The following is a 57,671-nucleotide window of genomic DNA, read 5'->3' as shown; positions in this document are numbered from 1 at the left end:
TGGTACCACGATCATCACCAAAATTTATATCTGATCCCTTTTGCAACAGATAGTTTACCAGTTCAACATTTCCCCGGCTGGCTGCCCAATGCAGATAAATCCGGCCATCGTGTGTTATCTTTTTCACACTATTGCCTTCCTGCTCAATCAGGTATTTGATTACATCCGTTTTGGCATTGTTGTTTATGGCCATGGTAACCACATCAAAATTACCCCGGTTAGCTTCAGCCGGATTATTGCCTTTGGCGATCTCCGCTTTTACTGCAGCCAGATCAGGCTGTGTTTTCCAGAATTCAGCACCTAATAGTGTATTATTTTGAGCCTGCAGGAAAGCAGGTGCCAGCGCAATTAGTAAAACCAGGATCCTTTTCATGGCGCAAAGGTATTGCCAGCCGGGCTAGTCAGCTTACGAAATCGGAAACTTTTAACGAATTCCAGCCGATTTAGGATAAAGGTTCGGGTCTCGGTCCGCCTGCAGGCTTGGATTTGTCATCGGGCAAGGGAATAAATTCATGGTTATCATTTGGAGGCAGTATAATCCGCCCCTGTTCCCAGTCTTCTTTAGCCTGTTCAATCCGCTCTTTTCTTGAGGAAACAAAATTCCACCAGATATACCGGTCGCCCAATGGCTCGCCTCCCAATAACATCAGTGTGCAGGACTCTTTGGCTATAATCAGGGGATCTGTTCCTTTCGTGAATACCAGCAATTGCGCCTCCCTGTACACCTGTCCATTGCATTCCAGGCTTCCTTTAACGATATAAATCCCTCTTTCGGAATGTTCTTTTGGTAAAGCAAAGCGGGTGCCGGCATCCAGTACCACATGCAAATAAAATAGGGGTGATAATGTTTTGACGGTATTGTTTAATCCATAAGCATTCCCGGCAATCAAACGCATCCAGATGCCCTTATCTGTAAACACGGGTAATTGTTCCGGTTTGAAATTCTCAAAACTGGGATCGGATTCCTCGTCTTTTTCCGGTAATGCCACCCAGGTCTGAATCATTTCCAGTCCGCCGTTTTGCAACACATTTGGGTCCTCAAATCGTTCGGAATGTGCAATACCACTTCCAGCTGTCATCCAGTTTACTTCACCCGGCACAATTACCTGTTCAACGCCCAAACTATCCCGGTGCGTAACTTTTCCTCCCAGCAAATAACTGACGGTTGATAAGCCAATATGCGGATGGGGCAATACATCCATATTGGATACCGGATTAGGCGCAGTGGTAACCGGACCTGCATGATCCATGAATATAAAAGGGCCCACCATTCTTCTTTGCCGAAATGGAAGAATCCGTTTAACGCGGATAAATTCACTGATGGCTGCCTGTCTGGCATCTATAACTATATCGAGCATGGTTTAATTTTTTTGCACTGCCCAGGATTTTCTTGAAATTAAGCAATGTAAATTAGTAGAAAATTCGATGACTACTATTCAACTTATATTAATTGGTCTGGCAATCATCGGTTTTCTTCCACTGCTTATTATTATTTATAAGCGCCGGCTGGTTAAACGAATTCTCACAACCGGCGCGCTTGCAAAAGCAGAAGTGTATTCAATCAGACTGGCACACAAAAGTTCCGTTGATATAGTTTGGTATCGATTTGTTCCAACTAATGCGCGTGTATATTGTACCGGTTCTCTCACTACAAAAATCGGGAGGTACAAACAGGGCGATTTACTGGATGTTTATTATCTGCCGGAGAATCCCAAACGTAATACCGTGGAAGGTGCCTGGAAATCGGCCGGTTTTCTTTGGTTTGGAATTCTGATTGCTGCTTTTATACTTTTTGCTGTTTATAAAATAAATCAGGAAGTAGCAGCAGGGCACATGTAATGGTATTATTCTCTAAATAACTGGTTGATTTTTTTTGCATGCTTCACCGGAGCTTCTGCAAGAATAGCTGCAATCAGGTCTTCGCTGGTTGGCGCTGCATACGGGTAGCGGTGTGTTTCCAGAAATTTTCGTAGTGCTGTATTGATTTTTTCTTCTCCAATCAATTGGTATAATTCATACATAACTACCGCGCCCTTGTAATAGGCCAATGCCGCATTTTCGGGTTGCACTTTATAGAGTGCTTCGTTTTCGATGGTCCATCTTTCCCGGTCATAAAAAAGCTGAAACATTTGCACGGCTTCTTTCATTACGCCTTCTCCCTGTTTCTGTTTTATCAGCATGATTTCTGTATACATGGCCAGGGTTTCCGTCAGCAGCTGTGCACCTTCTTTATCAGCCGGATTCAATTGAAAAGTACCCCACCATTCATGAGCCAGTTCATGGGAGGCCAGCTCGTTGATGACATCCCTGGTTTTGTCTTTGCGCAGATCGGCATGGTAACTGCCCGTTTCTGTCATAAAGATGGTACCCGGATAAGCTGTTGCATTAAATCCGGAGGTGAAGCCGGAGATTTCAGCATAGGTGATGCTGCGATACGGATAGGGACTGAAATTTTTATTGCAATAATCCAGTGTACGTTTGCTTTCTTCAATCAGACTGGCAGCATTTTCCTGATGCGTTGGGTGATAGAATACAATTAATTCAATTCCTTTATAGGTTTCTTCCAGCACTTCATAACGGGCAGATGAAAACCCAAATCGAAAGGGAATACGGTACTGGGAATTGAAATGAAAATAAGATCGCTTGTTGTGGGTCCAGCTTTTTATCAATTGCCCGGTTCCTGCTACCTGTTGGTCTGAATTGGTACTCACCACTGCATCCAATACTATGCCTGTTGGAAATTGAATGGTCTCGCTGCTGTCTTCCAGTTTTTTTAGTTCGGTTGCTGCTCCCAAACCGGCATCCTTTCGGTCTGCTTCCGCCTCCAGCTCATTGCCTGCCTGATAACCAAACTGTGGATAATATCGGCTGATTCGCATAAAGCTCCCGTTTTCTGTAATTGCGTTGAAGGATACATGTTGGTTATAAGCTTTCCAGGAATACTGTAATTGGAACTGCAGGGTAAGGGAGTCGCCGGGTTGCAGCGGACGATTTAGCTGATATCGCCAATGGCCATTTTCTTTATCTTTTTCCAGCAGGGTTGCGTTCTCCAGTTGCAGGGTGTCTGCCTGCATCATCGGATCAAGGTAGAGCAGCAGACTGTCGATTGTTTTCCGCGCCTGGTTAACCAATTGATAGCTGCCCTCAATACTGTACCTGTTTTCATTGGGGAAGAGATCTATTGCTGTTGTTACACTGCGAATAACAGGTTGTGGGAGATCCTGGTAGCTACGGTATTTTTTTTCATAGTTCGCCTGCCAGTTTATTCTGTCTTTTTTGGTTAAGTGGTTCGTTTCCTGAAGAATGGGCCAGCCGGTAATGGATAGTACCAGAATAGCAGCTATGGGTGTCATTAATCCCCACCTGCTTATCTTTCTTTGTTTGCTTTTCCATTGCAGAATTAACCAACTGATTAGTACTGTTACACCGGTCCAGAAGAGCATGCTGTTTAAAAATACCTGCCAGTAAGCGCCGTATCCGTTCATATCGGAATAATGTGGCAGATTAACTTTTGCAAATTGTGTAAGTGGATGTTCCAGGCCGATTTGCCGGCCAACCTTACTTTGTGTTATCAATAAAAAAAACGCCGCTGCCAAAATACCCGGATATTTATTATTGGTTGCTAACTGAATCGCAACAACCATAGCCGCACATAAAATAGCTGGCCAGGCGATGGATACGAATAGGGTTGAATACAATTTCCAATTGATTTCGCTGTATTGAAAGCCAAGCTGAAAACTGATTCCTATCAGTAAGGAGAAGAAAACCAAACAAAGCACCAGACTGTTTAATACCATCCATACAGCAAATAGACTGCTCCCGAAGGAAAGAGGCGTGGATTGTTCCAGTGCTTCCATTTTCAGTTCCCTGCTTTTCCAGAGCAATAGTTGGCTGTAAAACAGGAGGGCAATTAACGTGAAGGTTGGTAGTGTTTGGGAGATTCGGTTAACCATGAGAGTGGTACTGGCGTATCGCTGTGGTAATCGGATGCCGGCTTCTATTTCACTATAAATTTCAATGCCCAGAAAAAAGCCAAAGAGCAGTAATAAAATAAGCAATGCCCTGCTTTTAAAAACCAGTCGCATGCCCATTTTCCATTGTATTAAAAAGGTCGTCCACCAATAAGGAAGGGCTTGGGTTTTTTCTGTTATTGGGACATACGGTATTCCTTTTGCTATCGAGCTATCTTCTTCGGCTGCGACCCTTTTTTTTGTATCTGATGGCAGCCTGAATTTGAAACGGTTGATTCCAATCCATACCAATCCGCAGGAAAAAATAAGATACAGGATCCGGTTGATAAGAAAATTTCCTTCGGGTAGTATCAGGTTGGTATTGCGTTCTGCTACGGTCCAGTCCTGGGTCTGTTCAAAAAAGCCGGCCATCCCAAAAGGGTCGAGTAAGGCAGCCAGCGACATGGATTCGGCTGAAACAGGAGATGCATTGGCAAACAGAGGCGAATCGGTTAAGAGTCCCACTACCATGTAAAGAATATAGGTTCCCAATCCGGCCATATACACCAGGAGAGGTTTTTTGGTTAGCAGGGCTACCGATCCCACCAGGGCTGCACAAAAAACGATGGTTGGAACAACCAATGTTAAATAGGGAGTGATATAATTCAGCAATTGAAAGGGACCAAATCTTATGGTGTCATGGCTTCTCAGTAAATGGCCGATCATCCAGCCACATGTGAATAAAAAATAACTGAGGCAGGTAATGCCCACCACCAATAACCAACGGCTGAGTAAGAAGGCAGGTTTGTTTAGCGGATGTGCATAGAGTACGGTTTCAAATCCATTTTCTTTTTCTCTGAAAAATACCTGTACTGTCAACAGCGTAACAATAAAAATATTTACCAATGAAACAATGCCTGTCAGATAGGTGATGACCCAGGGAGAATTTGTATAGAGTCCGGCGAAACTAAACTGCATGATATAGCTTGCCAGTATGCCGGTTAGTAGCGGCAATAGGGCCAATAGCAAGAACCAGGTTCGGCTATAATAAAAGCGGGCTTCTGAAGGGAGATAGGTGTTAAGCATGGGAGTTGGAATTGCGCAGGTTAGAAAAATAGATATCTTCCAACAGTGGTTCAGTAGCTTCAAAACCCGCTGCCGGCTGCTGTTCTGCAAGAACCCGGATGGTTAATTGTCCCGCATTCAGTTGAGTATATAAGACAGAGAAAGCTGTCTTATATTCATTCAATTGTTTTTTATCGATTGTTTTTCTCCAGATTTTTCCGCTGATGGTTTGAATAAAATCTTCTGGTGATCCTTGTGCAACTAGCTCACCCTGGATAAGAATGGCCATATTGGTACAAAGGCTTTTCACATCCTCCACAATATGAGTAGATAGCACTACAATGATTTGTTCTCCCAGTTCACTCAGCAGGTTATTAAAGCGATTGCGTTCTTCCGGATCCAATCCGGCGGTGGGTTCATCTACCAGGATCAGTTCAGGGTTTCCCAACAATGCCTGCGCAATGCCGAAACGCTGGCGCATGCCTCCTGAAAAACTAAACACGTCCTGTTTTCTTTTATCATAGAGATTGACTTTCTGCAAGAGCGCCAGTACCTGTTCTTTTCTGCCGGCTTTTGGAATGCCTTTTAATACAGCCAGATAATCGAGTAATTCCAGAGCGGATATATTGGGGTAAACACCAAAATCCTGTGGCAGGAAACCGAGTCGTTGTTTGATATAGTGGGGATCGGTTAGAATATCTGTTTCATTAAAATGAATGGTGCCGGAGCTGGCGGTTTCCAATCCGGCTATTATTTTCATCAGGCTGGATTTGCCGGCGCCGTTTGGTCCGAGTAGTCCGAATAAACCCGGACCGATGTTAAGGTTGATATTTTGCAGTGCTTCTATTCCATTGGAATAGGTTTTGTTCAATTGGTTGATTTGTAGTGTGGGCATGGTAATGTGTTTAGTTGGGGCAATAGGGTGTCTGTCCCCGTTAGGAGAGCAAAAAATTCGTATGATAAATTAGTTAGGTTTCGGAGGGCTGGTATTCGAGGATATCACCCGGCTGACAATCCAGTGCCTGGCAGATGGCTTCCAGGGTTTCAAATCGGATACCTTTGGCTTTACCTGTTTTTAAGATGGATAAATTAGCCTGCGTTATGCCCAGCAATTCTGCCAGGTGTTTACTCTGCATCTTACGCTTGGCCAGCATCACATCGATATTTACAATTATGGGCATAAGTCAGATATATAGGTCCTGTTCTTTTTGTAATTGAAGTCCCTGACGAAAGATAGCTGCTAAGAAATAGGCAAACACACCAACCACCGCATGCAATAAAACCAATGCAACGGCATCTGCTTCCAGGGTGTCGAACAGCAGGGTGGCAATCACATGAAGTAGGGGTAATAGAAAATTCGCCAGATAAAAATTTCTAAGGTGACGAACCCCGTTATCCGTAAACAAGCGGGGTTGAAAGAAAACGCGGAATACATTTCCCAAAAGCCAGCAGAATAGAAAGTACCAGAAAATGACAGAAAGGAAATACAGAAAGATATAGCTGGCATTGTAATCGCCGTTCAGCATATGTTTTTCAGAAAAGGGATAATTGACGGAGAAATACTGACCATTTTCTCTAAGTTCCAAGCCCCAGCCGGTACTTAGAGCGATTGCAGACAAAAGAAAAAAGGCACCATAGAGCAGGGCCATCAATCTTGAAAAATAGAAGAGCAGCTTGGAAATAAGACGGGTGGCTTGCATAACTAATCCTTGAATTTATACTGCAAATATGCAATTAATTATTGTAAAACAATAATTATTCATGAAAATTAACTGGTTCCGTCCGGCCGGTCACCTAACCTGTTCCTACAACCCACCCTTTTGGATAAGCGTTCCGGATGCAGTAAATTTGAATTAAATGAGTAGTAAATGGAAGAATTGATTTTTATGGTTGAAGAAAGTCCGGAGGGTGGTTATACAGCTAAGGGTGTAGGTCTATCAATTTATACACAGGGAGATACGCTGGAGTTATTGAAAGCTTCGGTAATTGATGCAGTACGTTGTCATTTTGATGATGCTAAAAAAAGGATAGTTCGCCTGCACATTGTTCGTGAAGAAGTAATAGCTGCATGAAAAGGCGGGAAGTCATATCCGGCTGACTACTGAACAGAATGGTCAGCATCATATCACGATACCACATCATGATCCGCTTAAGATTGGTACATTATCTGCGATCCTTTCGGATATAGCAACTCATTTTGGTAAAAGCAGGGATGCACTCGTTCAGGATCTTTTTGGATAAAATATTTTAAAACAGTTTGACTATTTTAGCCATGCGGAAAAAATCGCAAAAAATGAAAGCTATATATGCTCTGGTACAGGATGATATTGAGCGGGAAGAAGGTCGCATTGATTTAGAGCAGTACAATAAAGAATTAGCTGAAGCTGAAGATGAATTTACTAATGGTGATTCTATTAGTAATGTGGAGATGAAAAAGCAAATTAAGCAATGGCACGCTAGTAAGGAGTCGTAGAAGGAAGAACGAACTATATTATGAAAGGATCCATTTCAAGAAAAGAGTTTATCAAAAACTCTTCGGTATTACTGGCTGGCGCGGGTAGTGGTTTTGCAACTGACAGGTGGCCGGTAACTTCATCCGAATCGAATCAAGATAAGGGACAATCCCTGGTATTAAAAAATGTGCGACTCGAAACCGGATTTGAATGGGCTGGACAGGATGTGGCGGCTACCAAAACGGACCTGTTTTCTGTAGAATGCAGAGAGGGGAAATTTTTTAAAATAGGACCCAACACGAACAGCGCAAAGGCAGTAGATGCAAAGAATCACCTGATGCTGCCATCCTTCAAAGACCTGCATATTCATCTGGATAAAACTTTTTATGGTGGTCTCTGGAAAGCCAGGATCCGTAAAAACAGAACGGTGAAGGATATGATTGCAATGGAAGAAGAGATGCTTCCGGAAATGCTGAAGACCTCTACCTATCGGGCTGAAAAGATGATTGAATTGTTGCAATCAAAAGGAACAGCTTTTGCAAGAAGTCATGTCAATATTGAACCAACCTCAGCGTTGCAGTCGCTACGCAATCTTCAAAAGGCATTAGAGAATAAGAAGCAGGGATTTGGTGCAGAGCTGGTAGCATTTCCGCAACATGGACTTTATTACCGTGATTCCACATCATTGATGAAAGAAGCCGCGCAATCGGGAATCGATTTTATAGGCGGATTGGATCCGGCATCCATTGATGGAAATATCAACCGTACAATGGATTTTACCGTGCAACTGGCATTGGATTATGATAAGGGAATCGATATTCATTTGCATGAGGGTGGGGCAGATGGATTGCAGGTGGTGAATTATCTGATTGATCGGGTGAATGAAAATCCTGCATTAAAAAACCGGACCTGGTTAAGTCATTGTTTTGTGTTGGCATCGCTGGATAGCAATCAACAGGAAGCTATAGCCGAAAAGCTGGCGGCAGCCGGAATTGGTATAGCCTCCACCATACCGATGGGTCGTTCGCAGATGCCCCTTCCCACTTTGTTAAAACACGGGGTTCAGGTAGTAACCGGCAATGACAGCATCATTGATCACTGGAATAGTTTTGGTACCGGCAGTGTATTGCAAAAGGCCAATCTGATGGCGCAGTTATATGGGATGGTAACCGAGCTGGAGCTTTCCCAATCGTTAAGTCTGGCTACCGCCGGCATTACACCCCTCAACCGAAAAGGCGAGCAGCAATGGCCCAAACCTGGCGACGAAGCCAGTTTTGTATTGATAGATGCCAGTTGTTCCGCAGAAGCAGTGGCGAGGGTATCGACGGTGAGGAGATTGGTTTATAAGGGCGTGATGATCTATTAGATATCTGGAACTCCACCTGTTTGGTTAAGCCCATTTAAAAAAATAAATTTGAGTATAAATCGATACGCCATGTTTGGAGAAGCAAAAAAACTACACCTTATTGAAGAGATCTTAAAGATTGAGGATGCTGCGCTGCTGGCGGAGGTGGAGACGGTTATCGCCAAAAGCAAATTGCATGCTGTTGGTCGCAGAAGTTTTACTTCTTTTGCCGGCATGTGGACAAAGGAAGAAGCGGATGAACTGGAAAAGACAATAGCTGAAGGTTGTGAACAAATCCACCCTGATGAATGGAAGTAAATGCCTGCTGGACACCAGCGTGATTATTCATACGTTTAGAGAGAATAATGATGTATCGGCGAATCCAGACACGCAAACTGCTTTTTGCCACCGACAAACATTTTAAGGAAGTGGAGGGAATCGTGTTTTTTGGCACTTCGTGATTAACTGCTTATTCTTTAAGATCCCGGAAAGAAAGTTAGAATATGTATGGATTGATTATGATGATAGCGGGAGAGTTTTCTCATATAACACATATGTAAACGACAACTTAACTGGGGAATCAATTGATTATTTTGTGGATGGCGCAATCTCATTCTATGATAAAGAAAAGATTGCAGAGAAAGGTAGCTTTAAGGCAAATCATTTTTCGTAACACAGGAGCTGAAAGTCTCTCCGTCTTCAACTAATACAGCTGCATGAAATCACTGGTCATTTTTTTTATCTCTTTCTTTTTGTCAGACACTAATTCAGCATTTGATCAAATGGATAAAATCAATAAATCCTTATTACAGGCAGTACGGGACCGGAATATTGGAAAAGCAAAGGAGCTGTTGAAATTGGGTGCAAATGTCAATTATCAAAATGAACAATTGGACAGTCCATTTTTGTTATCAGGCGCCTTGGGTTATACAGAATTCGTGCAATTGTTTCTGGACAACGGAGCCCGCTTTGATGTTTTTAATCGGTATAATGGAACTGCGTTAATACCTGCCTGTGAACGTGGGCATATTGAAACTGTTCGGTTACTGGCGAATACGAAAGGGTTTCCCATCAACCATGTAAACCGGCTTGGATGGACAGCGCTGATGGAAGCTGTAGTACTTGGAGATGGAAGTTCAAAATATGTCACCATTGTTGAAATTTTAGTAGCTGCCGGTTGCGATCGATCTATACCGGATAAGAATGGGGTTACTGCTTTGAAACACGCCAGGAAGTCTGGCTATAAGGAAATAGTACGGATACTGGAAAGGTAGTATTCAATAGGATAGTAGTGGACTCGATTTTCCAATAAAAAGGAGTAGGTAATCCATTTAGATAAGTATTTTAAACAGTAAATTTGAATCAAAAGGAAGTTGTTATGGGAGCTGTAAAACTGATTGATAAAGAAATTACGCAATACCTCGAGATCTAGACCCAAAAAAACCACGACTTAAGCAGTTAGATTGAGATTTATTTTTGATTCAAGTTGCTATCTAAAAAAAGGAATTTGAGCACACTGGTTTTATGTCAATGATAAAAGATACTATCGTAGATTTAAATACAATAATATAAGATTTGACTACAATTGCTTCCCTGTTAATTATGAGTTTTGTAATTCGATTTGAAAAAAACAGACAAAATGAAAATTACGATTACAGGCTCGTTAGGACACATTGGGAAAGAGCTAACCCACAATTTAGTAAAAAATGGGCATCATGTATCAGTTGTCACAAGTACTGCCGATAGGCAAAAAGACATTGAAGCACTAGGAGCAAAGGCTGCAATTGGCTCTGTTGAAGATGTTGATTTTCTCAGACAGACTTTCAAAGGGGCAGATTTAGTTTACACAATGGTTCCTTCAAATTATTTTGCAGAACCAGATATAAGGGAGTACTATCGTAAAATTGGCAACAATTATGCTCAAGCCATTAAGCAAGCTGGTGTAAAGCGATTGGTTAATTTAAGTAGTTATGGGGCTCATCTGGATAAAGGCACAGGTAATATTTTAGGGGCACATTATGTTGAAAATAGTTTGAATGAACTCAAAGATGCAGCTATTACTCATATTCGTCCTACTTATTTCTATTACAATTTGCTAAATCTGATTCCTATGATAAAAGATACAGGGATAATTTTTGCAAATTATGGAGGCGACCAAAAATTTGAAATGGTTTCGCCTATTGATATTGCATCAGCTATTACTGAAGAAATAGAATCAGCACCAGTTCAAAGAAAAGTGAGATATGTTTCAAGTGACGAACTTACAGGAAACGAAATTGCAAATATTTTAGGTGAAGCAATTGGCAAGCCAGATTTGAAATGGAATGTTATATCTGATGAAGAAGCCCTCAAAGGCTACAGAGATATTGGTTTTCCTGAACTGCTTTCTATAAATCTTGTCAATATGTTTTCAAGTCTTCATCAAGGTAAATTGGCTGAACATTACAAACTAAACAAACCTGAAGTGTTAGGAAAAGTAAAATTTAAAGATTTTGCTAAAGACTTTGTTACTGCATATAACAAACTTTAAAATTTCATAATGAAACACATACAGCCTCATCGCATTAAAACCATCAGCGAATATCATAAACATCGGGGATTGCCAAAGCCCGAACATCCGTTGGTCAGTGTTATACATTTTGATGAATTGGAACACTTAAATAGTTTGGGAACAAGCTTCGTATTTGATTTTTATTCCATTGCATTAAAAAGAAACTTTGATGCAAAAGTGAAGTATAAATACGGACAACAAAGCTATGATTTTGATGAGGGGGTTATGTTTTTTATTTCGCCCAATCAAGTTTTTTCAATAGAAACTGATGGGAACTATAAGCTTTCAGGATGGATGTTGCTTATCCATCCTGATTTTTTTTCGCAGACCGCTTTGGCTAAATCAATAAAGCAGTACGAGTATTTTAGTTATTCCGCAAATGAAGCCTTGCATCTTTCTGATAAAGAAGAAGCAATTGTTGTAAATATTTTCAAAAGTATTCAGCAAGAATATCATTCCAATATTGATAAATTCAGTCAACAGCTTATCATTTCACAAATTGAATTTTTACTCATTTATTCTGATAGATTCTATCATCGACAATTCATAACCCGAAAAATAAATGGTCATCAAATTTTAATCCGGTTAGAACAACTACTAAAAGAACTTTTTGAAAATGGCAAAATGCTGGAAAATGGCTTGCCAACTGTACAATATATAGCACAGGCTTTAAATGTATCTCCAAACTATTTGAGCAGTTTACTTAAGCAATTGACTGGAGAAAGCACACAACAGCATATTCAAAACAAATTAGTTGAAAAAGCAAAAGAAAAACTTGCGACAACAGATTTGTCGATTAGTGAAATTGCGTATCAATTAGGTTTTGAGTATCCACAATCATTTAGCAAAATCTTCAAGTCAAAAACTAATTTTTCACCGCTACAATTTAGGCAATCATTCAATTGAAATCTAGCCTGTAGGATTTCCATCGATGTCTATTGGACTTTTGAGGGTGTTGAGAAGCGATGCATCAAAAAGATACTACTACCAAAAAATACTTGAGACTTCATATTGGCGTATAATCGGATTAGTGCATAATCATAAAAGCCAGTCAACCTATTAACTTCGTCACGTTTTTGATACCTCATGTGTCTTATATAGAATCAAAAGGTATCGAATTTTAAAATGAGAGAAAATAGGGTCTTACTATATTTGCTGTTCTGGCTTTTTTTTAATATGTCGTATTTTTCCACCTGGGCACAGATAGCTATTGAAATCAGTGCAGGTCATTCGGGCTACTATTATCAGCATGCTTTTAAAGGGCAATTCTATACGGAAAAATCTTTAGGTTTCTTTCATACCTCTTCCGTTCTGATACCTTATGACAAAAAACGGGGCAATGAAATCATGAGCCAGTCATACCTTACCTATGCGCTGAGTAAATACTGGACTTCCGGAATCGGCTCAATCTTCACCCCGCTGAGCCGGGTAAGGCCATCTGTATTCTTTCAGTATTTCAAGAGTGGAAAAACAACATCTGTATTGTTTTACCCGAGAATGGACATCTGGTCTGACCCTAATGTCGAACTTATGGGATTTATTGAATATTTAGGAGTCGCAAACAGACCTGTAAACCTGTATGCCCGGTTTCAGTATATGACAACATGGAACCGGAAAGGACATAGCCGGAGTTATCAATATACAAGATTGGGCGTGGATACCGCAGATTTACAGTTCGGATTGTCGGTACAATTTGATCAGTACGGGCCAATGGCTACGCACTATAACAACGTTGGACTTTTTCTACGACGGTTATTCTAACAGTATAAAAAAGGTATGAAACAGAAAATATTTAATACACAAAACGATTATACCGGTTTGATCATTCGCCTGGCCATAGGCATCGTTATGTGGCCACATGGAGCACGGGCTATGCTGGGCTTATGCCTGGCTCTGTTAATTCAGGGAAGTGGAAAATACGCACTCGATAATTTGATATCGACCAAAACACAAATTTATAAATAGAAGTAACCTTAATTAGTAAAAACGGATTAAGTGATGAAACATACAAACAGGCTGAACAACTTTTTGATAAAAATCAAAGTTGAGAAAGCCAACTTGCCGGTTTCTACAAACGATGTGTAAATTTTATAAAAATGCAGAATTACTACAATAAACTTCTGACCTATGCCTACAACATCGTTGGTTCTTACGAGGATGCCAGAGATGTGGTGCAGGATGTGCTGGAAAAATATATTACGCTGGATAAATCAAACATCCGTCACGAATCAAACTATTTAATTAAAAGTACTATTAATCATTCTATCAATTTTAAGACCCGTCAGAATAAAAAAGAAGTTTTTGGTGAGTGGCTACCCGAACCTGTTTCGTTTGAGAATGCCGATACAAAACTTATCAGGGACGAAACCGCAAGCTATACCTTACTTGTCTTGTTCGAGCACCTTACACCGAAAGAAAGAGCTGCTTTTATACTGAAGGAAGGATTCAATTATTCGCATGCTGAAATTGCCGAATTGCTTGATATTAGTACGGAAAATTCACGACAGCTATTAAGCAGGGCGAACAAACAATTGAAGAGCGCCAAATTTTTACCGGATAAACCCAATTCCAGGACTACTGAAATATTAGGGAAGTATCAGGCAGCCTTGGCCCAGGCTGATATCCGGGAATTAGAACACCTATTGGTCAGCGACATAAAACTGAATGCGGATGGCGGAACTAAAGTTCAAGTGGTTAAAGGAACAGAAATGGGAAGGACGGCTACTGCTACACTATTGATTTATGTGCAGCAACAATTTTTGATGGACAAAGAAGTCACCTTTCAATTGTTAAATCACCAACCGGCAATTTGCTTCTGGGAAAATGAAAAATTACATAATTGCCATATTCTTCAATTAAACAGCGATGGGTTGATCCAGGAAGTGTATTCTATTGTTGACCCTGAAAAACTAAAAAATCTCAACAAGCTGTCACCTATTTAATACCTGACCTGTCTTTCATAAAAGGATAAATCGATGAAAACACTTTTGCGAATTGACAGTAGCATGCGTCTAAAAAACTCCTATAGCCGAAGAATAGGAGATAATTTTGTTCAGGAATGGAAAATAAGGAACCCGGATGGTAAAGTCAAACACCGGGAAGTAGGTACTTGCTTTATTCCGCACCTCGACCAGGCATTATTTGAGGAATTTCATATTGATCAAAACCCGTCAGAGAAAATAAGATTGTCTGATGAATTAATCGCAGAATTATTTGAATGTGATGAAATCCTTATCACGGTTCCGATGTACAACTTTGGCATACCCTCTTCATTAAAAGCGTATATCGATCTTGTAGTGCGGACCGGTAAAACATTTCGCTACGAAGATAAACCCATAGGATTACTAAAGAACAAAAAAGCATACATTCTGTCATCTATGGGCGATATAAAGACGGATGCCCTAAGCTTTGTGGAAATGCACCTGCAACAAGTTTTAAACTATATAGGCATAAAGGATATTTATTTTTATTCGCTAGATGGCACAGCGGATGAAAACTATGCCACAAAACAACTCCATAATCAGATTACATCATTTAATAATAGTATAAATAATAGATAATATGGAACAGGTAAAAACAGCCGTAGAAGCATTTGTAAAAGCTGGTGATAACCGTAACACAGCAGTTCTTGAGGATATCTTGCATTCCGATTTTCAGAATATCCAGGATGGCTTCTTTGATAAAACAGGAATTTTTGTATTCTCAAAAAAAGACTACATCGATCTCATCCGTACGGAAAAGTTTGGAGGTAGTCCAAGAAGTATCGAATACCACTCTGTCAAACAAGCCGGAAATCTCGCTATTGTGCAGGTGACACTGGAAAGCCTATACCTAATCTTTCACTCATTAATAGTGTGTGTACTTATTAATGGGCATTGGAAAATAATAACCAACACACCTGCGATAGAAGTAAAATAGCGAAGAATAACCCTGTCAACTTATTCTCTCTTAACCAGCCGGACCAATTGTTATTTTCTTTGGAATCTCCTGCCCATTTTCTTTTGCCTGTTTAACCTGCTGATAGTAGAGCTGTATCAGGCTCGTATATAATTTATTGCGCGTAACATTTAGGAAGAGTTGAGCAGCATCTCTTTTTGCCGGATCATCAATAATATCATGCGCTAAATCATTGGCGGTTGCCATCAGCTGGTTATTCTGCAATTGTTTCTCCGTTCGCTTTTTTCGCTTATCCCTTTGCGGGAGCATGCAGATCACGGTTTTGTTGCCATATCTCTTTAATACAAACTGATCGCCCAATTTGCCGCTAAAATCCTTCAGAATGGAGGTTGTACTACTTGCCATAGGTGTAAAGGTTTGGTTTATCTTCTTAAGATAGGTAATGAAAGCTTTATGTCATAGGCTTAATTGACAAATTAATGAGTTTTTAATGGGTATAAATTGGTTTTAAACCCTATATAAACCCAATAAATACCCTATAAAAACCCTAAAAATACCCTATAAAGATGCAGACATAGCATATACTTCACTGGTTGGTAATAGAACATTGGGTAAAGCAGGTATCGCTCCTAATTCCGTAAATTGTACACCTAACAACAACACTTAACCGAACATGAGATTTCTCCAGCAAACCCTGGTAGCAGGCTGTTTCCTGATTAGTACAGCCGGATTCGCACAGAAAAATGACTCGCTCATTATTGCAGCGATCGTGAAAGAAGCCAACGAACACTCCCAATTGGAAACCATCGCCCATCAGCTGACAGATGGAATTGGTCCCCGTCTCGTAGGTACCCCGCAAATGAAAAATGCCGCTGATTGGGCTATTGCCAAATACAAGGAATGGGGCATTGATGCCAGAATAGAAAACTGGGGCGAATGGAGAGGCTGGGAGAGAGGCATCACCCATATCGATCTGGTTTCACCCAGAGTGAAATCCATGGAAGGCATGCAGCTGGCCTGGAGCCCCAGTACCAAAGGGAAAACCGTAACCGGCGAAACCATTATCCTGGCAGATCAACCCGATTCTATTTCCTTTCAAAAATGGCTGCCCGCTGTAAAAGGAAAATATGTACTGATTTCACCGAACCAGCCTACCGGGCGGCCCGATTATAACTGGCAGGAATGGGCTACCCCCGCTTCCTTCGAAAAAATGAAAAAGGATCGGGAAGTACAAACCGCAGCCTGGAGAAAACGCATCAGCAATACCGGTCTCAATGCAAAAGCGCTGGCACTGGCTTTGGAAAATGCCGGTGCTGCCGGAGTAGTGATCTGTAACTGGTCCGCCGGATTTGGTGTTAATAAAATCTTCGGCGCCAATACCACCAAAATCCCCACCATCGACGTGGCCCTGGAAGATTATGGCATGTTATTCCGCCTCACAGAATCAGGTGTAAAACCGGTTATCAGTGTTCGGGCTGATTCCAAAGAACTGGGTAAAGTGCCTACGTTTAATACCCTGGCTGAAATCAAGGGAACCGAAAAACCCAATGAATACGTAATGCTCTCTGCCCATTTCGATTCCTGGGATGGCGGTACTGGTGCCACCGACAACGCAACCGGAACCATCGTGATGATGGAAGCCATGCGCATCCTTAAGAAGATTTATCCCAATCCAAAACGTACCATCCTCGTGGGGCATTGGGGCAGTGAGGAACAGGGACTCAATGGTTCCCGTGCCTTCGTGGAAGATCATCCGGAAATCGTTGCCAATTTGCAGGCCTTGTTCAATCAGGATAATGGCACCGGTCGGGTAGCCAATATTGCCGGACAGGGATTCCTGCATGCCTATGATTATATCGGTCGCTGGTTGTCGAAAGTACCGCAGGAAATCCGCAGTGAAATTGAAACCAGTTTCCCCGGCTCTCCCGGTGGTGGTGGATCGGATTATGCTTCCTTTGTGGCAGTTGGCGCGCCTGCTTTCTCCCTGAGTTCCAAAAGCTGGTCTTATGGCAGTTATACCTGGCATACGAATCGCGATACCTACGATAAAATTGTTTTTGACGATGTGCGCAACAATGCCATCCTCACCGCCATCCTCGTGTATATGGCTTGTGAAGAACCACAAAAAACATCCCGCGAAAAAGCTGTTCTGCCCATCAACTCAAGAACCGGCCGACAGGCAGAATGGCCGATGCAGCGGAAAGCAAACAGGACGGGCAACTGAGGAAAGTGAATGAGGTGAATAAGGTGAAGGAGGTGAATAAAGTGAAGGAAGTGAATGGAATACCTCAAATAATTCACCCTTTTCACCCCCTTCACTTTATTCACTTCATTCACCTCATTCACTCCCTTCACCCCCTTCACCTCATTCACATATAAATCATGCAATTCTTCCGAAGTATATCCTTCCTCCTCCTCCTCGTCTCCTTCACCTCACAGGCGCAGGTGTCAACCATGGAGCAGCAACTACAGTCCATCATTGATTCCGGTAAAGCCGTGGGATTTTCAGTGGCTGTGGTGAAAAAGAATAAACTGATTTATACGCATTCCTTCGGATACAAGAATAAAGAAACATCAACTCCCTTAAGCAATGTGGATATTTTCCGCATTGCTTCTATTTCCAAATCCTTTTCCGCCACTTCTATTTTGCAATTAGTGGAAGCAGGGAAATTAAAACTCTCTGATGATGTGAGTGAGCTGGTTGGATTCAATGTAAGAAATCCCCGTTACCCCGATAAGGTTATTACCCTCGAACACCTGTTGTCACATCGCTCCAGTATCAATGACCGGCAGGGCTATTTTACACTCGATGCCATCAATCCCGCTAAAAATCCAAATGCGGATAGTTGTTATAACGACTATGCTCCCGGCGAAGGATATCAGTATTGCAACCTGAACTTCAATATGATTGGCACCATCATTGAAAAATACAGTGGTGAACGATTTGATCAGTATGTAAAACACCATATCCTGGATCCCCTGGATTTGTATGGCGGCTATTGTGTGGATTCATTGGATGCCAGCCGCTTTGCCACTATTTACGAATACCGGAATGATACCCTCGGTTATATAGCTGCACCGGCAGCCTATGCACCCCGCAGTGAAGAAATCCGAAACTATACCATGGGATATAGCACCCCCATTTTTTCTCCCACCGGAGGCATGAAGATTTCTGCAGTTGATCTTGCCCGTTATATGCGAATGCATATGAATTATGGGAAAGCCAATCGCCACAGAATTATTTCCAAAAAAAGCAGCCGCTTAATGCAAACACCGCTTTCTGAAAAATCAGGATATGGACTGGCACTGCATGTTACAAGTACGCTGATACCAGGCAAAACCCTGGTGGGACATACAGGCTCTGCCTACGGATTATACAGCGCTATGTTCTTTGATCCAAAGGAAAAATATGGAATTGTGGTAATCAGTAATGGCTGCCATCCGGCTTATACAGCAGGATTTAATTCAGTAATTCGTAAAGCATTCGAGTTATTGTATAACTATAAAATAGCCAACTAACGCTTGCCCTTGTCAATCGGATACAAATAGTAAAAACTGTACTATTTTATTGACGTTTCTACAACTACCATTGCACTGAAAATTAATGCAATGCTGTTTTTTTTTCGGATTTCCTGTGTACTGATATGTCTTCTGCAGGGGCTTTATGGCTTTGCACAAACGGAGTCGGTTTTTCCAAAAGTAGCCGGGTATGTCGGCATTCTTCACCCAATAGTAACTTTTACAGAGGCTGAAATAACCACTAATTTTGAGTCCTACTATCTGGTAGGTATGCCAACTGGAATTAATATCTGGAAATCATCCCGAATCGGGTTCTCAGCAGAATTTGTTCCTTTCATACGATCAGAAAACGGAAGCAGCCGAATGAGTAATTTTTTATTTCATCCGGGTTTATTGGTTGCTCTTGATCAGGGATGGACCTTTGCAGGCAGGGCAGCATTTGAAACCAACGGTCGATATGGTTTTACACCTGTTATCAATAAGATTGTCAAAAAAAACAAACACAGCGGATATTTTATAGCATTTCCATTTCCTTTTCGCTTTGGTAATGAACATGGGACTTCTTTTACTGCCGGATTTCAATTTGGAATCAGTTTTTAAGTAATGTATATGGAAGCAAATCAATCCTATCGATTAATTAATTTAATCCTTTATTTTTTACGTCTGGGTACAACAGGCTTTGGCGGACCTGTTGCGTTGGTAGGTTATATGCATCGCGATCTGGTAGAAAAGAAGACCTGGATTTCTGAGGATGATTATAAGGAAGGGCTTGCACTGGCACAACTGGCTCCAGGTCCGCTTGCTGCACAACTGGCAATTTATATGGGATATGTACACTATGGGGTTTTGGGCTCCACGCTCGTTGGAATTGCTTTTGTTTTACCTTCTTTTCTGATGGTGCTTGCGCTTGGTTATTTTTATGTACTGTTTGATGGAATCCCCTGGATGCAGGCGGTTTTTTATGGCGTTGGAGCAACTGTTATGGCCATCATCGCAGTTGCTGCTTATAAGCTTTCACGTAAAAGTATCGGAGGAAATAAATTGTATTGGGCAATTGCAATCGTATTGGCAATTTCCACCTTTATTGCCGAACAGGAGAGCATTTGGCTTATTTTACTGGCTGGTGGAATCAGTTGGTGGTATTCCCGCGCACCTAAACAAGTACAAAGCGTGAATTGGTTACCTGGTGTGTTTTTATTCTGGCAATTCAATGGCAGCGAAGTTGATCATGAAAAACTACTGGATATCGGTTTGTTTTTTCTAAAAGCCGGAGCATTTGTTTTTGGCAGTGGCCTGGCCATTGTTCCTTTTTTGTATGGAGGAGTGGTGAATGAATACCAATGGTTGAATGAACAACAATTTCTGGATGCTGTTGCTGTGGCTATGATTACACCCGGACCAGTTGTTATCACCGTTGGATTTATTGGATATCTTACTGCCGGTTGGATGGGAGCAATTGTTGCAGCTCTTGCCACTTTTTTGCCCTGCTATCTTTTTACAGTTCTTCCCGCTCCCTATTTCAAAAAATATGGAAAACATCCCGGAATAAAATCATTTGTGGATGGCGTAACTGCCGGAGCAATTGGTGCAATTATTGGTGCTGTTTTTGTGTTATCCAAACGACAATTTACGGATATTGGTTCGGTGGTGATTGCAGTAGTATCCCTGCTCATATTGATACGGTTTAAAAAAACACCTGAACCACTCTTAATACTTGCCGGTGCAGTTGCAGGAATTATTTATAAATTAATTGTATGAAATGGATTACCAGAGAACGCCCAAAAATTGATCGTATTGCCTGTCCGTGGCTGATTAAAAGATTCATTGACAAAGAAGCGGTTTTTATTTTTGTGCCGTTTGAAGAGGTTCAACCGATTGCTTTAAGCGAAAATGCCATTCCATTTGATGTGCCGGATGTTAAACTCTCTCATGTTGGTCCACTTTGCACCTTTGATGCATTTCTGAAAGAATACCAGTTGCAGGACCCGGCATTGCAGGTGATGGCACCCATTATAAGAGGGGCAGACACTGATCGGCATGAGCTTGCTCCACAGGTTGCCGGACTGTGGGCCATATCAGCAGGACTGGCACATAATTTTAAAGACGATCAGGAATTGCTGAACTATGGCATGGTACTCTATGATGCTCTTTATACCTGGGCGCGTTTTCTGCAAAAAGAAACCCACCTTCAACAACCCTACGAACACCTGTTATGGAAAGTGTACAGCAGTTTCCTTGAAAAAGGTAAAGGAAAGAAAAAACAAATTCCTGAATGGGTGCATGAACTAAGCAATCTTCTGCAGGATCACATCGATACAACTTTAAGCTTAAAGGAAATTTCCAATTCACTTGATTTACATCCCTCTTATATTTCCAGGGAATTCCCTACCTACTTTAATAATCTCAGTTTTGGTGATTACCTGCGACAGCAGCGAATTGAAAAAGCAAAAGATCTCATGGTGAATGAAGAATATTCGCTAACGGATATTACTTACCTGACCGGATTTTCTGATCAAAGTCACTTCACACGCATCTTTAAAAAAGTAACGGGCGTAAATCCACTTACGTATAGAAAAAAATTATTGGGCAGGTAGAATTAGGAATAAACTTTTAGGGAGTATACTTGATTCCTGCTTTCTTTTTTAGTTTGGCAATGAGTGCAAGCAATGGTTTACGATTTCCTGCTTCATGATAAAACTTAGGAAGCTTTTCCAGGAAGGTAAAACCTGTTCGGTTATGGTGCTCACGCAGTCCCGCTGCGATATATTTTTCCAGATAGAGCAGGTGCTCCGGATTATAGGCAAATAAATAGGAATCTTTAAAATCAGCTTTCAGAAAAAGTTCGGCATCGAAAAAATTGTGGGCAGCCATAATCCAGTTGGAAGACGCATCTCCTGTACTGCACTCCTGGTTATGTCCGCATTGCGTACACACTAGCCGGGCTGTTTTGGATACAGTGTCTGCACTGGCAATCGCTTTTTCTTCACATGCCGGACAATGCACCCAGATCTCCCGATAGAAATCGGAGAGTCTTTTGTTTTCATCTCTGAATCTGGAATCTTTCATTGTGCGGGTGAAAATATTACTTTCTGTCAAACCCGGCTAACAGAAAAAAAATACGAAAAACCCTGATAGAATTTGGAGAGTTGGGAATTATGTATTTATTTTGTCTATCTAAATAGTAGACTAGTAAAAATCAAAGAGAATTCTGTTCGTTAACCACCAGCAAACAGATCGGTCTGCTTAAAATTATTTTTATGATAACGCAAAGTCAAAATGCACAAATCAGGACGCGGGTGGTAGTTCAGGCGCATTATTTTTCTTCTCTGTATTGTTGTTGTTAGAACAAGCCCCTTCATTTTATTTAGGTTTTCTAATTGAGCTGTTGTAAATCGCCAACAATCATTTATTGGTGTCGGTGAATTGCGTTCAGCTACCCCTGTTTGCTATCGGTAAATAACCGGTACAGGCACTCTATTACCTTACTTTTCAATTAATCCCCCATGTATGTCAAATATGCTGTAAAGCATTTCAGATTTTTGTTTTTTATTCTATTTGCTTCTCAGGTAATCGGACAATCCTCCCGTGATTCTGTTTCGGAAAATGCCATCACCGGAATTGTTCTGGACGCCAAAACACAACAACCGCTGGCAGGTGCTGTAGTGCAGACAAAAGATCTGCCATTGGAAGTTATTACCGATAAAAACGGACAGTTCCTTTTGAAAGGGATTAATAAGTTACCTTTTGTTATTCAGATTACCTATATCGGATACGAGCGATTGGAACAAACGGTTTCAAAAAGAATCAATCAATTTCAGTTACAACCTAAACCGAGTGACCTTAATGAAGTTGTAGTGGTTGGATACGGTACGCAAAAACGATCTGATATAACCGGTTCTGTTGCTAAAATAAACCCGGCTGAATTAAAACGGATTCCTGTTGCAAGTTTTGATGCACAATTACAGGGGGCATCACCTGGCTTACAGGTAATTTCAAATTCCGGCGTACCAGGTGAAGCAGCATTTGTTCGTGTTCGTGGAACAACTTCTATCAATTCCAGCAGCGATCCACTCTATATAATCGATGGCGTTTTTTTGAATAATAACAGTTTGCAAACAACCAATCTTGGTGGAAGAACAACTTCCCCGCTGGCTGATATCAATCCGGCTGATATTGAAAGTATTGAAGTGTTGAAAGATGCTGCTGCCACCGCAATTTATGGCTCACGCGGAGCAAATGGAGTAATCATCGTAACAACCAAAAAAGGCAGCTTTAATGCAAAGCCCAAAGTGTCGCTGAATATTTCCAATGGCTGGGTGGAAGCGGATAAATCTACTTTACCGGATTTGGCAAGCGGACCGGAAACAGCCAGTCTGGCAAATGAATACTGGATTAATTCAGGTATTGATAATCCCGGATTGAACAGAACGTTTGCTAATCGTCCCTTTCGTCCAAGATCAGAAGGTGGAAGTGGATTGCCTGAAGAGCAGGAAACCTTCGACAGATTAGGAGATCTGTTAAGAAAAGGTCGGGTGCAGGATTATAATCTGGCGGTAGAAGGTGGCTCCAATAGTTCGCGCTATTACCTGGGTGTTGGTTATACGGATCAGGATGCTTTTTTTAAAGTAATCGGCTTTAATAGAGTTGGTGTAAAATTCAATTTTGATCAGAAGTTAACCGATCGGATAAGTTTCGGTTTAACGAATAATTTTTCCCGCAGCTATCGCAACCAGGCCCGTACGGGTGATGGTCCTCAGGTTAGTTTATGGAATTCAGCCGTCTCCTCTGCCACCTATTCACCCAAATTTGCTGAAGATGGCACCTCCGTTGGGTCTGATAATACCTATGTGCTTATCGAGAATTACGATGTAAATACCAAAAGTATACGTTATGTCGGAAGTGCCTATCTGGATGCACAGATAGCAAAAGGATTAAAGTTTAGAAGCAGTTTCAGTTTGGATTACAATACCTATGATGAAGACCAATATTGGAACTCAAAAACCAGTATTGGAAGAGCAGCAAATGGACAGGCCATCTCTGCCATATCACAAAACAATACATGGATAAATGAACAAACCTTAACTTATCAAACAAAATGGGGATTACATGGATTAACTGCATTGGCCGGAAACACTATTCAAAGCAGTGATCTTGCCTACACGTATGCAGAAGGACGAGGATTTCCAAATGATAATTATAAATTAATCTCTTCTGCATCTATACAAACCTCTTCAGAATCCTATACAAAATTTGCGCTCTCTTCTTTTTTTGGACGGATCGGATACAATTATGCTTCCAGGTATTTTGCAGAAGCTACACTTCGTGCAGATGCATCTTCCAAATTCGGGGAAAACAAGCAATGGGGTTATTTTCCTGCATTTTCACTGGGTTGGAGAATTAAAGAAGAACAATTTCTTAAAGAGGTAAGCTGGTTAAATGAATTGAAATTGAGGGCATCCTATGGCTTAACCGGTAATCAGTCTGGCATTGATAATTTTGCTTCCCGTGGATTGTGGTCCGGAGGTTCCGGTTATGCAGATGTACATGGCACCCCCTTGCCAGGTATTGGTCCACGGCAATTAGGCAATCAAAACCTGAGTTGGGAAAAAACTGCCCAAACAGACATTGGTGTAGACCTGGCACTGAACAACAACCGGCTTTCCATAACCGCCGACTGGTATCGAAAATATACCTCCGGAATTCTTTTACAGCAACCGCTTCCTTCCTCCAGTGGTTTTAGTTCCTATTGGGAGAATGTTGGTGAAGTAAGCAATACCGGTTGGGAACTCACCATCAATAATGTGAACCTGAACGAACGGAATTTCAGCTGGCGCTCGGGTTTGAATATTTCCGGTAACCGGAACAAAATTGAACGGCTTCCCACACCAATCACCAGATACACCCGCGACTGGGTAATACTGCAGGAAGGCTATTCAATGAATTCATTCTGGCTGTACAACCAGCTCTATGTTGATTCTAAAACCGGTGATGCGGTATTCGAAGGCCAGGAAGACGGATTAACTGTTGAAGACAGAAAAATAATGAACAGTTTTTATCCAAAATTTTATGGCGGATTAAGTAACTCCTTTACCTACCGCAATTTTGATTTCAGTTTCCTGTTCAGTTTTCAATACGGTAATTATTCCCTGAATCTGCAACGTTATTTCCGGGAGCGGAATCCATTAAGTGGCGGTGTATTAACGAATCTTTCCAATCGTTGGAAGCAGGAAGGTGATGTGACGGATATGCCCAGGTTAACATCTGTTGGAAATAACTATTCACTTGATCAGAATAGCCGATACCTTGAAGATGCTTCTTTTTTGCGGCTTCGGCAAGTTTCATTGGGGTATAATCTTCCTGCAAAATGGGCACAACTGGCTTTGCTGAAGTCTGCCCGTATTTATGCAGTTGCCACCAATCTTTTCCTATTGACAAAATATACAGGAGATCCTGAATCAAATGTAACCTCTGATCCTACAGCACAGGGAATCGGATCTTTTGGAACACCTCCGCAGCCGCGCGGTTTTCAGTTCGGCATTAACCTTACCCTTTAACCACATTAAGTATTGACATCATGAAAAAGTTTTTAATTAATATAAGTTTACTGGCTACTTTATCATTTGGTTCCTGCAAAAAAATCCTGGAAGTGGATCCGGTGGAGTTTACATCCGATGATATCACCATTATTGATGAAAATTCTGCCCGAACGGCAGTGCGAGGAGTGTATAATCAGCTTGCTTCCAATGGATATTATGGTTATACGTTTCAGACCCTTGGATTCTTTTCAGGAGATAATATTCAATATACCGGTTCCCAGACAGTAAATAATCAATTGACCAATCATGACGTAAAAGCTGACCTGGCGGCATTATCAACTGCATGGACAGCTATTTATAATACTATCAACCGGGCTAATCATGTAATTGAAAAAGTGCCTTCACTGGCTGCCACACCAACGCTGACCCAGGCAGTAAAAGATCAGTTGGCAGGAGAGGCTTATTTTATCAGGGCTCTAAGCTATTTTGACCTGGCCAGAACATGGGGTGGTGTGCAACTGGTACTGGTGCCTACCAAATCGGCCAGTGATCGGCCCATTATACCAAGAAGTACCCAGGCTGCAACCTATAATCAGGTGCTTAGTGATTTGGAAACGGCTGAAAGCTTGTTGCCACAAACCACCAATCGAATTCGTGCAACCAAAAAAACAGTATGGGCTTTACGCGCTCGCTTTCATCTGTACCGGCAGGAATGGGCACTGGCTGAAGAATATGCAACCAAACTAATTGATGATGCAGCAAACTACACGTTAGTTCAACCATATCAGAATTTTTTCGCCAACAGCAGTTCCAATACGAGTGAGTCTGTGCTTGAATTATACTATAGTACAGCAGTAACCAATAACCAGGCTTCCCAATGGTTGCCAACTACCAAAGGGGGAGTAGGCTGGATTAAACCTACTAATCAGGTGGTTGAATTATTGAATGATCCAGCCAAAGGAGGAAATAGAAACAGTCTGCTGCAAAAAGTAGTGTTAAGCGGCGCAGATAACTGGTTTGGAAATCTTTATTACAGGTCAGATCGTACAGATCCGGCATTTCTGATCCGGATTGCAGAAGTTGTACTTAATCGTGCCGAAGCCAGGGCCAATCAGGATAAACTGGAAGCAGCTCTTGCCGATCTAAATAAAATCAGGATTCGTGCTGGTGTTCAACCAATCGAAGGAGAAACCGATAAAACCAATTTACTACTGGCTATTGAGAACGAACGAAGACTGGAGTTTGCACTCGAAAATCATCGCTGGTATGATTTGGTCCGTACCAACCGCGCACAGGCTGTACTGGGAATCACTGATTCGAATAAGCTATTGCTGCCTATTCCTTTCAGGGAGTTACTTGTTGATGCGCAACTACAACAAAATCCGGGATACGGTGAATAATGGTAAATCAAAATCTGTCAGTTATGTTTAGAATTCTGCTTGTATTTGTTGTACTGTTATCTGTTCCATTGAATGTTGAGTACTACAACGCTTTTTTTTCAATAAAATTTAGTGAGCTGAACTTTCAGGATATATTTCAGCTGCTGCATCATCGTCCGGGTATTGTTTCCTTCGGCAGATCAGGGTTGATTAGTTATGCCGGATGGGGACTGACCCTTCTTGCAGCAATTCTTCTGGCTTTAGTGTGGCAAAAACGGGATAAGGGGGCAGCAACTGCTGCTTCCCTTTATCAATTCATTCTTGATTTTGTTCGATTTCGGTTATCTATTGGAGTGCTGTTTTATGGCGTTTTGTTATTGTTGTCGCTGTATTTTCCAAAACCGGCCATTAGTGATCTGCACTCACAATACGGGCAGCTTGCACCCTGGAAAATTTATTTTCTATCCTCTGCAGTGGCATCTGCAGGATACATTCAGACGATTGGCGTCTTTCTAATATTGGGTGCTCTGCTGGTACTTTGGAACAGGACAGTAGTAGCTGGTGTGCTGATACTGTTATTTGTTTTAAGTAATGTGGTGCTGGCAAATTTTGCCTATTCAATTGGCGATCATTTACAGGCCAGTTATTTGTTTCTATTAGCCCTGGTGCTCTTGATTCCGGAATTGCCGAGCTTGTATTCCTTATTGATACTGCGTACAAAAACCTATACCGAAGCTATTCAGAAGGAAACGAATCCGGTGTTTGATTCCATTCGGAAAGGAGGTCTACTCTTATATGTGCTAACTGCACTGGTATTTGTTACCCTGGCCGCATTTGGAACACGGTCTGCAGAATGGCCCTACGATCGGTATGAGCACTTTAGTGGGATAGCCGGGTATTATCAGGTTCATTCCTTTAAGCAGGGAGAACAGGAATTTCCTGTTTCCTTAACGGATAGTATCCGCTGGAAGGATGTTGTATTTGAAGATGGACCTCAATTGAGTATTCGAAAAAATCATCCTTCCCATCTGTATGATATAAATCCGGCAGAAGTTTGGGATTCAGGAAATCCGAATGTATACCTGGCAGCAGGTAATGCAGACCGACTATTTTATTCCTATACGGTTGATAAGGATTCCATACGATTGGTGGATTTGGTAACGAAAGAACCTTCCTACACATTTCAGTTGGTTCAATCCGATTCGGCTAAAATTTTATTGAACGGATTTAAGCAGGATGGAACTCCGGTTACTATTTCCCTGACAAAAATTAATAAACAATATCTCCTGCACAAAGGGAGAAGAAAACCTATTGTTATAAACTGAAAAAATGCCTTTTATGTTGTCTGATTCAATTAGTTTACCGGGGTATGGAAAATATAACCAGGCCGAAACGGTGCAGGAGCAATCAACTTCGTTAAAAAAGTTTGGGATTCGCTGGCTCTTTCTTTTTACGCTGATTTTTGTAGTACCCTACGAATGGGAATGGTACCAGCGACTTATGGAGTCACGGTCTTTTTTCTGGTACCTTTCAAGTATTGCCGGTTATCGCCCTAATTTGATCGATATTCAATCAGAAAGTGGCAGATGGGGATTAGCAGGTTATGCCAGTTGGGGCATTGCTGCACTGCTGTCGTTCAGTGGGGCACTTATCTGGACGCTCATTGCAAGATGGCTGCCTAAACCAAATTATTCTGCCATTTATTATTGGACCCGGGTATTGATTCGATATAGAATTGCCCTGGGAATCATTGCATTCGGATTTTTAAAAGTTTATCCCATGCAGATGCCTTTTCCCGGTATTTCCAATCTGTCTACTGATTTTGGCGATTACAATACATACAAAATTTACTGGCAGCATATTGGAATTTCTACCTGGTACCAAATTTTATTGGGATGGGTAGAAGTATTGGCAGGGGTGTTGCTATTTTTTCGATCAACTGTTTTTTTAGGTGCACTATTGAATGCAGGTGTGCTCTTTAATATTGCACATGCCAATTTTGCTTATGACGGAGGGGTTCATGTGTACAGTTCTTTCTTCGTGTTGTTTGCATTGATACTGCTTATTCCTTACCTGATTGAACTGTGGAAATTATATGTATTGAAACAGGATGTTACTCCTGTAGAATATGTGCCGGAATATAAGCCGCTATTCAGGAAGTTTCTTTTATCTGCAAAAATAGGAATCGTTTTATTATTTACAATTGTATATGGAGCACTTCGCTATCAGGTTCATTATAAGGAAGGTTATTTGAAGGAACCCATTACACCAGGTCTGCCGAATGCAAAAGGCTTGTACAATGTAACAGAGTTTCGTTTAAATGACCAGGTGCTGCCTTATGATCCGCAGGATTCTGTTAGGTGGCAGCAGGTGATGCTTGAAAACTGGAGTACACTGGTTTACAAAGTGAATAAACCCTTTTCCATTTCTCTCGTCAATGGTACACCCAATGAAAAAGATATTGACCGGACCTATGAATTGGCAGGTATTGGGGGAGGTAAACGTTTTCTTTATTATACCATTGATTCCGTTCATCAGACACTTACTCTGTATGACAAAAATAAAGTGAGTGATCGCAGAAATCGGGGCAGGGCATCAGCTTCCACTGCGAAAAAGAAAAAACAGGAAACCCCCTTGTATATATGGAAATATGAACGGCCCAATGCTGACCGACTCATTCTGAGCGGACCTTTTGGGAAAAAAGATTCCATCTACGTGGTGTTGGATCGTAGCAGGGATGCGTTTGCACTTCAATCATATACTCAATAAATCTACTTATGAAAAAGATACTTGGACTTTGCTCTGTGCTATTGTTCTTTGGTTGCAAAAATGCGGACAAGAAATTTACCCAGGTTGATCCTGTAGTATTTGAGAAAGAAATCAACGATCAGCAGGTGACTTTGCTGGATGTACGTACGCCGGATGAATTTAATGCCGGTCATATTGAAGGTGCAGCACTGATTAACTGGAAGGATTCTCTTTCCTTTAAAGCTGCAGCAGGTAAACTGGAACGGAATCATCCGGTTTACCTGTATTGCAAATCCGGAGGAAGAAGTGCCAAAGCAGCCGACTGGCTGGTAAAACAGGGATTTCAGGAAGTAATTGAATTAAAAGGTGGTATTGAAAATTGGCGAACTGCCGGATTACCCATAACAACGCCATGAATCTGATTATTTCTTTTTTCTGCAGTATTGCCGGGTCGCTGACGCCAGGCACCATTAATTTGTCGGTATTGCAATCGGGCCTAAACGGGCAGGCAAAAATGGGAAGGCGAATGGCTTTGGCCGCCGGTTTGATGGAATACTTCTATGCCGGCATGGCTATTTATTTTGAGGCGCTGATCAATCGGCAAATTGGGGTATTTACCTGGTTTAAACTGTTAGCGGCAATTATACTGCTGGTACTTGGAGGAGCCGCGTTGCTTCCCGGAAAAACAATGAAGAAAAAGACTGCTCCAAAAACAGGGGGTTTTAGAAAAGGTCTTTTACTGGGGTTGTTGAATCCGCTCGCAATGCCTTTCTGGATAAGCATAATTGCTTACTTGAAATCGATGGACTGGATCCGTTTGAATAACTGGATGGAAATTCATCTTTTTCTACTTGGTGTATCACTTGGAGTATTTAGTCTGCTTTTAGGTGTGACGTATGCTGCAGAAAAAATTCAGCGGAAGGGATGGGTTCAATCGGATCTGCTAATTCAACTGCCATCCTGGTTGATGCTGGTATTGGGAATAATTGGAATTGTTCATTTTCTTATTCTTTAAAATATAGTCTAATCAAACACACTCATGAAAAGCAATGTGGCCGAGTGGTTAGGTGGAGGTCTGCAAAACCTTTTACAGCGGTTCGAATCCGCTCGTTGCTTCTTTTCTTAATTTCTAAATTGTTTTAAATGTCAGATACGAATCCAGTTCTTTGAAAGGAGCCATAAAAAAAACTACCGGTAAAGGCCGGTAGTTTTTTTATTGTAGTATGGTTTTGTTTATAAACTATATCGAAGTGTAACACCATAAGTCCGCTGATCACCTAATACGCCGGCATAATGCCCTGCATTACCTGCAGCTGGCAGTAGTTGCTCAAAGTAATTTTTATTTAGCAGGTTTCTGCCCCATAGAAATACACTGATTCCTTCACGGGAGCGGAATCCCAACCGGCCATTAAACAAGGCATAACCGGGAACATTCAGGTACTTGGAAGGAGAGGCACTGGACGAGAAACCTGATCTGAAATAATTGTCTACCGCCAGAAAATACCGCCCTTCTTTCGTGAATGCTTTTATCCGTTTTGACTGAATCTCGCCACCAATGGAACCTGCCCATTTTGAAATACCGGGCAGTTCACCTGCTGATACATCCTTAAAGGAAGTAGAAGCCCCGGTTTCCTCCAATGGTACCGGTGCATTGGTAAAGGACAGGTACCTGCCTTCGGTATAAGCGAGGTTGCCATAAAATGTAAAATGATCATTTAGTTTATAATTGGCATCGGTTTCAACTCCTCTTACTCTTACTTTCTCTGCATTGGCCAGATATCCTCTGTTAACACCCACTTCAGCTGTCTGAACCTGTGTCTGGTAATCTTTAATATCAGTTTGATGAACCACTACATTAAAAATGAAGTTTCGGCTGGGCGTCGTCTTTACACCAATTTCATAATGGGTAACACCCTCCGGTTTGATACGTGCCAGATCTGTCAGCACTTCTCCATTGGCGGTGGGTAATCCGCCCAGGTTTACACCAACTGGTTTATAGCTTAGTGAATAGGTGGCAAATGCATTGATATCGCTGCGTACCTTATACGACACCGTTAGTTGTCCGGAGAAATTACTTTCATCCACATCTGCAGTAAACGCCTGATCGGTATATACCGCTCTTTTCAAAGCCAGCAGGGCAGGATCTTCGGTATCCAATCCGCCATAGGTTTTCCTGTCAAAATCCACTTCTTTTTTATCATAATTGTAGCGGATCCCCGGCAATACATGCAGCTTTTCAGTTATTGCCCAATCCAGTTGCCCAAATACCGCTGCGCCGAATGTTTTCAGCCTGGAATTGGTTCGGATTCCATATCCTTCAAACAAACCGGGAGTTTCCCATAAAGAACTGGTGCTGCTTTGGGAGAAACGCCATTGTGCTGATCCGGATTCCTCAATATGAAAGGGATCTGTTTTTAAATCCTGTCCAATCAGAAACACTCCTGCAACTCCACTGAGCCTGGAAGAAAAATCACCGGCATAGCGGATTTCCTGTGTCCATTGCTGGTGTTTGGAAGTAGCCTGTGAAAGGGTCAGTACAGGTAATCCGGTAAAGTCACGGTCATTAGACGGATCCCAGTTCCAATACCTCCAGGCAGTTGTGGAAGTTAGGGTACCGGCTCCGACTTTGGCATCTATATTTACCGATGCACCGCCCAACTGATTGCCTGATCTCCAGGTGGTATTATGATCTATTTTGCGATCGAATGGATTTCTGCTGGGCAATTGATAACCCAGGTCGGCAATGATGGAATCAAACTGACGGTAGCCTGCCCGCTGGGTTTGTACCACACCGGCTACCACCTGCGCATAACCATCCGGTTTCTGATCGGTAATATCCCCTATGAAGGTAATTTTCAGTTTATCTGTTGGGGTATATAATAGTTGTCCGCGTACGCCAATATTGTTGAGGTCATTCACTGATTTTCCCGTGGCTACATTCTCTAATAAACCATTTCGCTGCGTACCGGAAAAGGAAATCCGTCCGGCTAGTTTTTTTGTAATGCCTCCTGTTATGGATGCTTTCGCCTGCACAAATCCATAATTGCCATAGCTTACTTCGAAATTGGCGCCCGGTTTAAATTTGGGTGCTTTCGTGGTTATATTAAATGCACCGGCTGTGGTGTTTTTGCCAAACAGGGTGCCCTGTGGACCTCTCAGCACTTCCACCTGCTCAATGTCGATAAAATCCAGCGTAGTGGCAGCCGGACGGGCATAATACACGCCATCCACATAGAATCCAACACCCGGATCAATGCCATCATTGGTTAGTCCGAAAGTGGATCCGATACCCCGGATATTCAGGGTGGTATTACGCGGATTGGAGGAATAGAGCTGAACCGTAGGTACTAATTCCTTCAACCGGTTTACATTAAATGCACCGGCATCTTCCACCTGGGCCCCTCCCAAAACAGAAATGGGAATGGGTACATCCTGTGCCGTTTCTACTCTTCTGCGGGAGGTAATCACCACCTCTGATAACTGATTATTTTCGATCAGGATAATGGTTAAACTGGAATCTTTTAACTGGGTTAATTCCACTTCACTGGACGTATAGCCGGCTGAACTGATCAATAAGGTAAAAGGCAGGTTTCTGCTGGTGCTCAGTACGAATTTTCCCCTGGAATCAGCTACTGTGGAGGTATTGGTGCCTTTTACTTTAATGGTAGCTGCTTCCACTGCCTGGCCCTTTTCATCTTTAATGGTTCCGGATAAAGTGGTCTGCGCCTGGCTGAATAAGGCGCCTGCCAGAAATACAAGGATTAGAAAATGATGCTTCATTGCAATGGTTTCGATGGTTAATAGTAGGCATAAGTAGGCTGTTTTGATAATATATACGAGATATACTATCAATTAGATAGACTAATTATGCCGGGTAATGAGTAATAAAGTCTATTGAATCAATAGACAATGTAAAACTAGTTAAAATATTTAATCCACCAAATTAGTAGACTTTATTTTTTTGGGATTTCGATAAATGGGAGCAAGGCGGTTTGGCACCATTAAGTATCTTAGGCTTTATGGAAAATTCAACAGCCTGGTATTTGTTTGATGGAATGGATCAACTGGATACGCCTGCTCTCGTCGTATACCCGCAGCGGGTGCAGCATAATATTGATACGGCAATTAAAATGGTAGGCAACCCGGATCGGTTACGACCGCATGCAAAAACGCATAAATCGCCTGATCTGACCAGGATGCTGCTGGCTTCCGGCATCAGGCAATTCAAATGCTCTACTATTGCAGAAGCAGAAATGCTGGCAAAGGAAGGTGTGCCGGATATATTGCTGGCCTACCAGCCAGTGGGACCGAAAATCGATCGGTTCTTTCAATTGATGGAGACCTATCCCGGTACTATATTTTCCTGTCTGGTGGATGATAGAACGGCTGCATTGGAACTGATGAAAAAATCCGGTGCGCTTCACTTACCGCTTACTGTTTATATGGATCTGAATGTGGGAATGCAACGTACCGGAACCAAACCGGATGAGGATGCCCTTGAATTCTATACGGATTTATACAAAGAACCTCAGGTTAACATAAAAGGATTGCATGCATACGACGGACATATATCCGATCCTGATCCGATCCTTCGCCAGCAACGTGTGGAAGCTGCATTTGCACCGGTATGGGCAATGAAAAAAGAATTGATTCGAAGAGGCATTAAAGAAGTTGAAATCATTGCCGGCGGAATGCCCAGCTTTGCTATGCTCGCCAGCTATCCCGATCTGGTTTGCAGTCCGGGTACCTTTGTCTATTGGGATAAATCTTATACTGATAAACTATCAGACACCGATTTTATTCCTGCTGCATTGGTACTTAGCAGGGTGGTTTCAAAGCCGGAGGAAAACAGGGTTACCCTTGACCTCGGGCATAAATCCATTGCCTCCGAAAACAGTCTGGATAAACGGGTGCATTGGTTAAACGCATCCGGCTTAACAGCAGTTGGACATAGCGAAGAACATTTTTTCTTTACGAGTGAGGGGGCTGCCAATTTGGAAATTGGAGACCTGCTCTTTGGAATGCCCTATCATGTTTGTCCCACTATTGCTTTGTATGAAAAAGCGATTACGGTCATCGATCAGCAAATTGCCGGCAACTGGGAAACAGTTGCAAGGGCAAGAACCCTGTCTCTCTAAAAGCGGATTTTAATCTGCAGAATGCGCAATTTAGCTACACAGGTTATCGGGCTCTAAGAATATAGAGTTAAATTAGAGTTCTAACGACCAATTGCATGAGCCATCGCATTCTTCCATACAAAACGATTGGGGTAGTTGCTGCCCTGGTGCTCGGCATTTTTCTATTCAGCCGATGTGGAACAGATGCTGTGGCCGGACTTCCTGATACCGTTGATTTCAATTATCATGTACGGCCGATCCTGGTGCAGAAATGTTATCTCTGCCACGGTCCGGATGAAAGCAGCCGTAAAGCCAACCTGCGACTGGATACCTATGAAGGTGCCACTGCTTTATTGAAGGATGGTGGCAAAGCCATTGATCCGGGACATGCAGCTTCCAGTATGCTGGTGGAGCGGATTTACCACAAGGATCCGGATTTGAAAATGCCCACACCGGAATCCAATCTCACCCTTACGGAAAGAGAAATGGCACTGTTGGAAAAATGGATTGACCAGGGGGCGAAATACGATCCGCACTGGGCATTTCAGCCACTTGTGCCTACACCCGAATTGTCGAAATACAAAGGAAATTTTATTGATTATTTTATTGATAAAGAACTGGATCGGGAGAATATAGAAGCAGCTCCCAAAGCATCAAAAGCTTCTCTTATCAGACGAGTTTCTTTTTTATTAACCGGATTACCACCAACAGAAAAAGAACAGGCTGCATTTTTTGCCGATACCCACGAAGATGCCTACACGAAAATGGTGGACCGCTATCTGTCCTCACCAAGATTTGGTGAGCGCTGGGCCAGGCATTGGATGGATATTGCCCGGTATGCAGAAACCCGCGGACATGAATTTGATTATCCCATTCAGGGAGCCTGGCGCTATCGGGATTATCTGGTAAGAGCGTTCAATGCAGATATACCGTATGATCAATTACTAAAGGAGCAATTGGCCGGTGATTTATTATCTGATCCAAGAAAAGGGCCTCAGAACCAAAATGAATCTGTATTGGGGACCACCTTTCTTACCATGGCAGAAGGCACCCATAGTCCGGTTGATATCCGAAAGGATGAAGCGGATCGCATTGATAATATGATTGATGTTACGGGAAAAGCGTTTTTGGGACTCACCATCAGTTGTGCGCGCTGCCATGATCATAAATTTGATCCCATCAGTGCAAAGGATTATTATTCTTTTTATGGAATTATGGAAGGCACCCGGTTTACACCGCAACCCGTCAATCAGGAGCAGAAAAAGCCGCTGTTGGATCGATTAATGCAGGTTCAGGATAGTATAAGAAATTGGATGATTAGTCAATTGCCTGATCAGCTGCCTGTTAACGGCATCGTACAAACGAAAAATACAACTGACCCTGTTTTGCCTGAAATAAATAGCAGGGTATTGGGGGATTTTTCGAGAGCTGATCTGGATGGTTGGAAATCAGATGGACTGGCTTTTGGAACTACCACCACATTAGGTGATCCAGTATTCAATACCCAAAAACAATGGATTGGAATACGGGAAGGAACCGCCAGCAGTCGGAAGATTTCAAGCGGACTATATGGAGCATTACGTTCTCCGGATTTTACACTTGCCAATAATTTTATCGCAGTAGAAGCGGCGGGTAAAGAAAGTGTAATCCGGATCGTAATTGATAATTTCCAATTGATCCGATATCCTATTTATGGAAATATGGAGCAGCGGGTTGAATCCACTGAATTTAAGGAGTATATTTTTGATGTATCTCAGTGGAAGGGACATAAGGCCTATATTGAAGTATTGCCTGGGGTATATGAAAATCATGTATTTGTTCAGCAGCCTGATTCGTATATAGATCTGCGATATGCCATCGCATATGATAAAACAAAACTAATTCCGGAGAAAAATCGTGGTATTGTTAAGGAACTTAATCAACGCATACGCCAACGGTCAAATAAAAAGCCGGATGCTGTCATTAGCCATCTGCTGGAGCAGGAAATAGCACTGCGATCTCAACTGAACGATTCGCTGCAATTCATCTATGGAGTAACGGATGGCTTTGGTAAAAACAGTCCGGTTTTTGTGAGAGGCAGTCATCTTGATTTATCCAAAGAACCTGCGACCCGTCAGTTTCTTCCTGCCATTGCAAAAACAACTGTACGGCTGGATGTGTCGGGTAGTGGCCGGCTTGAATTGGCCAATGCCATTTTGGAGAAAAATAATCCAATTGCAGCCAGAGTGATGGTCAACCGGATCTGGCATTACCTCTATGGAAAAGGTATTGTGGAAACGGTGGATAATTTTGGGCTGCAGGGAAAACTTCCTTCCCATCCTGCTTTGTTGGATCAACTGGCAATAGAATTTCAGGAGAACGGTTATTCCATTAAATACCTGATCCGAAAAATCCTGCTCTCCGAAACCTTTCAGCGTCAGGTAAAACCGGGAGCTGATGCCAGGGAAAAAGACCCGTCTAATAGTTGGCTTTCTCATTTCCCTTTATTACGTCTGGAAGCAGAAGCCATCCGTGATGCGATGCTGGCAGTTTCCGGCAGGCTGGATACATCTATGTACGGTCCGCCTGTTCCGCAACATATCACTTCTTTCATGAACGGTCGTGGGAAACCAGAGAATTCCGGTCCATTGGACGGAGCGGGACGCCGATCTGTTTACCTGGAGGTACGACGCAATTTTCTTGATCCGATGTTATCCAGTTTTGATCGCCCACTTCCATTTACCAGTTTCGGTAAAAGGGATGTTACGAATGTGCCTTCTCAATCATTGATACTGTTGAATGATCCTTTTGTTATGCAGGAAGCAGCAAGGCTTCATGTACGAATGGAAAAAAAAGCATTTGCTGACAGCAATCAAAAAATCCAATGGTTGTATCAAACCTGTTTTAGTCGCGCTGCCGAAAAAGAAGAAATTGAAAAAGGGTTGGCGTTTATAAAGAAGATGGAAGAAGCAGGAGCGTTGGCATGGAAAGAGTATATCCATTCGCTTTTTAATTTAAAAGAATTCATTTATCTCAACTGATATGGGAAAACCTGTTCATCCGATTCATCGTCCGCTTTCCCGCAGAGAAATGTTGGGAATCTGCAAATGCGGATTCGGTTCACTGGCCATGGTGAGTTTATTTGGAAGTCTGCTGCCTTCCTGCTCCGGAGTAGCCGATGGCAAGGAAAATTTATTGAATCATTTGGGTGGCGGCGCGCTTCCACCCGGTTTTGTTCCAAAGGCAAAGAATATCATCTTCCTGTACATGGATGGCGGTGTATCACAGGTAGATTCCTTTGATCCCAAACCCCGGCTGGCTTTGGAGAATGGAGAGGATCCTGCGAAGAAATTTAAAATGGATGCCACCCAGTTTGGCGATGTTGGCAAGATTTTAAAAAGTCCCTGGGATTTTCATCGCTATGGAGAATCCGGTATGGAAATAAGTGATTTGTTTCCGCATATCGCCAGCTGTGCCGATGACCTGGCGCTGATCCGATCCATGGTATCCAATTTTCCGGAACATACCAATGCGAATTATTTTTTACATACCGGCAGCGGATTGCAGGGACGCCCAAGTATGGGTGCCTGGGTTAATTATGGGTTGGGCAGTGAGAATAATAACCTGCCCGGTTACGTGGTGTTGGATGGTGGATTAATTCCACCAGGCGGATTGGATAATTTCAAAAACGGATTTCTGCCCGCAGCTTATCAGGCTTCCCTATTACGCGCCGGTGCTGAACCATTGGCCAATATCAAACCCATCGATTCCATTGCCGGCATTCAGGAAGATAAACTTGCTTTTCTGCGGGAGCGCGATGGTCATTTATTAAAAACTCTCGATGGTGCGGATGCTATTGAGGCTGCTATTTCCAATTATGAACTGGCTTATAAAATGCAGTCCTCCATTCCGGAGTTAACTGAATTCAAAAACGAATCAGAATCTGTCAAAAAATTATACGGACTTGATTCTCCTGACCCCAATACGCGTAATTATGCGGCTCAGTGTTTACTGGCACGCAGACTGGTGGAAAGAGGAGTCCGCTTTATTGAATTGACCTGTCCGGATATTGGGGGAGGAGCAGATCGCTGGGATCAGCATTCCAATCTTAAAAAAGGGCATGAAAATAATGCGCATGCTGTGGATCAGCCTATTGCCGGCTTGTTGAAGGATTTAAAAAAACGCGGCTTGCTGGATGAAACCCTGGTGGTATGGTCTGGTGAATTTGGCCGTACTCCTTTTGCGCAGGGCACGGATGGACGGGATCATAATCCATCTGCATTCAGTATGTGGATGGCCGGTGCCGGTATTAAAGGAGGAACCATTTATGGTGCAACGGATGACTATGGATACCGCGTAATTGATAAACCTGTTACGATCCATGATCTGCATGCTACCATGCTGCACCTGATGGGAATGGATCACAAACAATTAACCTTCCGGTTTGGCGGACGTGATTTTCGTTTAACGGATGTGCATGGAAATGTAGTGAAAGAAATTTTGGCCTGATAATCTGATTGGAATGCAACTAAACCCTGAACTGTCTTTATTTATAGGGCGATTTCACCCTTTATTCGTACACCTTCCTATTGGACTGCTGTCTTTTGCACTGGTGCTGCACCTGGTGCAATGGAAGCGGCCTTCCGAACTATTACAGGAAGTAGTTTCCCTGCTCTGGTTATTGGCTGCATTGAGTGGTGGGCTTTCTGTTCTTACCGGATTACTGCTTTCTCAGGGAGGTGACTATGAAAATCAAACACTGTCTAACCATAAACTGGGCGGAATTGCTGTGGCGGTATTGTCCCTGCTGATTTATATAAGTTACCGCCTGAAAATAAGAAACCGGCGATTTGATTTCTCTATGCTTCGGTTCATCCTGATTGTTAGTGCGGTTGGCTGCATGCTGATGACCGGGCACTGGGGCGGATCACTCACCCATGGTTCCAGTTATTTAACCGAGTATGCCCCCTTTGGGAAAATAGATTCACTAACAACCGGAACCGTTGGGAAAACCTACATCCGTGAGCTGGACTCCGCTTATCTTTTTGAAGATGCCGTGGTACCCATACTGCAGGCCAAATGTGTAAGCTGTCATAATCAGGAAAAGAAAAAAGGAGATTATTTACTCGGTACTCATGCCGAAATATTAGCAGGAGGTAAAACCAGTCCGGGTGTGGTACCGGGCAACCTGGCTACCAGTGAATTGTATCGCCGGATCAGTTTGCCGCAGGACCATAAGGAGTTTATGCCTACGGATGGAAAAACACCTCTGACGGAAGAGCAAAAAGCAATATTGGAATGGTGGATAGAAACCGGTGCACATCAGCAGCAAAAAATCAGTGCATTGGCTCCAGGTGTAAAAATAAAGGACCGGCTGATCAGTTTTTTCCAATTGGATCGGGAAGCAGTGGAAGGATATGAAGCCGCTCCTGCAAATCCAACTGCTCTCCGGCTGGTTCTGGAGAAAGGATTTCAGGTGAACCTGCTCACCAAAACATCCAATCTGCTGGAAGTGAAATTTAATGGAAACGGAAACGAACATCCCGACCTGTCTGTGCTGCAAGGCATCAATGAACAGTTGGTCTGGTTGCAATTGGAGAATTGCCAGTTGAAAGATGAGCAACTCAACCAACTTGGTTCTCTGACCAATTTATATAAACTGAATCTGAACAGGAATCCAATAACAGATCAGGGGCTTAAACCACTTACCGGTTTGCAAAAACTGGAATACCTGAATTTATATGGAACTAAGCTGACCAATGATGCCATTCCGTTGCTAACTCAATTGCCATTACTGAAAAAACTATATCTCTGGGATACCAATGTAAAACCCGGCTCGGCAGATAGTACCATGTTGTCGAAAAAACAGCTGGAACTCGTGATAGAACCATAGAATCCGCAGAGGCAGAAAAGCGTAAAAATAATTTTGTGGATCTTATTATAAAGACTAATTTAACGTTTTACTAAAACGATTTAGTAAGCAGTTTTATTCAACGATTGTATATGCTGGTTTCTCCCCGCCTGTTATATAGCCATTGCTATGGAAAGTATGCCATACCTGCTGTGAATGTATTCACGATGGAACAGGTGCTGGCCTTATTCGCAGCGGCTCATAAGGCAGCAGCTCCCATCCTGGTTCAATTAACCCCGGTTGCAAGAAATTATGCATCTCCCATCATGTTGCAATCCATGATACAGGCCGCAGCGCAGTTATTCCCCGATGTTATTTATGCCGTTCATCTGGATCATGGAAATGAGGAACATGCATCTGCCGCATTGGAACAGGGATATACTTCTGTTATGATTGATGCATCTCATGATCCGTTTGAAAAAAATATACAGCGTACCAGATCGGTGGTGGAAAAAGCACATCAGCATGATATAGTGGTGGAAGCAGAGTTGGGTGTGCTGAGTGGGGTGGAAGATGATCTGTCTGTAGAAGAAAAAGATGCCCTCTATACCAATCCGGAACAGGCAGCGAGCTTTGTACAGCAAACCGGTTGTGATTCTCTTGCCATAGCAGTTGGTACCAGTCACGGTGCCTATAAATTCAGTGGTGGTAAAGGCATACAGTTTCATATACTCGAAAAAATTCAGGCAGCATTACCCGGATTTCCGTTGGTATTGCATGGTAGCTCCTGTGTGGATCCCGAAGTGGTGGCGGCCATCAATTCCTATGGTGGAAAACTGAAGCCGGATGCATCGGGTGTAAAGGATGAAGAACTGCAGCAAGCCATCACCATGGGTATTTGTAAAGTGAATATTGCGACGGATCTGCGTTTACTCTGGACACGCGATCATCGGGCATTTTTTGCCAACCAGCCGGAATTGATTGATCCCGTTGTACCAGGCAGGAAATATATGGAATCCTACCAGGAATTTATGCTCAATCGGTTTAAGGTGATGGGCGCAAGCGGACAAGCAAAAGAATTACAATGAAAAATTTACTGATACATCCCAATCAAAAAAGTTCGGTTTACCAGCGGATAACAGCAGCAGATGCCGGCTGGACGCATTTGAATATGGAAGCCCGTTTGATGAAAGCCGGTGAACAATGGATAGGTTATACGGGTGAATTCGAATATGGATTCATTCTGTTAAGTGGAAACTACGAAGCAAAAACAGATAAAGGCAACTGGTCCACCACTAATGGCCGGAAAAATGTATTCAGTGGTATTGCGCATAGTTTATTTCTGCCACGTCATACGGAGTTTACGATTACTGCAACCAGTGAACTGCTTGATATTGCAGCAGGATGGGTACTGGCCAAAGAAGATTATCCCGCGCGTTTCAAAACACCGGAAGAAGCAGCCATTGAAATCCGGGGCGGTGAAAATGCCACCCGACAGATCAATAGTCTGATTGAGCCCGGTTTCGGTTGTTCCAGCCTGGTAGCTGTTGAAGTGTACACACCCTCCGGCAACTGGAGCTCCTTTCCGGCACACAAACACGATGAACGGTTGGTGGATGAAAACGGTGTATTGAAAGAAGCCAGTCTGGAAGAAATCTATTTTTACAAAATTGACAAACCCGGCGGTTTTGCCTTGCAGCAGGTTTATACCAGTGACCGTTCACTCGATGAGATCCTGCGTGCCGGTAACAACGATGCCGTGCTGGTTCCGAGGGGTTATCATCCGGTGGTGGCCCTGCACGGATACAATTGTTATTACCTGAATTTTCTGGCGGGCAGTGATCAGTCGCTCGCCAACACACCCGACCCCGACCATAGCTGGCTCTTTGATTCCTGGAAGTTTCTGGATCCAAGAATACCGATGGTTACTGCTCAAATGAATAATCAACCTTAGTAATAGCCCATTATGAAAAAACTGGATTTGTTAACCATCGGACGATCTTCCATTGATCTGTATTCGCAGGACATAGGTGCCGATTTTATCGATATCAAAGGCTTCAATGCATTTGTTGGAGGATCTCCGTTAAATATTGCCGTATGCGCAGGCCGGCTTGGATTGGACGTGGCGCTTTTGACCGGAGTTGGTGAGGATAAAACAGGTGATTTTATTCTGAATTTTTTACAGAAAGAAAAAATTGTAACGGATTATATTCCCCGGATTCCGGGTGCCCGCACCAGTGCAGTTATCCTTGGTATTGAACCACCTGATCGGTTTCCGCTGGTTTTTTACCGCGATAACTGTGCAGATATTCAGGTATCCATGGATCATGTAGCTGCCGCCGATATCGGACAGTTTAAAGTGGTGCAGGTGTCAGGCAATGCCATGAGTAAAGAACCCTCCCGCAGTGCTATATTTTATGCTGTGGAGCAGGGCTATGATAAAGATGTGCCGGTAATTCTCGACATCGACTTCAGAGCAGATCAGTGGACGGATATCCGATCTTTCGGCTTGATGATTCGCGCCATTTTGCCGAAAGTAACCATCGCCATTGGAACCGAAGAGGAGGTATTGGCTGCCACTTTACAGGATATCAATGATGTGGTAATTGAACACCAGCAGGTGTCTGCTCCAAAAGTGAAAGGTAATCTGGAAGCTTCGGTTAAACAGATTTTAAATGCCGGTGTAAAAGTGCTGATTGTAAAAAAAGGAGCCAAAGGTGTAACTATTTATGCGGCTGAAAATGAACCACAGGATGTTCCGGGTTATCCCGTGGAAGTGCTTAATGTGTTAGGGGCAGGTGATGCATTTGCAGGCGGATTTATCTATGGTTTTGTGCAGGGCTGGAGTATTCCAAAAGCCTGCCGGCTCGGCAATGCCTGTGGTGCGCTGGTAGTACAGCGGCCCGGTTGTGCCAATGATATGCCCACGCTGCAGGAAGTAATGCAACTGATTGAGGACCGGGGTGGATTAACTGATTAAACCTATTAATTGCTTGATATGGCAAGAAAAACAAAACGATTAACCACGGCGCAGGCCACTATTTTATTCCTGCAAAATCAATTCGTGGAAAGAGATGGAAAAGAAGCGGCTTTCTTTGGCGGCTGCTTTGGAATTTTTGGTCACGGGAATGTGGCCGGAATCGGACAGGCCCTGCTTCAGTATCCTTCCTTCCCGTATTTCCAGAGCCGAAATGAACAGGCCATGGTGCATACCGCCGTTGCCTATGCGAAAATGAAAAACCGTCTCGGAGCACTGGTGTGTACCACTTCTATTGGTCCGGGTGCCACCAATATGGTTACCGGTGCTGCAACAGCCACCATCAACCGAATTCCTGTATTGCTGCTGCCCGGCGATATTTTTGCCCGGCGCGATGTGGCTCCGGTTTTACAACAACTGGAAGCCAATTACAGCCAGGACGTATCCGTGAATGATTGCTTCAAACCGGTATCCAAATACTGGGATCGGATCAATCGTCCGGAGCAATTGCTTAGCGCTTTGCCGGAAGCCATGCGGGTGCTGACTTCTCCTGTTGAAACCGGAGCCGTAACCATTTGTATGCCGCAGGATGTGCAGGCGGAAGCCTATGATTTTCCGGTGGAGTTCTTTGAAAAAAAAGTATGGCCGGTGCAGCGAATCCGTCCGGATCAAAGAGCTCTTGCAAAGGCAGTGGAAGCCATCAAAGCTGCCCGTAAACCTATTATCATTGCAGGTGGTGGTGTGTTGTACAGTGAGGCCAGTAAGGAACTAACGGAACTGATTAACCGAACCGGAATTCCTGTTATGGAAACCTTTGCCGGAAAGGGATCGGTTCATTATAATGAGCCACTAAATCTGGGTGCCTGCGGTGTTACCGGCACGCCGGGTGCGATAACCGCTGCTGCAGAAGCTGATGTTGTGATTGGAATCGGTACCCGTTACAGTGATTTTACCACGATTTCAGAGTCTGCTTTCCAGCATCCCAAGGTTCAGTTTATCAATATCAATGTGGCAGAGTTTGATGCCTTTAAACATGCGGCGATTCCGCTGGTTGGAGATGCAAAAGTGATACTGCAGGAATTGTCGCCCTTACTGAAGCGCTACAAGGTTTCAGATGCCTATCGCACCAAACAGGAAAGAGCAGCCCGGCAATGGGACAAAGTAGTTAGTTCCGTTTATAATCTTAACCATCCGGTACCTATTAGCCAGGGAGAAGTTATTGGAGCAGTTAATACGCTGTCCAATGATAAAGATATTGTGGTTTGCGCCGCCGGAAGTTTACCGGGCGATTTGCATAAACTCTGGCGAACCCGTAATCCTAAAGGCTTTCATTTGGAATATGGCTATTCCTGTATGGGCTATGAAATTGCAGGCGGATTAGGCATTAAAATGGCAGACCCCTCACGGGAAGTGTATGTGATGGTGGGTGATGGCAGTTACCTGATGATGAGCCAGGAAATTATCACTGCAGTTCAGGAAGATGTAAAACTCATAATCGTATTACTGAATAACAATGGCTATGCCAGCATAGGTGGACTGTCTGAATCACTGGGTACCAAAGGATTTGGCACCCGCTATGAATACCGAAATAAAAAAACCGGACAACTAAACGGCGGACTGCTTCCGGTTGATCTGGCTGCCAATGCCGCCAGTATGGGAGCATCCGTCATTAAAGCACAAACCGCGGAGGAATTAAAAGCCGCCCTGATGCAGGCGAAAAAGAATAAAAACACTACGGTTGTTTACATTGAAACGGATCGCGAACAACGAGTGGGTGGGTATGCCTGGTGGGAAGTACCGGTTGCTGAAGTTTCCACGCATACGCAGGTGAAATCGGCCTATGAAAAACTGAAGAAGAACAAAGCAAAGCAACGTACTTATTAACGCCATATAAAACCAACGAATGAATCTTGCCATACTAACGTTTGCTTTATTTACCCTTTCTGTAGGTGTGTATTGCTGGTATAAAATGCGCAATGCAAAATTTGAAACAGCCTCCAGTTATTTCCTGGGAGGCAGGTCTCTGGGCGCCTGGCTGATTGCGATTTCCATGCTGCTGACCAATATTTCCACAGAGCACCTGATCGGGATGAATGGATCTGCCTATAAGAATGGTTTTGTGGTGATGGCCTGGGAAGTAACGAGTGCCATCGCCCTGGTTTTAGGAGCTGTTTATTTTATTCCGCGTTATCTGAAAATGGGCTTAACTACCATTCCGCAATATTTGGAATTACGCTTTGATAAATCCACCCATACCATCGTTAATCTGTTACTGATATTTTCTTTTATCATTACCCTATTACCGATTGTGTTGTATACAGGTGCCATCAATTTTGAGACACTGTTTGATATATCTGAAAAATTTGGGGTTACCAAAGAAACCTCTATCTGGTGGATCATAGTTTTAACCGGAATACTGGGATCGGTCTATGCTATTTTCGGTGGATTAAAAGCCATTGCTTATTCTGATCTGATTTATGGAATCGGGCTTTTTATAGGCGGATTAGCAGTTCCATTTTTTGCCTTGTATGATATAGGGGATACTGATATTTCAGCCGGACTCCAAAAAGTGTATGAGAAAGCGCCGGAGAAATTCAATTCAATCGGAGCGTCTGATTCGGTATTGCCATTTGGTACCCTGTTCACCGGACTCGTCATCAACCAGATTTATTTCTGGTGTATGAATCAGGTAATTGTACAACGTGCATTGGGGGCCGTTAATCTGAAAGAAGCGCAGAAAGGATTTCTGATTATGGGCCTCTTTAAAATTCTGATGCCGCTGATCATTGTATTACCAGGTGTAATTGGATTCTATTATTTCAGTGATACGCTGTATAATAATCAGGATACCATCTATCCCGAACTGGTGAAAAAAGTGTTGCCGATTGGGTTGATTGGCATTTTTGCTGCCATCATTATGGGTACCGTTTTAAGCACCATAAATGCCGTATTAAACAGTGCTGTGACCCTGTTTACACTGGGGGTGTATAAGCGCCAGATTAAACCTGATGCCGATGAGAAAAAACTGGTACGTACAGGGAAATGGGCGTCTATTCTACTGGCTGTTTTTGCGATCTGCGTTGCGCCAATGGTAGCCAAAGCACCACAGGGGATGTATCAGTTATTGCAGGAATTAAACGGGATCTTTTTTATTCCGATTGCATCCGTTTTATTAGGTGGATTTTTTATTCCCTCGATTTCTGCGGCGGGTGCAAAAGTGGCCATTTTTACCGGCCTCGCATTTTACCTGCTGACCACCTTTATTCTTAAAGTGGATATTCATTTTATTCATGTATGGGGAATTGAATTTGTGTTGAATATTCTGGTGATGTTATTGGTGTCGAAGATGTATCCCAATACCAATCCATATAAACCGGTGCATACGGGGGAAGTAAATATTGAACCCTGGAAATACACGAAGCCGGTGGCGATATTCCTGGTACTGGCAACTGTACTTGTTTATTATTTATTAAGCTAATAAATGAATCTATATGAGCGTACTTCAAAACTATATCAATGGCAAATGGGTGGCAAGTAATTGCAGCGAAACAAGAGATGTGGTAAACCCGGCCACACAGGAAGTATTGGCGAGAGTGCCCTATGGTGCGGCAACTGCCAAAGACCTGGAATTGGCAGCGGCTGCTGCGCAAACAGCTTACCTGGGCTGGAAATCAGTTTCCGTGTTGAAACGTATTCAGCCACTTTTTAAACTCAAGCAATTGCTGGAGGAAAATAAAGAGGAAATCACCCGGCTCATAACTCTTGAATGTGGTAAAACACTGGTGGAATCGGCAGGTGAAATTCAGCGGGCTATTGAAAATGTGGAAGTGGCCTGTGGTGCACCCATGCTGATGCAAAGTGAATTTCTGGAAAATGTGGCAACCGGAATTGATGAGTTTATGATTCGTCAGCCATTGGGTGTAACAGCCTGTATTGCGCCGTTTAATTTTCCGGCAATGATCAGTTTCTGGTTTCTGCCTTATGCGATTGCAACCGGAAACAGTATGATCATAAAGCCATCGGAAAAGGTTCCGCTGACAATGATGAAGATATTCGAGTTGATTGATCAGTTGGATTTACCTGCCGGATTGGTTAATCTGGTTCATGGCGGAAAGGAAACCGTAGATGCTATTCTGGATCACCCGCAGGTTAAATCGATCAGTTTTGTGGGAAGTACTCCGGTAGCCCGCTATATTTATTCCCGGGGTACTGCCAATGGAAAAAGAGTGCAGGCCCAGGGTGGAGCAAAAAATCCGGTGGTGATTCTGCCGGATGCCGACATCGATGTAACCTCTCAGATTATTACGGATAGTGTGTTTGGTTGTGCGGGCCAGCGATGTCTGGCAGCATCTGTCGTAATTACTGTTGACAATGATTCGCAGATCAAAGAAGCGCTGTATGAGTCTGCCAATAAACGATCTGTTGGTTACGGATTGGATAGCTCCGTTGAAATGGGGCCGGTTATTAGTCCGGAGAGCAAATCACGTATTGAAACCCTGATTGGCAAAGGCCTCGATGAAGGTGGTAAGCTCTTACTGGATGGCAGAAACAAAGCAGTAAGCGGGTATGAAAAAGGCAATTTTATCCGTCCAACTATTATGGAGGGATTGCCCCTGGATGGAGAGTTGATAAAGACAGAAATATTTGGTCCGGTTATGACGCTTGTGCACATGAAGAATGTGGATGATGCCATTGATTTTATCAACAGAGGAACCTATGGCAATATGGCCTGTCTGTTCACCAGCAGCGGCAACAGTGCGCGGAAATTCAGAAGCGAAGCGATGGCAGGAAATATTGGAATCAATATAGGGATAGCAGCACCCATGGCGCAGTTTCCCTTCAGCGGATGGAAGGATAGTTTCTTTGGTGACCTGCACGGACAGGGAAAACATGCCATTGAATTTTTTACACAAACCAAAGTGGTGGTGGAAAGATGGCCGAAAGAATGGAGCCGTAAATTTTAACGCTTAAGCATTACCGTTATGAATCAGACAACAACAGAAATAAATACCATTCAGATCGCCAATGCACCCTGCAGCTGGGGTGTTCTGGAATTTGAACTGGAAGGGGAGAAGAAAGGATTTGAATCCGTGCTGGATGAAATGAAAGAAGCCGGATATGCCGGAACCGAATTAGGTGATTGGGGATTTATGCCCACTGATCCGGAAGCTTTAAGAGCTGCATTGATGAAAAGAAATCTGCAACTCCTTGGTGCATTTGTGCCGGTGGCATTGGTAAAGGACGATGCAATAGAAGAAGGAATTGAACGTGCCCTGCGCACTGCCGGACTCATGCAGGCAGCCGGTTACCCCAATGCGTTTATTGTATTGGCAGATGAGAATGGATCAATACCGGAAAGAACAGTTAAAGCCGGCAGAATAGAAGCGGCTGATTTGCTAAAAGCAGCAGATTACCGGCGCATTGCTGCCAATGCAGAAAAGCTGGCAAGAGCCGTGAAAGAACAGCTCGGTATGCGAACTGTTTTTCATCATCACGGAGCAGGTTATGTGGAAACACCACAGGAAATGGAGTGGTTGCTGGAAGGAAGTGATCCGGAGCTGTTGGGGCTATGTTTTGATACCGGTCACTATATGCTGGGAGGTGGCACTGATCCGGTGGGGTTTATGAAAAAACATATGGACAGGATCTGGCATGTGCATTTCAAGGATTTTGACCCGGCTGTAAGAGACAAGGCCATTGAACAGAACTGGGACTATTTTCAATCGGTGCAAAACGGTGTTTTCTGTGAGTTGGGAAAAGGGGCCGTTCCATTTGATGCAGTGAAAACCCTTCTACAGGAAGAAGGATATAAAGACTGGATAGTGGTAGAGCAGGATGTATTACCCGGCATGGGAAATCCATTGGAATGTGCAAAAAAGAACAGGCAGTTTCTGGCTTCCATTAAATTATAAAAGCAAAAAATCAATCGCTGAACGGTATGAAAAAATTATCCCTTGTATTAATTGGTATGGGCCGGATTGGCCGCATCCATCTCAATAATATTTTACGCCAGTTTCCATCTGTGGAGATTGCCGGTGTGGCAGATCGAGATTATTCTGCAGAGAAGTTTGCACAGGAATATGGTGCTATTCCTTTTTCCCGGGAAGCCGAAGAGCTCATCGCACAACCGGGTGTGGATGCTGTACTAATCTGTACCCCAACCAGTAGCCATGCAGCCATGATACGGCTGGCATTGAAACATGGAAAACATATTTTCTGCGAAAAGCCGGTGGACCTTTCACTGGAAACAACCAAAGAACTGGTGGATCAGGTAAAGGCGGCCGGTATCAAAATGATGCTCGGCTTTAACCGCCGTTTCGATCCTGATTTTCTGCATGCCCGCCGCCAACTTACAGATGGCAGAATAGGTGAAGTGCAGATTGTTAAAATCACCAGTCGTGATCCGGGATTACCACCGATTGATTATATCAAAAACTCCGGCGGGCTATTCATGGATATGGTGATCCATGATTTTGATATGGCCCGTTATTTAATGGGAAAGGAAGTGCGGGAAGTATATGCACAGGGCAGGGTATTGGTGGATCCGAAAGTAGGGGAGGCGGGAGATATAGATACGGCCTTAACCACCCTAATATTTGAAGATGACTCGTATGCAGTCATTGATAACAGCCGGGAAGCTATTTATGGCTATGACCAGCGCCTCGAAATTTTCGGTAACAAAGGCATGTTGCAGGTGGAGAATAATCTCCATAATAAAAGCATCATCTATGATCAAACAGGTATTCATCATGCACAGCCACTTGATTTCTTCATGGACCGGTATGCAGCCTCTTACCTGAATGAAATGAAGTTTTTTATTGATGCCCTGCATAATGATCAGCCAATTCCGGTAAGTGGGCAGGATGGACTGGAAGCCGTACTGATAGCAACTGCCGCCAAATGGTCGGTTGAGAAAAAAAGACCGGTAAGCATCGCAGAAGTAAAAGCTATTTTGTAACTATGCCGCATTAGTTTTACTACCATGGCCAAAAAAGTGTCCATCAAAGATATTGCCTCGGCAGCCGGCGTGTCGGCTACCACAGTTTCTATTGTGCTAAATGGAAGGGCGAGGGAAATGAAGATTAGTGATGCTATGGCCAAAAAGGTGGAGAAACTGGCGGAGAAACTGCAGTATCGACCCAATCATTTTGCCAAAGGATTGCGAACCGGAAAGACGCATACCATCGGGCTGATTGTGGATGATATCTCCAACTATTTTTTTGGTCATCTGGCCAAGGTGGTGGAAGAAGAAGCCGATAAAAAAGGCTATACGGTGATGTTTTGTAGCAGCGAAAACAATGAAGGGAAATCGCGCAATATTCTGAATATGCTGGTGGACAAACATATGGATGGCTATATTATTGCGCCCACCACCTTTATGCTTCCGGAACTGGAGAAGCTGATCGCTGAAAACCGGCCAACCGTATTGATTGATCGTTATTTTCCTGCGCTTAATTCCAACTTTGTTACGGTTGATAATTTTGCCGGAAGTCTGGAAGCGATCAACCACCTGGCAGCAAAGGGGGTTAAAAAAATTGCCCTGGTTACTAACGATACCGATCAGCTACAGATGCAACAACGGATAGATGGGTACTTATCGGGCTTGCAAAAAAATAAATTGCCCATTGATGAATCAATGATCAAAAAGATTCCCTTTGGTCGACCGGAAGCTAAGCAGGTGAAAGATCTCGTACAGTTTTTTACAAAACTGGAAGGCAAAATGGAAGCTGTCTTTTTTACTTCCAATAACCTAGGAGTTGCCGGTTTGGAAGCATTTAGTATACTTGAGAAAACAGTACCGGATAATATTTCGGTGATTTGCTTTGATGACAATGATCTTTTCCGTTTAGGAAAACCCGGCATCACCGTGGTGAGTCAACCAATAAAACAGATGGCGAAAAAAGCAGTGGAGGTATTGGTAAAACAAATAGAACAAGCGGATAGTCCCTTGTCACATGTAGTGCTTCACACACAATTAATAGAGCGCGAATCTGTTGGATAATAATTGATCATTTTGGGCCTGCTATAGTATTTTTGCGGCTGACAAAATGTAAAAAGTATGCGGATAGCGGGACTGATTCAGGTTTTTATTTTGTTATCTATTTTATGTAATGCCCAGGATGATACGGTTTTTGTAAAGGAGCCGGATACCACCATTTACCGGCTGGGATTTACCGGTACAGGCAATATAAACAGAACAGCAGCGAACGGAACAACTTATATATTTAATAACGCAATCCGGTTTAATGTTGAAAAGCGCATACTTACAGTGAATGCTTTCGCTAATTGGATTTATGGACAAAACCCCTTGCGGAAAACTAACAATGATTATCTTTTTATAGTTGATGCAGATTTATTTAAAAACACCAGGAAATTGTATTACTGGGGGTTGGCCGGATACGAGAAAAGCCTCTCCTTAAAAATATATGACCGCTATCAGTTTGGAGGCGGACTTGGATATACGCTGATAAACAACGATAAATTTAATCTGGTTCTCTCTGATGGATTATTATATGAAAAATCAGCGCTTCGTGAAGCGGATAAATACGGACGTACTGGGTATGAAACGGTACGAAATTCCTTTCGTTTAAAAAACCGCCTGAGGGTTCATGAATTGATTACAATTGATGGTGTGCATTTTTTGCAACATTCACTTTCTGATAAAGAAGACTATATTATAAGAACAACCAATACCATTTCCTTCCATTTAAAAAAATGGTTGAGCCTTACAGTGGGGCTCACCTATAATAAACTCAATTTTACAGAAGCGGAAAACCTTCTTTTTAACTATGGACTTACCATAGAAAATGTATTCTGATTTCAGGCGCTGAAATTCACCGAAGCAGCAGCTCCGCCTGAACGGCATAGAGCAAATCCTTCACTGGTAATTTTGACCAGAGTGAACCTTTCCTGCTGATGCAATTCCACCAAACCCTGTTTGGCCAGCTGGTGAATATGTTCCAGGATAGTATCCCATGGAAGAAACTGACGCACAATAATTTGCGCCGGTTTGCAGGGATAACTCGTAGGATCGGGGTCGTCCTTTACGATCGTATAAATGGTTTGGAGAGTGGAATAGGGATGATCCATATATATCCCAAAATAAGTTGATAAGTCCGAACCAGAAAACAAAGTTTTCAACATTTTATCCTTCTCCCACTTCATTTCCTCCAGAACGGTCTCCCTCTCTGCGTTTGAACAAATCCAGGTCAGTTTTGCCGAACCGGTAGCTGAATGTCAGTCGCAGGGTTCTTACGTTCCAACGGCGATAGGAATCCTGGTAAAAGTTTTCCGTATCTGTAATACTTCCAAAACGACGGCTGTTAAAAACATCGTTTACATTGAATGTAAGGGTGCCGGCATTGTTTTTCAGGAAGTCTTTCCGGATAGCAAAATCCATGTAATACTGTTCCTTTGTTTTACCCTGTGGCATAACCCGGGGAGATTCATATTCACCTGATAACTGGAAGGAGAAATTATTGAAAAATTTACTGTCCGGTTGAATGACTTTATAATTTACCATCATCTTGGTACTCCAGTTAAAACCGGTATTATTCAGATTGATTCCATTCACCTGAGCTTTTACATCGCGGTATTGTGCATTGAAATTTGGCGTGAAATCAAAACTGTTTCCAATTCTTTGCTGCCAGGTAATTTCCACTCCCATTCGGTTGGTACGGTCTGCATTGATGAAGGTGTTCAGGATTGCATTGGGATCAATGGCTGCATTGCCCAGGGCATCATACTCTTCAGTAGTAAGTGTATCACTGTACATGGTAATATCTTCCGTGTTATTTCTGAAATAACTGGATACCAATACATTTCCTGTAGTGTAGGTGCGATTATAATTCAGTTCAAAAGAGTTGGTGAATTCTGGTCTCAATTCAGGATTTCCTTTGCGAATATTCAGCGGATCTGTGATGTCCACATAGGGATTGATCTGCCAGAAATTCGGGCGTCGTATCCTCCTGGAGAAATTAAGTTGAATATCACTTCCATCTTTTACAGAATAAGTCAGATAAAGACTTGGAAAAAATGCATTCAGCAGGTCTGATCCTTTGGATGGATAATCGTATCCGAATTTACGGGCACTGTCGATGAGTTCCCCTTTAAAGCTCGATTGTTCAACACGTACCCCAGCCTGGTATAATAACTTTCCGATTTTATTGGAATAGTTACCATACACTGCATTCACCATTTCTTTAAAACTGTAATTATTACTTAAAGGCAACTTACTCAAATTGCCCCCCTGGAGGGAGAATACATCCAGTTTGTCTTTTGAATAATTATGATAGGATCTTGCTCCAAATTCCAGTTTGCTATTTTCAGAAAGAGGGTTCACATAATCCGTTTGAAAGGTAAGCTGTGTTCCACTTCCGGTTGATTCATTGATCACCGTATTGGGTGTGGAAATTAATTGTCCCTCAGTATTGTAAAAACGATTTTCAATATTGCCGTCTCCACCATTAGTGCCCGTGTTGAAGGTAACATCAGCTGTCCATTCCTTTTCCGGTTTGGTATAGGTTCTGCGATAATTTAGTTGCGTATTTGCCCGGTTGAATCCAAAATCATCAGTAGAAAAACGGTCACCGGTTTGTGTTGCTTCGCCGTTTGCATTAAAATATCGTTGTTTCTGAACTTCGTCGTTTTCAAATTCACCTTTTACGAATCCCTGTGAAATTGAAATGCTGTTGAACTCATTCCAGTCGTAATCCATACCAAAGCGGACAGAAGAGAATTTGCGATTTCTCTCCCGGTCTGTACGCTGATCGAAAAAATCCGTTATAACACCATTGCTTTTATTTTCGCGATAAGCTTCTCCTTCTGCAATACCACCGGATTGGTTATAATTTCCACTTGCAAAAATGTTGACTTTGTTTTTGCGGTAGTTTAAACTGAGGCCGCCATTGAATAAACTGGGTGTTCCGGCACCAATGGTTGCAACTCCGTTTAATCCGCCTTTCCGGTTTTTCTTCAGAATGATATTAATGATACCGCCCGTACTACCTGCATCATATTTGGCGGATGGATTGGTTATAACTTCCACCCGATCAATATCATCGGAAGGAATCTGTTCCAATGTAAGTATAGTAGGACGACCATTTACAAAGATCTGAGGTGAACTATTACGTAGAGAAATTCCACCATTAACATCAACCGATAAGGAGGGTATCTGACGCATCAGGTCAACTGCATTGCCACCTTTACTGGTTATGGCAGCATCCGCATTAAAAATCCGACGATCTACACCAATTGTCATAAGAGGCTTACGTGCTGTTACAACAACGGTAGCCAGATTGGCCGCTTCAGTTGACAAGCTGATTTCACCCAGATTAAAGTCGTTTATACCATTCAAAATATTAACCGGACGTTCTTCCATTCCAAATCCAACCGCACTGATCTGAACCATAGTGCGAATTCCACGGGGTACAGTTATAACAAACTTTCCTTCCTGATCAGATATGGAAATATTGGATACAGTATCCGGGTCAGCACCTTCCTTGCGGATGGCAGTTAAGGCAGTTATAGACGCAGATCCAACTGGATTGCCAGTCTTCGCATCTTTTATAATTCCTGAAATTTTTATTCTTTCTCCGTCCGGATTTTGTGCATTCGCAAATAAAAACGGCATCATGGCGCATAGCAATAGAAAGCTATACTGGTAAAAAGGGGTCGATTTTCCAGTTATTCTACGTGTCATTGTGCAAAGGAAATCTTTTAAAACTGAAGGTTTCCTTAAATTTAACGGATGAGGTATATAAATCGTTTATTTTTAGTAGCAGGTCTTTTTATAGTACTGTCAAATGGGCAAATATTTGCCCAAACCAGCACAGTGCAGGATGGTTCTGATCGGATAAGCATCAACGTTAGTTCCATGCTGGTGGAAAATCTTCCCAATCCGATTGGATTGGATAATCCGGCTCCAAGGTTCAGATGGAAATTAGAAGCTCAGGATGCTGCTGTCCGTTCCAGTGGATTTGAAATTGAATTGTGTAGGGATACTACTAGAACTGCGCTGCAAACTGAAACAATATATCGCTCCGGTAAACAGGTTTCACCTCTTTTATTTTATCGTTATAATGGGCCAGACTTGCAGCCCTACACAAAATATTACTGGAGGGTACGCAATTATGATCAACAGGGCAGGGCTACTGATTTTTCCTCCTGGGCTAATTTCGAAATGGGCCTTATACATAGTACCAACTGGAAAGGCTCCTGGATCAGCGATGGCAAATCTATCCAGGAAGAAGCCTTGCCTTATTTCAGAAAAGAATTCAAACTAAGTAAAAAAATAAAATCTGCAAGAGCTTATATTGCTGCAGGTGGCTTGTTTGAACTGAGCATCAATGGGAAAAGGATCAGCGATGCATGGCTTGAACCAACCTACACCCGATACGATCGACGGTTGTTGTACTGTACCTATGATATTACATCGGATTTATTGAACGGAATGAACGCCGCCGGAGTTATTCTTGGTAATGGCTGGTATAATCATCAGTCTACGGCTGTTTGGGATTTTGATAAAGCACCCTGGCGTAACCGGCCCTGTTTTGTATTGGATATTCGTGTAGTTTATGAAGATGGAAGCGTAGAAACGATTTCATCCGGGCGCGATTGGAAAACTCAAACAGGTCCGATTATTTTCTCCAGTATTTATACTGCTGAACATTATGATGCCCGCCTTGAATTAACCGGTTGGGACAAATCAGGGTATTCAGATACGGCCTGGAAACAACCTGCTTTGAGATCGGCTCCTGCTCCGTTAATAACAGCACAGAATCTGCATCCGATTCGCAGAGTGGAGGAAATAAAAGCAAGCTCCGTTAGAAAATTCAATGATACCGTATATGTTGTTGATATGGGCCGAAATATTTCCGGTGTTACAAAAATCAGCGTAAAAGGAGAATCAGGTACAGAGCTCCGTATCCGGCACTCCGAACGTCTGTATGAATCCGGTCGCACCGATCTGTCAAATATCGATGTACATTATCGCCCGGTTGGTGATAGAGATCCTTTTCAAACAGATATTTTTATTCTTTCCGGAAAAGGAGAGGAGGAGTTTTCTCCAAGATTTAATTACAAGGGGTTTCAATATGTGGAAATTAAATCAAGTAAACCAGTAGTAATAACCAAAGAGTCAGTGGTAGCTTATTTCATGCATTCGGATTTGCCTGCAGTGGGCTCTGTAACAAGCTCAAATCCTGTATTAAATAAGATCTGGTCGGCAACCAACAATTCCTACTTATCCAACATGTTTGGCTATCCAACCGATTGTCCGCAAAGAGAAAAAAATGGGTGGACGGGTGATGCACATATTGCCAGTGAAACGGGCCTGTTTAATTTTGACGGAATCACGGTATATGAAAAATGGCTGCAGGATCATTTGGATGAACAACAACCAAACGGTGTATTTCCTTCTATTATTCCGAGTAATGGCTGGGGCTATGAATGGGGAAACGGGCCCGATTGGACCAGCACCATCGCCATTATTCCCTGGAATATTTACCTGCATTATGGTGATACAACGCTTCTGGCAAGAACCTACGAATCACTGAAGCGCTATGTTAATTACATAGAAAACATCAGTCCGGATGGGATTTGCACCTGGGGCCTCGGAGACTGGGTTCCGGTAAAATCTAAAACTCCGGTAGAGTTTACTTCAACAGCTTATTATTATACCGATGCGCTGATACTTTCCAAATCAGCTTTATTATTGGGAAAAGCAGATGATCATATACGTTATGCTGCACTCGCAAAAAAAATCTTTACTGCCTTCAATAATAAATTCTGGAATGCATCTGCAGGTATATATGGAACCGGATTGCAAACTGAACTTAGCGTTGCTCTTCACTGGAAGCTGGTGCCGGATACATTGGTATATAAGGTAGCTGCTGCTCTGGCTGATCGGGTTATAAAAGATGGCAGACAGATTGATGTGGGATTATTGGGAACCAAAACAATTTTAAATGCATTGAGTGATAATGGTTATATAGATCTTGCATACGAACTGGCAGCTCGTGAAACATTTCCGTCCTGGGGATGGTGGATAAAAAATGGCGCGACTACACTCTTTGAAAACTGGCCAATCAATGCTGCATCGGACATCTCAATGAACCATATCATGTTTGGTGAAATAGGCGCCTGGATGTATAAGGCACTGGGAGGAATAAAAACTTCGGAGGCAGCACCAGGTTTTCAGGTAGTCAATTTAGAACCCTGTTTTCCTAAAAAACTGGATCGCTTTTCCTGCAAGCATGAATCAGTAATGGGTACTATTGAATCGGGCTGGGAAAGAAAGGGCAG

General features: G+C 42.8%; 51 protein-coding genes and 1 tRNA gene (2 of these 52 only partly in view). 41 read left to right on the top strand and 11 right to left on the bottom strand.

Translation table 11 applies throughout. The annotated features are described in order from the left end of the window. Positions 1-373, bottom strand: partial view of an ankyrin repeat domain-containing protein gene (locus B2746_RS07045; RefSeq protein WP_290792153.1) — the beginning only. Its footprint begins 1,106 nt before the window's first position; the window shows 373 of its 1,479 coding nt (coding positions 1-373); its start codon is at positions 371-373; the stop codon falls past the left edge of the window. 70 nt (positions 374-443) lie between these two features. Beyond that, entirely contained in the window at positions 444-1,358 is a 915-nt protein-coding gene (locus B2746_RS07040; protein WP_290792152.1) for a pirin family protein, read from the bottom strand. Positions 1,359-1,425: 67 nt separating this feature from the next. Here B2746_RS07040 and B2746_RS07035 point away from each other — a divergent pair, with 67 nt between their 5' ends. Continuing rightward, positions 1,426-1,839 carry a DUF3592 domain-containing protein gene (locus tag B2746_RS07035; protein ID WP_290792151.1) on the top strand — a complete coding sequence of 138 codons (414 nt, stop codon included), beginning with the start codon at positions 1,426-1,428 and terminating at the stop codon, positions 1,837-1,839. A gap of 5 nt (positions 1,840-1,844) precedes the next feature. Here B2746_RS07035 and B2746_RS07030 read toward each other — a convergent pair whose 3' ends face one another. The 4 genes from B2746_RS07030 to B2746_RS07015 all read right to left on the bottom strand — a co-directional run bounded on the left by B2746_RS07030 (position 1,845) and on the right by B2746_RS07015 (position 6,715). Then, complete coding sequence (locus B2746_RS07030) at positions 1,845-5,036, bottom strand: ABC transporter permease/M1 family aminopeptidase (protein WP_290792150.1); 3,192 nt, start codon at positions 5,034-5,036, stop codon at positions 1,845-1,847. Further along, positions 5,029-5,910, bottom strand: a complete 882-nt coding sequence (locus B2746_RS07025; protein ID WP_290792149.1) for an ABC transporter ATP-binding protein — start codon at positions 5,908-5,910, stop codon at positions 5,029-5,031. Before B2746_RS07025 ends, B2746_RS07030 begins: the two co-directional genes overlap by 8 nt. A gap of 73 nt (positions 5,911-5,983) precedes the next feature. Beyond that, entirely contained in the window at positions 5,984-6,196 is a 213-nt protein-coding gene (locus tag B2746_RS07020; RefSeq protein WP_290792148.1) for a helix-turn-helix domain-containing protein, read from the bottom strand. 3 nt (positions 6,197-6,199) lie between these two features. Further along, the gene (locus B2746_RS07015) at positions 6,200-6,715 is read right to left on the bottom strand and encodes a DUF2975 domain-containing protein (RefSeq protein WP_290792147.1); all 516 of its coding nucleotides are present in this window, start codon (positions 6,713-6,715) and stop codon (positions 6,200-6,202) included. 168 nt (positions 6,716-6,883) lie between these two features. On the opposite strand from B2746_RS07015, the gene B2746_RS07010 reads away from it, so the two are divergent. The 13 genes from B2746_RS07010 (at position 6,884) to B2746_RS06955 (ending at position 15,282) form a co-directional block, all read left to right on the top strand. After that, entirely contained in the window at positions 6,884-7,087 is a 204-nt protein-coding gene (locus B2746_RS07010; protein ID WP_290792146.1) for a hypothetical protein, read from the top strand. Beyond that, on the top strand, positions 7,080-7,256 hold the full coding sequence (locus B2746_RS22755) for a type II toxin-antitoxin system HicA family toxin (RefSeq protein ID WP_349680607.1): 177 nt from the start codon (positions 7,080-7,082) through the stop codon (positions 7,254-7,256). The genes B2746_RS07010 and B2746_RS22755 overlap by 8 nt, the downstream gene beginning before the upstream one ends. A 52-nt stretch (positions 7,257-7,308) precedes the next feature. Then, the gene (locus B2746_RS07005) at positions 7,309-7,488 is read left to right on the top strand and encodes a hypothetical protein (protein ID WP_290792145.1); all 180 of its coding nucleotides are present in this window, start codon (positions 7,309-7,311) and stop codon (positions 7,486-7,488) included. Positions 7,489-7,508: 20 nt separating this feature from the next. Beyond that, complete coding sequence (locus tag B2746_RS07000) at positions 7,509-8,834, top strand: amidohydrolase (RefSeq protein ID WP_290792144.1); 1,326 nt, start codon at positions 7,509-7,511, stop codon at positions 8,832-8,834. 48 nt (positions 8,835-8,882) lie between these two features. Next, positions 8,883-9,131, top strand: a complete 249-nt coding sequence (locus B2746_RS06995) for a hypothetical protein (protein WP_290792143.1) — start codon at positions 8,883-8,885, stop codon at positions 9,129-9,131. Between the two features lie 398 nt (positions 9,132-9,529). Then, positions 9,530-10,087, top strand: a complete 558-nt coding sequence (locus B2746_RS06990) for an ankyrin repeat domain-containing protein (RefSeq protein WP_290792142.1) — start codon at positions 9,530-9,532, stop codon at positions 10,085-10,087. A gap of 365 nt (positions 10,088-10,452) precedes the next feature. Next, a complete protein-coding gene (locus B2746_RS06985; RefSeq protein WP_290792141.1) occupies positions 10,453-11,343 on the top strand; it encodes an NmrA family NAD(P)-binding protein in 891 nt (296 codons plus the stop codon). 9 nt (positions 11,344-11,352) lie between these two features. Continuing rightward, positions 11,353-12,270, top strand: a complete 918-nt coding sequence (locus tag B2746_RS06980; RefSeq protein ID WP_290792140.1) for a helix-turn-helix domain-containing protein — start codon at positions 11,353-11,355, stop codon at positions 12,268-12,270. Positions 12,271-12,540: 270 nt separating this feature from the next. Beyond that, positions 12,541-13,125, top strand: coding sequence for a hypothetical protein (locus tag B2746_RS06975; RefSeq protein ID WP_290792139.1), 585 nt, complete (start codon positions 12,541-12,543; stop codon positions 13,123-13,125). A 15-nt stretch (positions 13,126-13,140) separates the two neighbouring features. Further along, on the top strand, positions 13,141-13,329 hold the full coding sequence (locus B2746_RS06970; protein WP_290792138.1) for a hypothetical protein: 189 nt from the start codon (positions 13,141-13,143) through the stop codon (positions 13,327-13,329). Between the two features lie 131 nt (positions 13,330-13,460). Beyond that, complete coding sequence (locus B2746_RS06965) at positions 13,461-14,306, top strand: sigma-70 family RNA polymerase sigma factor (RefSeq protein WP_290792137.1); 846 nt, start codon at positions 13,461-13,463, stop codon at positions 14,304-14,306. A 33-nt stretch (positions 14,307-14,339) separates the two neighbouring features. After that, positions 14,340-14,924 (top strand): FMN-dependent NADH-azoreductase, encoded by a 585-nt coding sequence (locus B2746_RS06960; RefSeq protein ID WP_290792136.1) that lies wholly within the window; start codon positions 14,340-14,342, stop codon positions 14,922-14,924. 1 nt (position 14,925) lies between these two features. Next, entirely contained in the window at positions 14,926-15,282 is a 357-nt protein-coding gene (locus B2746_RS06955; protein WP_290792135.1) for a nuclear transport factor 2 family protein, read from the top strand. Between the two features lie 30 nt (positions 15,283-15,312). Here B2746_RS06955 and B2746_RS06950 read toward each other — a convergent pair whose 3' ends face one another. Continuing rightward, entirely contained in the window at positions 15,313-15,666 is a 354-nt protein-coding gene (locus B2746_RS06950) for a hypothetical protein (protein ID WP_290792134.1), read from the bottom strand. A 268-nt stretch (positions 15,667-15,934) separates the two neighbouring features. Between B2746_RS06950 and B2746_RS06945 the strand changes: the two genes are divergently transcribed. From B2746_RS06945 to B2746_RS06925, 5 genes are all read left to right on the top strand, one after another. Continuing rightward, positions 15,935-17,485, top strand: coding sequence for a M20/M25/M40 family metallo-hydrolase (locus B2746_RS06945; protein ID WP_290792133.1), 1,551 nt, complete (start codon positions 15,935-15,937; stop codon positions 17,483-17,485). A gap of 158 nt (positions 17,486-17,643) precedes the next feature. Then, positions 17,644-18,780, top strand: coding sequence for a serine hydrolase domain-containing protein (locus B2746_RS06940; protein WP_290792132.1), 1,137 nt, complete (start codon positions 17,644-17,646; stop codon positions 18,778-18,780). A gap of 90 nt (positions 18,781-18,870) precedes the next feature. Continuing rightward, entirely contained in the window at positions 18,871-19,380 is a 510-nt protein-coding gene (locus tag B2746_RS06935; RefSeq protein WP_290792131.1) for a hypothetical protein, read from the top strand. 9 nt (positions 19,381-19,389) lie between these two features. Continuing rightward, positions 19,390-20,538, top strand: coding sequence for a chromate transporter (locus B2746_RS06930; RefSeq protein ID WP_290792130.1), 1,149 nt, complete (start codon positions 19,390-19,392; stop codon positions 20,536-20,538). Next, positions 20,535-21,374, top strand: a complete 840-nt coding sequence (locus B2746_RS06925) for a chromate resistance protein ChrB domain-containing protein (protein ID WP_290792129.1) — start codon at positions 20,535-20,537, stop codon at positions 21,372-21,374. Before B2746_RS06930 ends, B2746_RS06925 begins: the two co-directional genes overlap by 4 nt. 16 nt (positions 21,375-21,390) lie before the next feature. Here the strand turns inward: B2746_RS06925 and B2746_RS06920 are convergent, their stop codons facing one another. Continuing rightward, positions 21,391-21,846 (bottom strand): hypothetical protein, encoded by a 456-nt coding sequence (locus B2746_RS06920; RefSeq protein WP_290792128.1) that lies wholly within the window; start codon positions 21,844-21,846, stop codon positions 21,391-21,393. A gap of 437 nt (positions 21,847-22,283) precedes the next feature. On the opposite strand from B2746_RS06920, the gene B2746_RS06915 reads away from it, so the two are divergent. From B2746_RS06915 to B2746_RS06885, 7 genes are all read left to right on the top strand, one after another. Continuing rightward, complete coding sequence (locus B2746_RS06915; protein WP_290792127.1) at positions 22,284-25,334, top strand: SusC/RagA family TonB-linked outer membrane protein; 3,051 nt, start codon at positions 22,284-22,286, stop codon at positions 25,332-25,334. 20 nt (positions 25,335-25,354) lie between these two features. Further along, positions 25,355-26,716 carry a RagB/SusD family nutrient uptake outer membrane protein gene (locus B2746_RS06910; RefSeq protein WP_290792126.1) on the top strand — a complete coding sequence of 454 codons (1,362 nt, stop codon included), beginning with the start codon at positions 25,355-25,357 and terminating at the stop codon, positions 26,714-26,716. A 23-nt stretch (positions 26,717-26,739) separates the two neighbouring features. Then, positions 26,740-28,020 carry a hypothetical protein gene (locus B2746_RS06905; protein WP_290792125.1) on the top strand — a complete coding sequence of 427 codons (1,281 nt, stop codon included), beginning with the start codon at positions 26,740-26,742 and terminating at the stop codon, positions 28,018-28,020. Positions 28,021-28,033: 13 nt separating this feature from the next. Beyond that, positions 28,034-29,464 carry a hypothetical protein gene (locus tag B2746_RS06900; RefSeq protein ID WP_290792124.1) on the top strand — a complete coding sequence of 477 codons (1,431 nt, stop codon included), beginning with the start codon at positions 28,034-28,036 and terminating at the stop codon, positions 29,462-29,464. An 8-nt stretch (positions 29,465-29,472) separates the two neighbouring features. Next, the gene (locus B2746_RS06895; protein ID WP_290792123.1) at positions 29,473-29,859 is read left to right on the top strand and encodes a rhodanese-like domain-containing protein; all 387 of its coding nucleotides are present in this window, start codon (positions 29,473-29,475) and stop codon (positions 29,857-29,859) included. Then, entirely contained in the window at positions 29,856-30,458 is a 603-nt protein-coding gene (locus B2746_RS06890; RefSeq protein ID WP_290792122.1) for a LysE family transporter, read from the top strand. Before B2746_RS06895 ends, B2746_RS06890 begins: the two co-directional genes overlap by 4 nt. Before the next feature lie 30 nt (positions 30,459-30,488). Next, positions 30,489-30,559 (top strand) — tRNA-Cys (locus B2746_RS06885). A 117-nt stretch (positions 30,560-30,676) separates the two neighbouring features. On the opposite strand, the gene B2746_RS06880 is transcribed toward B2746_RS06885, so the two are convergent. Next, positions 30,677-33,223 (bottom strand): TonB-dependent receptor, encoded by a 2,547-nt coding sequence (locus B2746_RS06880; RefSeq protein WP_290792121.1) that lies wholly within the window; start codon positions 33,221-33,223, stop codon positions 30,677-30,679. A gap of 239 nt (positions 33,224-33,462) precedes the next feature. Here B2746_RS06880 and B2746_RS06875 point away from each other — a divergent pair, with 239 nt between their 5' ends. From B2746_RS06875 to B2746_RS06810, 14 genes are all read left to right on the top strand, one after another. Further along, positions 33,463-34,581, top strand: coding sequence for a D-TA family PLP-dependent enzyme (locus tag B2746_RS06875; RefSeq protein WP_290792120.1), 1,119 nt, complete (start codon positions 33,463-33,465; stop codon positions 34,579-34,581). Positions 34,582-34,676: 95 nt separating this feature from the next. Next, complete coding sequence (locus tag B2746_RS06870; protein ID WP_290792119.1) at positions 34,677-37,580, top strand: PSD1 and planctomycete cytochrome C domain-containing protein; 2,904 nt, start codon at positions 34,677-34,679, stop codon at positions 37,578-37,580. Position 37,581: 1 nt separating this feature from the next. Continuing rightward, positions 37,582-39,048, top strand: coding sequence for a DUF1501 domain-containing protein (locus B2746_RS06865; protein ID WP_290792118.1), 1,467 nt, complete (start codon positions 37,582-37,584; stop codon positions 39,046-39,048). A 13-nt stretch (positions 39,049-39,061) separates the two neighbouring features. Then, a complete protein-coding gene (locus B2746_RS06860) occupies positions 39,062-40,432 on the top strand; it encodes a DUF2231 domain-containing protein (protein ID WP_290792117.1) in 1,371 nt (456 codons plus the stop codon). Positions 40,433-40,542: 110 nt separating this feature from the next. Further along, entirely contained in the window at positions 40,543-41,478 is a 936-nt protein-coding gene (locus tag B2746_RS06855; protein ID WP_290792116.1) for a class II fructose-bisphosphate aldolase, read from the top strand. After that, positions 41,475-42,344 carry a 5-deoxy-glucuronate isomerase gene (gene iolB, locus B2746_RS06850; RefSeq protein WP_290792115.1) on the top strand — a complete coding sequence of 290 codons (870 nt, stop codon included), beginning with the start codon at positions 41,475-41,477 and terminating at the stop codon, positions 42,342-42,344. The genes B2746_RS06855 and iolB overlap by 4 nt, the downstream gene beginning before the upstream one ends. Positions 42,345-42,356: 12 nt before the next feature. Beyond that, positions 42,357-43,370 (top strand): 5-dehydro-2-deoxygluconokinase, encoded by a 1,014-nt coding sequence (iolC, locus tag B2746_RS06845; protein ID WP_290792114.1) that lies wholly within the window; start codon positions 42,357-42,359, stop codon positions 43,368-43,370. A gap of 18 nt (positions 43,371-43,388) precedes the next feature. Then, positions 43,389-45,251, top strand: coding sequence for a 3D-(3,5/4)-trihydroxycyclohexane-1,2-dione acylhydrolase (decyclizing) (gene iolD / locus B2746_RS06840; protein WP_290792113.1), 1,863 nt, complete (start codon positions 43,389-43,391; stop codon positions 45,249-45,251). A 19-nt stretch (positions 45,252-45,270) separates the two neighbouring features. Next, the gene (locus B2746_RS06835) at positions 45,271-46,845 is read left to right on the top strand and encodes a solute:sodium symporter family transporter (protein ID WP_290792112.1); all 1,575 of its coding nucleotides are present in this window, start codon (positions 45,271-45,273) and stop codon (positions 46,843-46,845) included. Between the two features lie 13 nt (positions 46,846-46,858). Next, on the top strand, positions 46,859-48,331 hold the full coding sequence (locus B2746_RS06830; RefSeq protein ID WP_290792111.1) for a CoA-acylating methylmalonate-semialdehyde dehydrogenase: 1,473 nt from the start codon (positions 46,859-46,861) through the stop codon (positions 48,329-48,331). A gap of 18 nt (positions 48,332-48,349) precedes the next feature. Then, entirely contained in the window at positions 48,350-49,279 is a 930-nt protein-coding gene (locus B2746_RS06825; RefSeq protein ID WP_290792110.1) for a TIM barrel protein, read from the top strand. A gap of 26 nt (positions 49,280-49,305) precedes the next feature. After that, the gene (gene iolG / locus B2746_RS06820; protein WP_290792109.1) at positions 49,306-50,325 is read left to right on the top strand and encodes an inositol 2-dehydrogenase; all 1,020 of its coding nucleotides are present in this window, start codon (positions 49,306-49,308) and stop codon (positions 50,323-50,325) included. A gap of 24 nt (positions 50,326-50,349) precedes the next feature. Continuing rightward, complete coding sequence (locus B2746_RS06815) at positions 50,350-51,369, top strand: LacI family DNA-binding transcriptional regulator (protein ID WP_290792108.1); 1,020 nt, start codon at positions 50,350-50,352, stop codon at positions 51,367-51,369. Positions 51,370-51,426: 57 nt separating this feature from the next. After that, positions 51,427-52,185, top strand: a complete 759-nt coding sequence (locus tag B2746_RS06810) for a DUF481 domain-containing protein (protein ID WP_290792107.1) — start codon at positions 51,427-51,429, stop codon at positions 52,183-52,185. Between the two features lie 2 nt (positions 52,186-52,187). Here B2746_RS06810 and B2746_RS06805 read toward each other — a convergent pair whose 3' ends face one another. Together B2746_RS06805 and B2746_RS06800 are read right to left on the bottom strand one after the other, a co-directional pair. Beyond that, complete coding sequence (locus tag B2746_RS06805) at positions 52,188-52,457, bottom strand: hypothetical protein (RefSeq protein WP_290792106.1); 270 nt, start codon at positions 52,455-52,457, stop codon at positions 52,188-52,190. Between the two features lie 55 nt (positions 52,458-52,512). After that, positions 52,513-55,068 (bottom strand): outer membrane beta-barrel family protein, encoded by a 2,556-nt coding sequence (locus B2746_RS06800; RefSeq protein WP_290792105.1) that lies wholly within the window; start codon positions 55,066-55,068, stop codon positions 52,513-52,515. 48 nt (positions 55,069-55,116) lie between these two features. Between B2746_RS06800 and B2746_RS06795 the strand changes: the two genes are divergently transcribed. Continuing rightward, a protein-coding gene (locus tag B2746_RS06795) for an alpha-L-rhamnosidase (protein ID WP_290792104.1) crosses the window boundary here: on the top strand, positions 55,117-57,671 show its 5' portion. 133 nt of this gene lie beyond the right edge of the window; the window shows 2,555 of its 2,688 coding nt (coding positions 1-2,555); the start codon lies at positions 55,117-55,119; its stop codon lies off the right edge, out of view.

The sequence above is a fragment of the Flavihumibacter sp. UBA7668 genome, from assembly GCF_002483205.1.
Classification (GTDB): Bacteria; Bacteroidota; Bacteroidia; order Chitinophagales; family Chitinophagaceae; genus Flavihumibacter.
This window is presented reverse-complemented; position numbering and strand designations above follow the sequence as displayed.

Coding starts and splice junctions, on each gene's coding strand:
- B2746_RS06900 (WP_290792124.1), top strand. CDS start 28,034: ATGTTGTCTGATTCAATTAGTTTACCGGGGTATGGAAAATATAACCAG.
- B2746_RS06810 (WP_290792107.1), top strand. CDS start 51,427: ATGCGGATAGCGGGACTGATTCAGGTTTTTATTTTGTTATCTATTTTA.
- B2746_RS06985 (WP_290792141.1), top strand. CDS start 10,453: ATGAAAATTACGATTACAGGCTCGTTAGGACACATTGGGAAAGAGCTA.
- B2746_RS07000 (WP_290792144.1), top strand. CDS start 7,509: ATGAAAGGATCCATTTCAAGAAAAGAGTTTATCAAAAACTCTTCGGTA.
- B2746_RS06905 (WP_290792125.1), top strand. CDS start 26,740: ATGTTTAGAATTCTGCTTGTATTTGTTGTACTGTTATCTGTTCCATTG.
- iolG (WP_290792109.1), top strand. CDS start 49,306: ATGAAAAAATTATCCCTTGTATTAATTGGTATGGGCCGGATTGGCCGC.
- B2746_RS06970 (WP_290792138.1), top strand. CDS start 13,141: ATGAAACAGAAAATATTTAATACACAAAACGATTATACCGGTTTGATC.
- B2746_RS06980 (WP_290792140.1), top strand. CDS start 11,353: ATGAAACACATACAGCCTCATCGCATTAAAACCATCAGCGAATATCAT.
- iolB (WP_290792115.1), top strand. CDS start 41,475: ATGAAAAATTTACTGATACATCCCAATCAAAAAAGTTCGGTTTACCAG.
- B2746_RS06930 (WP_290792130.1), top strand. CDS start 19,390: ATGGAAGCAAATCAATCCTATCGATTAATTAATTTAATCCTTTATTTT.
- B2746_RS06835 (WP_290792112.1), top strand. CDS start 45,271: ATGAATCTTGCCATACTAACGTTTGCTTTATTTACCCTTTCTGTAGGT.
- iolC (WP_290792114.1), top strand. CDS start 42,357: ATGAAAAAACTGGATTTGTTAACCATCGGACGATCTTCCATTGATCTG.
- B2746_RS06925 (WP_290792129.1), top strand. CDS start 20,535: ATGAAATGGATTACCAGAGAACGCCCAAAAATTGATCGTATTGCCTGT.
- B2746_RS06915 (WP_290792127.1), top strand. CDS start 22,284: ATGTATGTCAAATATGCTGTAAAGCATTTCAGATTTTTGTTTTTTATT.
- B2746_RS06890 (WP_290792122.1), top strand. CDS start 29,856: ATGAATCTGATTATTTCTTTTTTCTGCAGTATTGCCGGGTCGCTGACG.
- B2746_RS06875 (WP_290792120.1), top strand. CDS start 33,463: ATGGAAAATTCAACAGCCTGGTATTTGTTTGATGGAATGGATCAACTG.
- B2746_RS06990 (WP_290792142.1), top strand. CDS start 9,530: ATGAAATCACTGGTCATTTTTTTTATCTCTTTCTTTTTGTCAGACACT.
- B2746_RS06800 (WP_290792105.1), bottom strand. CDS start 55,068: ATGACACGTAGAATAACTGGAAAATCGACCCCTTTTTACCAGTATAGC.
- B2746_RS07040 (WP_290792152.1), bottom strand. CDS start 1,358: ATGCTCGATATAGTTATAGATGCCAGACAGGCAGCCATCAGTGAATTT.
- B2746_RS07025 (WP_290792149.1), bottom strand. CDS start 5,910: ATGCCCACACTACAAATCAACCAATTGAACAAAACCTATTCCAATGGA.
- B2746_RS06940 (WP_290792132.1), top strand. CDS start 17,644: ATGCAATTCTTCCGAAGTATATCCTTCCTCCTCCTCCTCGTCTCCTTC.
- B2746_RS06815 (WP_290792108.1), top strand. CDS start 50,350: ATGGCCAAAAAAGTGTCCATCAAAGATATTGCCTCGGCAGCCGGCGTG.
- B2746_RS06960 (WP_290792136.1), top strand. CDS start 14,340: ATGAAAACACTTTTGCGAATTGACAGTAGCATGCGTCTAAAAAACTCC.
- B2746_RS06935 (WP_290792131.1), top strand. CDS start 18,871: ATGCTGTTTTTTTTTCGGATTTCCTGTGTACTGATATGTCTTCTGCAG.
- B2746_RS07015 (WP_290792147.1), bottom strand. CDS start 6,715: ATGCAAGCCACCCGTCTTATTTCCAAGCTGCTCTTCTATTTTTCAAGA.
- B2746_RS06950 (WP_290792134.1), bottom strand. CDS start 15,666: ATGGCAAGTAGTACAACCTCCATTCTGAAGGATTTTAGCGGCAAATTG.
- B2746_RS06880 (WP_290792121.1), bottom strand. CDS start 33,223: ATGAAGCATCATTTTCTAATCCTTGTATTTCTGGCAGGCGCCTTATTC.
- B2746_RS07010 (WP_290792146.1), top strand. CDS start 6,884: ATGGAAGAATTGATTTTTATGGTTGAAGAAAGTCCGGAGGGTGGTTAT.
- B2746_RS06920 (WP_290792128.1), bottom strand. CDS start 21,846: ATGAAAGATTCCAGATTCAGAGATGAAAACAAAAGACTCTCCGATTTC.
- B2746_RS06860 (WP_290792117.1), top strand. CDS start 39,062: ATGCAACTAAACCCTGAACTGTCTTTATTTATAGGGCGATTTCACCCT.
- B2746_RS07005 (WP_290792145.1), top strand. CDS start 7,309: ATGAAAGCTATATATGCTCTGGTACAGGATGATATTGAGCGGGAAGAA.
- B2746_RS06830 (WP_290792111.1), top strand. CDS start 46,859: ATGAGCGTACTTCAAAACTATATCAATGGCAAATGGGTGGCAAGTAAT.
- B2746_RS06910 (WP_290792126.1), top strand. CDS start 25,355: ATGAAAAAGTTTTTAATTAATATAAGTTTACTGGCTACTTTATCATTT.
- B2746_RS06895 (WP_290792123.1), top strand. CDS start 29,473: ATGAAAAAGATACTTGGACTTTGCTCTGTGCTATTGTTCTTTGGTTGC.
- B2746_RS06965 (WP_290792137.1), top strand. CDS start 13,461: ATGCAGAATTACTACAATAAACTTCTGACCTATGCCTACAACATCGTT.
- B2746_RS07035 (WP_290792151.1), top strand. CDS start 1,426: ATGACTACTATTCAACTTATATTAATTGGTCTGGCAATCATCGGTTTT.
- B2746_RS07030 (WP_290792150.1), bottom strand. CDS start 5,036: ATGCTTAACACCTATCTCCCTTCAGAAGCCCGCTTTTATTATAGCCGA.
- B2746_RS06865 (WP_290792118.1), top strand. CDS start 37,582: ATGGGAAAACCTGTTCATCCGATTCATCGTCCGCTTTCCCGCAGAGAA.
- B2746_RS06870 (WP_290792119.1), top strand. CDS start 34,677: ATGAGCCATCGCATTCTTCCATACAAAACGATTGGGGTAGTTGCTGCC.
- iolD (WP_290792113.1), top strand. CDS start 43,389: ATGGCAAGAAAAACAAAACGATTAACCACGGCGCAGGCCACTATTTTA.
- B2746_RS07020 (WP_290792148.1), bottom strand. CDS start 6,196: ATGCCCATAATTGTAAATATCGATGTGATGCTGGCCAAGCGTAAGATG.
- B2746_RS06955 (WP_290792135.1), top strand. CDS start 14,926: ATGGAACAGGTAAAAACAGCCGTAGAAGCATTTGTAAAAGCTGGTGAT.
- B2746_RS06975 (WP_290792139.1), top strand. CDS start 12,541: ATGTCGTATTTTTCCACCTGGGCACAGATAGCTATTGAAATCAGTGCA.
- B2746_RS06855 (WP_290792116.1), top strand. CDS start 40,543: ATGCTGGTTTCTCCCCGCCTGTTATATAGCCATTGCTATGGAAAGTAT.
- B2746_RS06945 (WP_290792133.1), top strand. CDS start 15,935: ATGAGATTTCTCCAGCAAACCCTGGTAGCAGGCTGTTTCCTGATTAGT.
- B2746_RS06825 (WP_290792110.1), top strand. CDS start 48,350: ATGAATCAGACAACAACAGAAATAAATACCATTCAGATCGCCAATGCA.
- B2746_RS06805 (WP_290792106.1), bottom strand. CDS start 52,457: ATGGATCATCCCTATTCCACTCTCCAAACCATTTATACGATCGTAAAG.